This is a genomic window from Methylobacterium ajmalii (assembly GCF_036448855.1).
GTDB classification, from domain to species: Bacteria; Pseudomonadota; Alphaproteobacteria; order Rhizobiales; family Beijerinckiaceae; genus Methylobacterium; species Methylobacterium ajmalii.
Map to the genome: position 1 here is coordinate 1 of NZ_JAZFXT010000005.1, position 51,735 is coordinate 51,735.

50 protein-coding genes and 2 pseudogenes are annotated in these 51,735 nt (G+C 71.3%); 36 read left to right on the forward strand and 16 right to left on the reverse strand.

From position 1 onward, the window contains the following. Positions 1-386: 386 nt before the first annotated feature. Complete coding sequence (locus V3T34_RS01405; RefSeq protein WP_305078877.1) at positions 387-1,508, reverse strand: nickel/cobalt efflux transporter; 1,122 nt, start codon at positions 1,506-1,508, stop codon at positions 387-389. Positions 1,509-1,521: 13 nt separating this feature from the next. Continuing rightward, a complete protein-coding gene (locus tag V3T34_RS01410) occupies positions 1,522-1,800 on the reverse strand; it encodes a metal/formaldehyde-sensitive transcriptional repressor (protein WP_305078878.1) in 279 nt (92 codons plus the stop codon). A gap of 87 nt (positions 1,801-1,887) precedes the next feature. Here V3T34_RS01410 and V3T34_RS01415 point away from each other — a divergent pair. After that, positions 1,888-2,028 (forward strand): annotated as a pseudogene (locus V3T34_RS01415) (DUF1289 domain-containing protein); the annotation flags it as partial. 100 nt (positions 2,029-2,128) lie between these two features. Continuing rightward, positions 2,129-2,500 (forward strand): annotated as a pseudogene (locus tag V3T34_RS01420) (YnfA family protein). Here the strand turns inward: V3T34_RS01420 and V3T34_RS01425 are convergent. After that, entirely contained in the window at positions 2,497-3,462 is a 966-nt protein-coding gene (locus tag V3T34_RS01425; RefSeq protein ID WP_305078879.1) for an IS481 family transposase, read from the reverse strand. The pseudogene V3T34_RS01420 and the gene V3T34_RS01425 sit on opposite strands and share 4 nt — an antisense overlap. Positions 3,463-3,544: 82 nt before the next feature. Next, positions 3,545-3,964: a MerR family transcriptional regulator gene (locus tag V3T34_RS01430; RefSeq protein WP_060850460.1), complete on the reverse strand. Its 420-nt coding sequence runs from the start codon at positions 3,962-3,964 to the stop codon at positions 3,545-3,547. Between the two features lie 66 nt (positions 3,965-4,030). Here V3T34_RS01430 and V3T34_RS01435 point away from each other — a divergent pair, with 66 nt between their 5' ends. The 6 genes from V3T34_RS01435 to V3T34_RS01460 all read left to right on the forward strand — a co-directional run bounded on the left by V3T34_RS01435 (position 4,031) and on the right by V3T34_RS01460 (position 8,961). Then, positions 4,031-4,780 (forward strand): cation efflux transmembrane domain-containing protein, encoded by a 750-nt coding sequence (locus V3T34_RS01435; RefSeq protein WP_305078880.1) that lies wholly within the window; start codon positions 4,031-4,033, stop codon positions 4,778-4,780. Positions 4,781-4,827: 47 nt separating this feature from the next. Then, entirely contained in the window at positions 4,828-5,814 is a 987-nt protein-coding gene (locus V3T34_RS01440; RefSeq protein ID WP_305078881.1) for a cation diffusion facilitator family transporter, read from the forward strand. 7 nt (positions 5,815-5,821) lie between these two features. Beyond that, positions 5,822-6,508, forward strand: coding sequence for a ZIP family metal transporter (locus V3T34_RS01445; RefSeq protein WP_305078882.1), 687 nt, complete (start codon positions 5,822-5,824; stop codon positions 6,506-6,508). A 12-nt stretch (positions 6,509-6,520) separates the two neighbouring features. Then, positions 6,521-7,267 carry a response regulator transcription factor gene (locus tag V3T34_RS01450; protein ID WP_305078883.1) on the forward strand — a complete coding sequence of 249 codons (747 nt, stop codon included), beginning with the start codon at positions 6,521-6,523 and terminating at the stop codon, positions 7,265-7,267. After that, on the forward strand, positions 7,264-8,598 hold the full coding sequence (locus tag V3T34_RS01455; RefSeq protein WP_305078884.1) for an ATP-binding protein: 1,335 nt from the start codon (positions 7,264-7,266) through the stop codon (positions 8,596-8,598). The genes V3T34_RS01450 and V3T34_RS01455 overlap by 4 nt, the downstream gene beginning before the upstream one ends. Before the next feature lie 99 nt (positions 8,599-8,697). After that, on the forward strand, positions 8,698-8,961 hold the full coding sequence (locus V3T34_RS01460; RefSeq protein WP_305078885.1) for a hypothetical protein: 264 nt from the start codon (positions 8,698-8,700) through the stop codon (positions 8,959-8,961). Between the two features lie 213 nt (positions 8,962-9,174). Here the strand turns inward: V3T34_RS01460 and V3T34_RS01465 are convergent, their stop codons facing one another. After that, the gene (locus V3T34_RS01465) at positions 9,175-9,414 is read right to left on the reverse strand and encodes a hypothetical protein (RefSeq protein ID WP_007563942.1); all 240 of its coding nucleotides are present in this window, start codon (positions 9,412-9,414) and stop codon (positions 9,175-9,177) included. 173 nt (positions 9,415-9,587) lie between these two features. Next, positions 9,588-9,824 carry a hypothetical protein gene (locus V3T34_RS01470; protein WP_305078886.1) on the reverse strand — a complete coding sequence of 79 codons (237 nt, stop codon included), beginning with the start codon at positions 9,822-9,824 and terminating at the stop codon, positions 9,588-9,590. A 230-nt stretch (positions 9,825-10,054) separates the two neighbouring features. Here V3T34_RS01470 and V3T34_RS01475 point away from each other — a divergent pair, with 230 nt between their 5' ends. From V3T34_RS01475 to V3T34_RS01540, 14 genes are all read left to right on the forward strand, one after another. Beyond that, the gene (locus V3T34_RS01475) at positions 10,055-10,426 is read left to right on the forward strand and encodes a hypothetical protein (RefSeq protein WP_305078887.1); all 372 of its coding nucleotides are present in this window, start codon (positions 10,055-10,057) and stop codon (positions 10,424-10,426) included. 120 nt (positions 10,427-10,546) lie between these two features. Continuing rightward, complete coding sequence (locus tag V3T34_RS01480; protein ID WP_305078888.1) at positions 10,547-11,899, forward strand: efflux RND transporter periplasmic adaptor subunit; 1,353 nt, start codon at positions 10,547-10,549, stop codon at positions 11,897-11,899. An 11-nt stretch (positions 11,900-11,910) separates the two neighbouring features. Further along, positions 11,911-15,159 carry an efflux RND transporter permease subunit gene (locus V3T34_RS01485; protein ID WP_305078889.1) on the forward strand — a complete coding sequence of 1,083 codons (3,249 nt, stop codon included), beginning with the start codon at positions 11,911-11,913 and terminating at the stop codon, positions 15,157-15,159. Between the two features lie 5 nt (positions 15,160-15,164). Next, positions 15,165-15,722, forward strand: coding sequence for a hypothetical protein (locus V3T34_RS01490; RefSeq protein WP_007563933.1), 558 nt, complete (start codon positions 15,165-15,167; stop codon positions 15,720-15,722). Positions 15,723-15,762: 40 nt separating this feature from the next. After that, the gene (locus V3T34_RS01495; protein WP_305078890.1) at positions 15,763-16,704 is read left to right on the forward strand and encodes a cation diffusion facilitator family transporter; all 942 of its coding nucleotides are present in this window, start codon (positions 15,763-15,765) and stop codon (positions 16,702-16,704) included. A gap of 225 nt (positions 16,705-16,929) precedes the next feature. After that, positions 16,930-17,208, forward strand: a complete 279-nt coding sequence (locus V3T34_RS01500; protein WP_305078891.1) for a hypothetical protein — start codon at positions 16,930-16,932, stop codon at positions 17,206-17,208. A 184-nt stretch (positions 17,209-17,392) separates the two neighbouring features. Continuing rightward, positions 17,393-18,001 carry an MFS transporter gene (locus V3T34_RS01505; RefSeq protein WP_305078892.1) on the forward strand — a complete coding sequence of 203 codons (609 nt, stop codon included), beginning with the start codon at positions 17,393-17,395 and terminating at the stop codon, positions 17,999-18,001. A gap of 130 nt (positions 18,002-18,131) precedes the next feature. Beyond that, complete coding sequence (locus V3T34_RS01510) at positions 18,132-18,569, forward strand: EamA family transporter (RefSeq protein WP_007563925.1); 438 nt, start codon at positions 18,132-18,134, stop codon at positions 18,567-18,569. A 67-nt stretch (positions 18,570-18,636) separates the two neighbouring features. Further along, positions 18,637-19,296, forward strand: a complete 660-nt coding sequence (locus tag V3T34_RS01515) for a response regulator transcription factor (RefSeq protein ID WP_305078893.1) — start codon at positions 18,637-18,639, stop codon at positions 19,294-19,296. After that, a complete protein-coding gene (locus tag V3T34_RS01520; RefSeq protein WP_305078894.1) occupies positions 19,293-20,588 on the forward strand; it encodes a sensor histidine kinase in 1,296 nt (431 codons plus the stop codon). Before V3T34_RS01515 ends, V3T34_RS01520 begins: the two co-directional genes overlap by 4 nt. A gap of 92 nt (positions 20,589-20,680) precedes the next feature. Next, entirely contained in the window at positions 20,681-21,457 is a 777-nt protein-coding gene (locus tag V3T34_RS01525) for a COG4705 family protein (RefSeq protein ID WP_305078895.1), read from the forward strand. Between the two features lie 68 nt (positions 21,458-21,525). After that, on the forward strand, positions 21,526-21,933 hold the full coding sequence (locus V3T34_RS01530) for a histidine kinase (protein WP_305078896.1): 408 nt from the start codon (positions 21,526-21,528) through the stop codon (positions 21,931-21,933). 71 nt (positions 21,934-22,004) lie between these two features. Continuing rightward, positions 22,005-22,745, forward strand: a complete 741-nt coding sequence (locus V3T34_RS01535) for a COG4705 family protein (protein WP_442919478.1) — start codon at positions 22,005-22,007, stop codon at positions 22,743-22,745. A gap of 30 nt (positions 22,746-22,775) precedes the next feature. After that, a complete protein-coding gene (locus V3T34_RS01540) occupies positions 22,776-23,555 on the forward strand; it encodes a COG4705 family protein (RefSeq protein ID WP_305078898.1) in 780 nt (259 codons plus the stop codon). Positions 23,556-23,621: 66 nt separating this feature from the next. Here V3T34_RS01540 and V3T34_RS01545 read toward each other — a convergent pair whose 3' ends face one another. After that, entirely contained in the window at positions 23,622-24,113 is a 492-nt protein-coding gene (locus V3T34_RS01545; protein WP_145984737.1) for an RNA-guided endonuclease InsQ/TnpB family protein, read from the reverse strand. Between V3T34_RS01545 and V3T34_RS01550 the strand changes: the two genes are divergently transcribed. Beyond that, complete coding sequence (locus V3T34_RS01550) at positions 24,084-25,541, forward strand: hypothetical protein (RefSeq protein WP_305078899.1); 1,458 nt, start codon at positions 24,084-24,086, stop codon at positions 25,539-25,541. The two genes, V3T34_RS01545 and V3T34_RS01550, sit on opposite strands and share 30 nt — an antisense overlap. Positions 25,542-25,760: 219 nt before the next feature. Here V3T34_RS01550 and gyrB read toward each other — a convergent pair whose 3' ends face one another. The 3 genes from gyrB to V3T34_RS01565 all read right to left on the reverse strand — a co-directional run bounded on the left by gyrB (position 25,761) and on the right by V3T34_RS01565 (position 30,143). Then, positions 25,761-28,196: a DNA topoisomerase (ATP-hydrolyzing) subunit B gene (gene gyrB, locus V3T34_RS01555; protein WP_060847626.1), complete on the reverse strand. Its 2,436-nt coding sequence runs from the start codon at positions 28,194-28,196 to the stop codon at positions 25,761-25,763. Positions 28,197-28,528: 332 nt separating this feature from the next. Next, on the reverse strand, positions 28,529-29,491 hold the full coding sequence (locus V3T34_RS01560) for an aldo/keto reductase (protein WP_305078900.1): 963 nt from the start codon (positions 29,489-29,491) through the stop codon (positions 28,529-28,531). 10 nt (positions 29,492-29,501) lie between these two features. Continuing rightward, positions 29,502-30,143, reverse strand: coding sequence for an MBL fold metallo-hydrolase (locus V3T34_RS01565; protein ID WP_305078901.1), 642 nt, complete (start codon positions 30,141-30,143; stop codon positions 29,502-29,504). A 155-nt stretch (positions 30,144-30,298) separates the two neighbouring features. Here V3T34_RS01565 and V3T34_RS01570 point away from each other — a divergent pair, with 155 nt between their 5' ends. Beyond that, a complete protein-coding gene (locus V3T34_RS01570) occupies positions 30,299-30,655 on the forward strand; it encodes a VOC family protein (RefSeq protein ID WP_305078902.1) in 357 nt (118 codons plus the stop codon). Between the two features lie 247 nt (positions 30,656-30,902). Continuing rightward, a complete protein-coding gene (locus V3T34_RS01575) occupies positions 30,903-31,691 on the forward strand; it encodes a DUF2189 domain-containing protein (RefSeq protein WP_331369088.1) in 789 nt (262 codons plus the stop codon). Between the two features lie 32 nt (positions 31,692-31,723). Here the strand turns inward: V3T34_RS01575 and V3T34_RS01580 are convergent, their stop codons facing one another. Continuing rightward, positions 31,724-32,941, reverse strand: a complete 1,218-nt coding sequence (locus V3T34_RS01580) for a serine hydrolase domain-containing protein (protein WP_305078904.1) — start codon at positions 32,939-32,941, stop codon at positions 31,724-31,726. Continuing rightward, entirely contained in the window at positions 32,934-33,488 is a 555-nt protein-coding gene (locus tag V3T34_RS01585) for a GNAT family N-acetyltransferase (RefSeq protein ID WP_305078905.1), read from the reverse strand. Before V3T34_RS01585 ends, V3T34_RS01580 begins: the two co-directional genes overlap by 8 nt. A 123-nt stretch (positions 33,489-33,611) precedes the next feature. Here V3T34_RS01585 and V3T34_RS01590 point away from each other — a divergent pair, with 123 nt between their 5' ends. The 7 genes from V3T34_RS01590 (at position 33,612) to V3T34_RS01620 (ending at position 42,229) form a co-directional block, all read left to right on the forward strand. Further along, a complete protein-coding gene (locus V3T34_RS01590; RefSeq protein WP_060847621.1) occupies positions 33,612-34,562 on the forward strand; it encodes an NAD(P)H-dependent flavin oxidoreductase in 951 nt (316 codons plus the stop codon). 102 nt (positions 34,563-34,664) lie between these two features. Continuing rightward, complete coding sequence (locus V3T34_RS01595) at positions 34,665-35,903, forward strand: Zn-dependent hydrolase (protein ID WP_305078906.1); 1,239 nt, start codon at positions 34,665-34,667, stop codon at positions 35,901-35,903. Between the two features lie 94 nt (positions 35,904-35,997). Next, complete coding sequence (locus V3T34_RS01600) at positions 35,998-36,624, forward strand: hypothetical protein (protein ID WP_305078918.1); 627 nt, start codon at positions 35,998-36,000, stop codon at positions 36,622-36,624. Then, the gene (locus V3T34_RS01605) at positions 36,617-36,976 is read left to right on the forward strand and encodes a winged helix-turn-helix domain-containing protein (protein WP_305078907.1); all 360 of its coding nucleotides are present in this window, start codon (positions 36,617-36,619) and stop codon (positions 36,974-36,976) included. The genes V3T34_RS01600 and V3T34_RS01605 overlap by 8 nt, the downstream gene beginning before the upstream one ends. A 33-nt stretch (positions 36,977-37,009) precedes the next feature. Continuing rightward, positions 37,010-37,708, forward strand: coding sequence for a di-trans,poly-cis-decaprenylcistransferase (locus V3T34_RS01610; RefSeq protein WP_305078908.1), 699 nt, complete (start codon positions 37,010-37,012; stop codon positions 37,706-37,708). Positions 37,709-37,969: 261 nt separating this feature from the next. After that, positions 37,970-39,925, forward strand: a complete 1,956-nt coding sequence (locus V3T34_RS01615; protein WP_305078909.1) for a sigma-54-dependent Fis family transcriptional regulator — start codon at positions 37,970-37,972, stop codon at positions 39,923-39,925. Positions 39,926-40,411: 486 nt separating this feature from the next. Continuing rightward, on the forward strand, positions 40,412-42,229 hold the full coding sequence (locus V3T34_RS01620; protein ID WP_305078910.1) for an NAD(P)/FAD-dependent oxidoreductase: 1,818 nt from the start codon (positions 40,412-40,414) through the stop codon (positions 42,227-42,229). 53 nt (positions 42,230-42,282) lie between these two features. On the opposite strand, the gene ggt is transcribed toward V3T34_RS01620, so the two are convergent. Continuing rightward, a complete protein-coding gene (gene ggt / locus V3T34_RS01625) occupies positions 42,283-44,019 on the reverse strand; it encodes a gamma-glutamyltransferase (protein ID WP_305078911.1) in 1,737 nt (578 codons plus the stop codon). A gap of 264 nt (positions 44,020-44,283) precedes the next feature. Here ggt and V3T34_RS01630 point away from each other — a divergent pair, with 264 nt between their 5' ends. The 3 genes from V3T34_RS01630 to V3T34_RS01640 all read left to right on the forward strand — a co-directional run bounded on the left by V3T34_RS01630 (position 44,284) and on the right by V3T34_RS01640 (position 48,675). Then, positions 44,284-45,252: an MBL fold metallo-hydrolase gene (locus tag V3T34_RS01630; RefSeq protein ID WP_305078912.1), complete on the forward strand. Its 969-nt coding sequence runs from the start codon at positions 44,284-44,286 to the stop codon at positions 45,250-45,252. Between the two features lie 134 nt (positions 45,253-45,386). Further along, a complete protein-coding gene (locus V3T34_RS01635; protein WP_060847614.1) occupies positions 45,387-46,157 on the forward strand; it encodes an NAD kinase in 771 nt (256 codons plus the stop codon). A gap of 145 nt (positions 46,158-46,302) precedes the next feature. Beyond that, positions 46,303-48,675: a hybrid sensor histidine kinase/response regulator gene (locus V3T34_RS01640; protein WP_305078913.1), complete on the forward strand. Its 2,373-nt coding sequence runs from the start codon at positions 46,303-46,305 to the stop codon at positions 48,673-48,675. A gap of 24 nt (positions 48,676-48,699) precedes the next feature. On the opposite strand, the gene V3T34_RS01645 is transcribed toward V3T34_RS01640, so the two are convergent. Together V3T34_RS01645 and V3T34_RS01650 are read right to left on the reverse strand one after the other, a co-directional pair. Continuing rightward, positions 48,700-49,962 carry a class I SAM-dependent RNA methyltransferase gene (locus V3T34_RS01645; RefSeq protein WP_305078914.1) on the reverse strand — a complete coding sequence of 421 codons (1,263 nt, stop codon included), beginning with the start codon at positions 49,960-49,962 and terminating at the stop codon, positions 48,700-48,702. Continuing rightward, complete coding sequence (locus V3T34_RS01650; RefSeq protein WP_305078915.1) at positions 49,959-50,702, reverse strand: TlyA family RNA methyltransferase; 744 nt, start codon at positions 50,700-50,702, stop codon at positions 49,959-49,961. The genes V3T34_RS01645 and V3T34_RS01650 overlap by 4 nt, the downstream gene beginning before the upstream one ends. Positions 50,703-50,813: 111 nt before the next feature. On the opposite strand from V3T34_RS01650, the gene V3T34_RS01655 reads away from it, so the two are divergent. Continuing rightward, on the forward strand, positions 50,814-51,356 hold the full coding sequence (locus V3T34_RS01655) for a superoxide dismutase family protein (RefSeq protein WP_305078916.1): 543 nt from the start codon (positions 50,814-50,816) through the stop codon (positions 51,354-51,356). A 44-nt stretch (positions 51,357-51,400) separates the two neighbouring features. Here the strand turns inward: V3T34_RS01655 and V3T34_RS01660 are convergent. Continuing rightward, positions 51,401-51,735, reverse strand: a 335-nt coding sequence (locus tag V3T34_RS01660) for a transketolase C-terminal domain-containing protein (RefSeq protein WP_305078917.1), incomplete at its 5' end; no start/stop codon positions are given.

Consider the following 51,735-nt stretch of genomic DNA (forward strand, 5'->3'; position numbering starts at 1 on the left):
CGAGCACGCGCACCCCGACCTCGACCCCGGCCATCCGCACCTGGACGGCGTCGGGACGCGCCGGCATGCCCACGCCTTCGTCATCGACGACCTGCACCAACGCTGGCCCGCGGCCCGGCCGGGTTGAACCGAGCCGGATGTTCGTCGGGCGCTTCCGTCACGAGGCCGTGGATGCCACGCGCCGCCGGAACCCCGCCATGCGGGTCTTCGCGGTGGCAGCCCGGTGAGTCCGTCGGCTTGCCCCACGCGTCAGGAGGCTCGACCGGTTCGCTCCGAGCGGGCAGCCGCGTCCATCTCGGCCACATCCGCCGATGCACCGGCGCCTCGACGGCTGTGGGCTTTCGCGGCGAGGACCGCCGGGGCGACCAAGCCCGCCGGGACCGCGCTTACGATGGGCTGACCGATGGGACGATCCCGGCCGCGTGCGCCGCGGGGTCGGGATGGATGCCCTGCCAGCCAAGCCAGCCGGTGTAGAGGCCGACGAGCACGATCAGGGCTGCCGAGGCGTAGGGCGCCCGACGGGCGAAGGCACCGAATCCGGACCACCGCGACGCGACGTGCTTGACGCTGAGGGCAGCCAGCACCCCGGCCGAGACCATCGTGAGCGCGAGGCCGATGCTGAAGCAGACGACCAGCGCGAAGCCGAGGCTGAACTGCTTGAGCTGGATGCACAGGAGCAGGACGGTGATGGCGGCCGGGCACGGGATCAGGCCGCCGGTCAGCCCGAACAGCACGATCTGTCCAGTCGTCACCTGACGCCCGGCGAAGCGTCGCCGGATGTCCTCCGCATGCGCCCGGGCATGGGCGTCGTCCTCGTCGCCCAGGTTCATGTGACCGTGGTCGTGATCCTGCTCCTCGAACGCGACCTCGTGGGTTTCCGCACCCGCGGGCCCGTCAAGGCGCAGTCGCGCCGTGAAGGCGTGCGGCTCGGGGATCTCCTCCAGGCTCTCCAGGAAGTCGCCCCCATCGGCGAAGGCGAACGTCTGCCGCCCGCCGTCCGGACGGACCGTCTCGACGGTGACCGCACCCGGCGCGGGCAGCGGACCCGTCCCGGCCCGGAGGCGCCAGCGCGGCGGCACGCCGTCCTCGTACACCTCCAGCGTCAACCGGCCGTCGCCGGTCACGACGTGCCGGTGCTCGCCATGGTGATGGTGACCGTGGTGCTGCTCGCGCCAGGTCCGCCACGCCATCCAGAGCGCGATGCCGACGATGAGCACCGCCGACGCCAGCTGGAAGTACGGCTCGGCCGTCTCGCCACCCCATTCCTGGCCGAGATACTGTCCGCCCAGCGCGATCACCCAGACGACCGCGGTGTGCGAGAGCGTCGCCGCCAGCCCGAGCAGGACCGCCTGCGTGACCGTGCCCCGGACCGCGATGATGAAGGCGGCCATCATCGTCTTCGAATGGCCGGGCTCCAGGCCGTGCAGGGCGCCGAGCAGGATGGCGCTCGGCACGAACAGCCAGGCATGCGCGGTCCCCTGCTGCAGCAGGTCGGCGAACGGGGTCATGGGGCGGCTCTCGTCATTTGAGGTAGGTCCGCACCACCTCGATCAGCTCGGCGGCGCCCCGGGCGCGCTCGGCGTCCGGCTCGGCGTCCGGGTTCACGACGTGGTGGCGGATGTGGTCTTCCATCAGCTCGGCGGTCAGCCCGTTGATCGCCCCGCGCATCGAGGCGACCAGCATCAGCACGTCGGCGCAGCCGTGCTCGGCCTCCAGGGCCCGTTCGACCGCCTCCGTCTGTCCCTTGATCCGGCGCACCCGCGCCAGCAGCTTGGTCCTGTCCTTGATCGTGTGAGCCATGAATGGCGTCCTCGTCCTCGCAATACATAGGGGGGTACCCTATCTGTGTCCAGCGACCGATGCGTCGCGTGGCGGGGAGGCCCTAGCATGAGGAAGGACGACCCCTGCACCGGGGTTTGCCAGTGGGACGGGCGTACCGGCTGGTGCCTCGGCTGCGGCCGCACGGTCCCGGAGATCCGCGCATGGCGGAAGATGACGCCCTATCGGAAGACTGCCGTCGCGCGCGAGCTCCCGCGTCGGGTACACCAAATTGCGGTCACGCACGCCGAGGCCGATCCGGCGAAAGACCGGGCCGATGCGCGATGGCCAGTACTGGCGACGCCTGCCGCTGTCACCGTTTGGCGGCGCGTACGGGCCATGCGCACAAGCACCCAGGTTCACCTATCCCGCCTTTGCAGCGGCCGCCCTGGCCAAGATCGCCGGCTGCTTCGCCTCCTGGGCGTGGCTGCGCCTCGACAAGTCCCCATGGTGGCTCATCCCGGGCATGGCCTCGCTCGCGCTGTTCGCCTACCTGCTGACCTTCGTGGAGACCGAGGCGGCGGGGCGCGCCTACGCGGCCTACGGCGGCATCTAAATCGTCGCCGCCATCCTCTGGCTATGGGGCTTCGAGGGCCACCGACCCGACCGATGGGACGTCATCGGCGGTTTGGTGTGCCTGGTGGGAAGCTGCCTAATCCTGTTCGCGCCCCGGGGAGCCTAGGTGTATGGTCCCGGGATGTGGTGTGACGGATCGAGCCTGAAACGTTCGGGCTCTTTCGTCCAGGCCTGAAGCACATGCTCGTAGGGGGTGAGCCCGCGCAGGGTCTTCAGCCGACGGGCATGGTTGTAGGCGTCCACGAACAGCTGCAGGTGCACGCGGAGCTGTTCGTGGGTCTCGTAATGGTAGCGCTTGACGGTCGCGTCCTTGATGGTGCGGTTCATCCGCTCGACCTGACCGTTGGTCCAGGGATGGTTGGGCTTGGTCAGGCGATGCTCGATGCCGTGCTCGTGGCAGACGCGATCGAACATGTGCCGGCTGTAGAGGGCTGTCGGGCCTGAGCGGTTGCGCGGGGCATGGCAGAACTGCACCCCGTTGTCGGTCAGCACCGTGTGGATCTTGTACGGCACGAACGCGACCAGTGCGCGGAGGAAGTCGGATGCTGTGTACCGATTGGCCTCCGCCTCCAGCTTAGCGAAGGCCAGCTTCGAGGTTCGGTCGATGGCCACGAACAGGTAGAGCTTGCCCTGTTCTGTCCTGACCTCTGCAATGTCGATGTGCATGTAGCCGATGGCGTACTCGGCAAAGCGCTTCTTCTTGGGCTTGTCACCTTCCATCTCTGGCAGGCGGCTGATGCCGTGCCTCTCCAGACAGCGATGCAACGACGAGCGGGTCAGGTGCGGGATCGTGGGCTGGAGGCCGTAGAGGCAGTCGTCCAGCGGCAACAGGGTATGGCGCCGGAAGGCCACGACGACCGCCTCCTCCTCTGGGGTCAGGACCGTCGAGCGCGGCTCTTTCGGCCCCATGGCGGCATCGGCCGTCGTCTGCCGCGCCCGCCACTTCTGGATCGTCGTCGGGCTGACGCCGTAGCGTCTGGCAGCGGCCCTCACACTCTCTTGACGTAGCTGGATCGCGCGACGGACCGCCTCCGTCGTGCGGGCGCTGCCGTGGAGAACTTGGCCCATAGCGCATCCCTCGCAGCATGATGGTCAACCGTATCACCACACCGCGGGATCAAACACCTAGGCGGCCCACCAGGGCAAGCCGTCAATGGCGGTCGTCGACGCAAAGGCCGTGGTCCGAGAGCACTTCGATGACCCGACACTCGCCGACGCGCCCATGGCCGCATTCCCCGATCATGCGCGACAGTTCGGCCTTCAGCGCGGTGAGCCGCGCGATCCGGCGCTCGACCCCGACGAGGTGGCGCCGGGCGATCCCATCCACCTCGGCACACGGGCGGTCAGGCTGCGCGACGAGCGCCAACAACTCCCGTATGGCCTCTATCCCGAATCCAAGCTCGCGTGCGTGCCGGATGAAGGCCAGCCGCTCGACGTCCGCCTGCCCATAGCGGCGGCGGCCGCCATCCGTCCGCGGCGCCGGCGGCAGCAAACCCACCTGCTCGTAGTAGCGCACGGTCGGGACCAGCACGCCGGCTCGCCGCGACAGCTCGCCTATCGGGAAATCCATTCTCGGCCTTGCTCCTCTAGCCGCTAGAGGAAGTAGGAGCTTCCGATGTTTCCAGAAGGAGGGACCATGGCCGACCACTGCTGCGGCACGGGCCACGACCACAAGGCGCACCAGGCACCCCACTCACCGGACGTGGAACCGGCCCGGTCCGACGCCAACGGCGACGCCGGAGGCACCTGCGCCTGCTCGGGCGGCGTGCCGGTCTTCGACGGGGTCGACCTGCGCTACAAGCGCGTGCTGTGGACGGTCATCGCCGTCAACGGCGCCATGTTCCTGACCGAGATGGCCGCCGGGCACCTCGCCGGCTCGCAGGCGCTACAGGCCGACGCCCTCGACTTCCTGGGCGACACGGTCACCTACGGCCTGAGCCTCGCGGTCATCGGAGCGTCCCTCAGGGCTCGGGCCACGGCGGCGCTCGCCAAGGGGCTGTCCCTAAGCGTGATGGCGGTCTGGGTCTTCGGCTCGACTGCCTACCACGTCCTGGTGCTCGGGGTGCCCAAGGCCGAGGTCATGGGCGTCATCGGGCTGATGGCCCTGGCAGCCAACCTCGGCTCGGTACTGCTGCTGCGCCCCTACAAGGACGGCGACGCCAACGTGCGCTCGGTCTGGCTGTGCTCGCGCAACGACGCCATCGGCAACGTCGTGGTGATGGTGGCCGCGCTCGGTGTCTGGGGGTCCGCGTCGGCCTGGCCCGACCTCGCCGTCGCGGCGGTGATGGCCGGCATCTTCCTGACCTCGTCGGTGCAGATCCTGCGGCAGGCCTGGGCGGAGTATCGCGAAGGCGCCGTCACGACGCGAACCGCGGCGTCCGGATAAGGCGCGCACCGATCCGCGTACAGACCAAGACGGATACAGGGACGACCATGACATCACACGACGCACGCGCAGGACATGATCACGGATCGCATGACCACGACGGCGAGGCGGGTCACGACCATGCCGGGCATTCCCATGGGCCAGGGCACAGCCATGCCCCCGCAAGCTTCGGGACGGCATTCGCCATCGGCATCGCGCTCAACGTCGGCTTCGTGGCCGTCGAGGCGACCTACGGGGTCCTGGCGAACTCGGTGGCCCTTCTCGCCGATGCCGGCCACAACCTCTCGGACGTGCTCGGCCTCGTCGTGGCCTGGATCGCGACCGTGCTGGCCAAGCGGGCCCCGAGCGCGCGCTTTACCTATGGGATGAAGGGCTCGTCGATCCTGGCGGCCTTGTTCAACGCCGTGTTCCTGCTGGTCGCCGTCGGCGCCATCGCGTGGGAGGCGATCCAGAGGTTCGGCGAGCCCGTCCCGGTCGCCGGCAAGACCGTGATGGTCGTGGCCGCAATCGGCATCCTCGTGAACGGCATCACCGCCTGGCTGTTCGCCTCCGGGGCCAAAGGCGACATCAACATCCGAGGGGCGTTCCTGCACATGGCGGCCGACGCCGCCGTCTCGGCCGGGGTGGTCATCGCCGGCCTCGTGATCCTCTACACCGGATGGACGTGGCTCGATCCGGTGGTGAGCCTCGCCATCGTGGCCGTCATCGTCTGGAGCACCTGGGGGCTCCTGCGAGACAGCCTGACGCTGTCCCTCGCCGCCGTCCCGCCGGGTATCGACCCGGTCGCCGTCCGCCGCCACCTCGAAGGGCTGCCCGGCGTCGCGGCCCTGCACGACCTGCACATCTGGGCGATGAGCACCACGGAAACCTGCCTCACGGCGCACCTCCTCATGCCCGGCGGCCGTCCGGACGACGCCTTCCTGATGGCGGCGGCCACCGGCATCAGGGAGCGGTTCGGCATCGGCCACACGACCCTCCAGGTGGAGACGAGCGGGGCCACCGCCTGCGCCCTGGCTCCGGACCACGTGGTCTGAGCGCGGCATGCAAGCCTGGTCCTATACCCTGATCCCCGCCGCGGCCGCCGTCGTCGGCGCGGCGGTGGCGGTCAACCTGCGGCCGGGCCCCGTCCTGGTCAGCGCCATCCAGCACTTCGCCGCGGGCGTCGTCTTCGCGGCGGCCGCGGGCGAGATCCTGCCCGACCTCAAGCATGCCGGATCGCCCTGGGCCATGCTGGTCGGGGGCGCGCTCGGCGTCGCCGCGATGCTCCTCGTCCGCATCCTGGAGAAGCGGGTGAAGGGGCCGGCCGGGCTGATGTCGGTCACCGGCATCGACATACTGGTGGACGGCCTCGTCCTCGGCATCGCCTTCGCGGCCGGGGCGAAGGCCGGCATCCTGCTCACCGTCGCGCTGACCATCGAGGTGCTGTTCCTGGGCCTGACCGTGGCGAACGAGCTCGGCGAGGGCGGCGCGTCGAAGGGCAAGGTGGTCGGCCTGACGGCGGCCCTCGTGCTGCTGCTCCCGCTCGGAGCCCTGCTCGGCGGGCCCGTCGGCTCGCTGCCCGCCGCCGTCCAGGCCGGCTTCCTCTCCTTCGGCCTGATCGCCTTGCTGTACCTCGTGACCGAGGAACTCCTCGTCGAGGCGCACGAGACCGAGGACCGGCCCTGGGTGACGGCGATGTTCTTCGCGGGCTTCCTGCTGCTGCTCCTGCTCGACGGGATGATCGGCTAGGCTGGATCCGGAATGCTTGCCGCGGGCGAAACCAAGTCCCTCCCGGACGAGGCCCACATCCTCCTCGTCGAGGACGACGACGGCATGCGCGTGCTCGTCGGCCGCATCCTGCGGGAGAGCGGCTTCCGGGTCACGGGCTGCCGCGGCGGCGCCGAGATGTGGTCGCTCCTGCCCGACACGCCGGTCGACCTCATTCTCCTGGACGTCATGCTGCCGGGCGCGTCCGGGTTCGACCTGCTCAGGGCATTGCGGGCGAAGGGCACCGTCCCGGTCATCATGCTGAGCGCCCGCAACGAGGAGGCGGACCGGGTCCTCGGCCTGGAACTGGGCGCCGACGACTACGTCGCCAAGCCGTTCGGGCGCCCGGAACTCCTCGCCCGCATCCGGGCGGTGCTCCGCCGGTCGACCCTCGCGCCGGTGCCGAGCGCGGCGTCGCGGCCGGAATCCCTCGCCTTCGCCGGCTGGCGGCTCGACCTGCGCAGCCGCGCCCTGACCGATCCCGAAGGCGCCGCCGTCGACCTGTCGGGCGCCGAGCACGACCTGCTGCTGGTGTTCCTGGAACACCCGGGCCGGGTGCTCGGCCGCGAGCAGATCCTGGAGATGGGCCGCGGGCGGCTCGCCGCGCCGTCGGACCGCAGCGTCGACACGCTGGTCAGCCGGCTGCGGCGCAAGCTCGAACCGCCCGCGGGGACGGCCCCCGTCATCAAGACGGTGCGGGGCACCGGCTACATGCTGGCCGCCAAGGTCGAGCGGACATGAGGGGCGTCCTCGGCCTCGCCCGCAGCCTGGAGGGGCGCACCGTCGTCGTCCTGCTCCTGGCCGTGCTCCTCGTCCATGGCGGCGCGCTGGCGATCTACCGCCTCTCGGCGGCGGCCGCCGCCGACGAGGCCTTCGCCACCGAGGTCGCCCGCCAACTCGTCATCGCGCGCGAGGCCGTGTCGCGGCGCCCGCCGGAGGAGCGGGCCGACGAGGCCGAGGCCCTCTCGTCGAACCATTTCGAGATCGGCTGGGACGCCCCAGCGCCGGCTCGCCCCCCGGGGGCGACCGATCCCGCGCTCCAGGACCTGCGCGACCGCCTCCTCGCCCTCGAACCGGTCCTAGGGGCGGGGCTCGTCCTGAACCTGGAGGCGCCGGACGAGCCGCTCCACCGGCAGGACCTGCGCGGGATCATCCCGCTCCCGGACGGGAGCGCGCTGACCTTCCGGTCCGCGCACGCCCCGAGCCTCGTCCCCGTCGCGCCCTGGGCCTCGCTCGCCACCGCCATGGCCATCCTCGTCGGGGTGGCTGCGGTCGTCTTGATGCATCGGATCGCCGGCCCCTTGCGGGAGCTGACCCGGGCGACCGGACGGATCGGCCACGGCGCCCCCGTCAGGGTTCCCGAGATCGGTCCCGACGAGACCCGAGGTATCGGCCGTGCCCTCAACGCGATGCAGGAGCGCATCCACCGACTGGTCGGCGAGCGGACGCAGGCGCTCGCCGCCGTGTCCCACGACCTACGAACGCCCATCGCCCGGCTCCGCCTGCGCCTCGACCACGTAGAGGACCCGGCCGGGCGCCGCGCCATGGCCTCCGACCTCGACGACATGCAGGCAATGGTCGACGCGACGCTGGCCTACCTGGGGGGCGACGCCGACCCGGAGCCGCGGCAGGTCACCAACGTCGCGAGCATCCTGATGGGGGTCGCCGACGCCTCCGCGGATGCCGGCCGGGTGGTCGCATACGGAGGACCCGGCCGGGCCCTGGCGACGGTGCGCCCGGTCGCCTTCCGGCGGGCGGTGGAGAACCTCGTCGACAACGGCGTGCGCTACGGCGCGCGGGTGCGCATCGCCCTGGCGGCCGAGGAGACAGCGCTGGTCATGCGCATCGACGACGACGGGCCCGGCATCCCAGCATGCGACGTCGCCCGCGCCTTCGAGCCCTTCACCCGCCTGGAGGGGTCGCGCAACCGAAACACCGGCGGGACCGGACTCGGCCTGACCATCGCGCGGCGGGCCGTGGAAGCGGAGGGAGGCACGCTCATCCTGACCACGAGGCCGGAGGGCGGATTGCGGGCCGAGATCCGCGTGCCCCGGGCTGGGCGCGGCGGCTGACACACTTCGTCACGAACGCGGCGTCCCGAAGACAAACGGCTTGGCTATCTCGGTCTTCGAAGCGGCCGACGCGGTCGGCGCCGAACAGGAGACCGACAGATGAAGTGCACGCTCGCCGCCGTCCTCGCCGCCGGGATGCTGGCCGCGGCCACGGGGTCCGCCTTCGCCGTGGACGGCCACGGCAATGCCTCGAACCCCGAGCGCGCCGTCCCGAACACCGGTGGCGTGTCGGGCGGCCCGGCCCATCGCGACGACCCGCGCGTCAGCGAGGCCCGTGAGAAGCGGCCCGACGGCAAGCCGGCGCATTCGGACAACGACGGGCATGCCCACGGGCACAGCCACGACAAGCCCGGCAAGAAGTGAGCTCGCCGGGCAGGCCGCGGGGGCGGGAGGCGCGGACATGCGGATGCTGCCCCTGCTCGTCGTCTTCGCGCTCCTGGCCGCAGGGATCGGCTACGCGCTCGCCGAGCCTGCCCGGCACGTCGTTCACGATGCGCCGACCCCTCGCGCGTCGTGATGCGCCCGCACCGGCGCGAGCCGGTGCGGGCGACCTCTTCCCGACGCCGGGCGGCGACCTCAGTCGTCGAAGTCGTGATGGTGATGATGCCGTTCGAACCGACCCGGCCCGTAATCCTCGCGGCGCGGGTGATGGTGCCGGACCACGACGTCGTCATGGTTGCCGTGGCGGTAGACATCGACATGGTCGTGCGGCCGCCGCTCACCGTAGCCGTAGCCGCGCTCGTAATACTGGGCCGAGGCCGCGGCCGGCGCGAGGAGGATGGCCGCCGCCATCAAGCCTGCAAGGTGCCGTCGCATCGCTGTCTCCTCCGGGGATTCCTATTGCAGCGGTTTGCGCGGCGGCCGTTGAACAGGTTCTGAGACCGTCGTTCAGGAAGCCGTCACCCCAGGTTCGCCGACGTCCTCGAAACGCGAGGGGCCGGGCCGGACGTCGCCGCCCCCCGGCCCGGCCCCGTCGCGATGTCAGGCGCTCAGTGGCGGTGCTCTTCCACGACGGTCTTCTCGTGATGGTCGTCATGATGTTCGTGCACGACCGGCCGGTCGCGATGGTGCTCCTTGACGGTGGTGTGCGTATGGTCGACATCGCGGCGGTGGCCGTCGCCGTGAACCCCAACCCCGCCGGGGCCGACGTCCACGTGCTGGGCGAGCGCATCGATTGGCGCGAGGGCCAGGGCGGCCGCGGCGGCGGCGGCGAACATGATCTTCATCCAAGGATCTCCATGTTTCGTGGTCGGCCGGGAATGCGGGCCCCGGCGAAACCGCTCCCGGATTTTCCTCGCCCGGTATTCGTCTCGGCCGAGCGAGAAACGGCTTGGCCGCTTTCGCGTCGTGACCGCGGCTGACCTTGCATGGCGGCCACAAAATCTGTTCAGACCGGGTTGAAGAGGCCAGGACGATGCCTTGTCCGATCCGGGATAAATCGCGCATAAGGCCGGAGATGGGTTCAGGACGCGGGCATAGCCGCAGGTGGGCGGCACGGGGATGGTGGGCGTTCGCCGCACGCCTGCTCGCGCTCGCCCTCGCCCTGTCCCTCGTCGCGCCCGCCGCCGGCCTCGCCGCCGACGTCGCGTACCATGATGGCGGCGGCAGGCACGTCACGGAGATCGCGAGCATTAAGGCCGCGCCCGACACCGGCGCGACCGACCCCGGCATGGCCTGCCACCTCCATTGTGGCTGCCACCAGGCGGCACCCGCCGTGGCGGACTTCTCGGAGCCGGTCTTCGGGGTCGCCCGGCTGGCCTATGCGCACCTGAGCCAGACGGTTTCCTCCGTCTCGCCGGACCGCCTGCCGAGGCCCCCCCGCGCCTGAGGTGACGCCGCAGAGGCGCGTCCCGAACCCGGAGCCCGCGCTCCGGGCCACTCCTCACGCCACAGAAGCGGGACTGCCGCGTCCGTCCGAACGGCGCCCGATCCCGGCCGAGCAGGTCTCATGCGCATCCTCATCACCGCGGTCCTCGTGGCCGCCGGCATCGTTGTCGGCGCCGCCGTCCCCGCCGTATCCGCGTTCGTCCGCGGCCTCCTGACATCGGCCGGGCTGCCGCCGGCCATCCTCACCTTCGCCGCCGGCCCGCCCCCTGGCGGGAAGGCGCCGAAGGACGAGGCCGACCATGCCGAAGGCGACCGCCACGGCCACGGCAAGGCCGCCGCGCCGAAGGCCGAGGGAGCCCACGCTCACGGCGAGCACGAGCATTCCGAGGCGGAGGGCGAGGAAGGCCACGTCAAGATGACGGCCGAGCAGGTCGAGGGGCAGGACATCGGCGTCGCCAAGGCCGAGGGCGGGACGCTCTCGCGACACGTCCTGGTGCCCGGCACCATCACGCCCGACACCGACCGGATCGCCCGCGTCCCCGCCCGCGTCGTCGGCACGGTGTCCGAGATGCGCAAGCGCCTGGGCGACGACGTCAGGAAGGGCGAGGTGGTCGCCCTCCTCGACAGCCGGGAAGTCGCCGACGCCAAGAGCGAGTACCTCACCGCGATGGTCCAGTCCGACCTCCAGAAGATCAACTTCGAGCGCCAGCAGAAACTCTTGGCGTCGGCGGCGGCATCCCAGGCGGCGTTCGACAACGCCAAGGCCGTGTTCCAGGAGAACCAGCTGCGCGTCGACCTCGCCCGCCAGAAGCTCTCGGCGCTGGGCCTGAACGCCGCCGAGGTCGCCGCCGCGCAGAAACGCGACGAGGCGACGCCGAACGCCTCGACGCTGCGCCAGTACGAGCTGCGGGCGCCCATCGCCGGCCGCATCGTGGAGCGCAAGGTCGATGTCGGCACGGCGGTGGGCAAGGAGGGCGACCCGGCCGACGTCTACACCGTCGCCGACCTCTCGACCGTCTGGATCGAGCTCGCGGTCCCCACCTCCGACCTCGCCGAGGTCCGGGAGGGCGCGCGGGTCACCGTGAACCGCGGCGGCCGCAGCGAGCAGGGCAAGGTGGTGTTCGTCAGCCCGCTGCTGAACGCCGACACCCGGTCCGCCAGGGTCGTGGTCTCGCTGCCCAACAAGGACATGGCCTGGAGGCCCGGCACCTACGTCACCGCCGAGGTCGAGACCGCGACGGACCAAGTGCCGGTGCGGGTCGCCAAGTCGGCGCTCCAGACCGTCGAGGGTAAGCGCGTCGTCTTCGTGCGCACGGACGAGGGCTTCGAGAAGCGCGAGGTCGAGCTCGGGCGCTCCGACGACGACGGCTTCGAGGTCGTCTCGGGCCTCAAGCCCGGCGAGACCATCGCGGTGGCCAACACCTTCCTCCTCAAGGCCGAGCTCGGGAAGAGCGAAGCCGACCACGACCATTGAGGAAGCCCGACATGATCAGCCGCATCCTCGACTTCTCCGTGCACCAGCGCTGGCTGGTTCTGCTCCTATCGCTGCTGGCCGCCGGCTTCGGCGGCTACTCGGTCACCAAGCTGCCGATAGACGCGGTGCCCGACATCACCAACAACCAGGTGCAGATCAACACGACGGCGCCGTCGCTCTCGCCCGTCGACATCGAGAAGCAGGTCACCTACCCGGTCGAGACCGCGCTCGCGGGCATCAAGGGGCTCGAATACACCCGCTCGCTCTCGCGCAACGGCTTCTCGCAGGTCACCGCGGTCTTCGCGGAGAAGCTCGACATCTACTTCGCCCGCCAGCAGGTCGCCGAGCGCCTCGCGCAGGTGAGGCGGGACCTGCCGCCCGGCACCGAGCCCAGCATGGGGCCGATCTCGACCGGGCTGGGCGAGATCTACATGTGGTCGATCCATTACGCGAAGCCCGGCGAGCGCACGGTCTCGAAGGCGGGCAAGCCCGGCTGGCAGCCCGATGGCAGCTACCTGACCCCCGAGGGCCAGCGCCTGAAGACCGAGCTGGAGCAGACCGCCTACCTGCGCACCGTCCAGGACTGGATCATCCGCCCCCTGGTCAAGACCGTGCCCGGCGTGGCCGGGGTCGACGGCATCGGCGGCTTCGAGAAGCAGTACCACGTCCAGCCCGACCCGACGCGGCTCGCGTCCCTCGATCTGTCCTTCTCGGACGTCGCCCGGGCGCTGGAGGCCAACAACGCCAACCAGGGCGCCCGCTACCTGGAGGACAACGGGGAGGGCTACGTCGTGCGCGCCGCCGGCCGCCTGGAGAGCATGGACGAGATCGGCGACGTGGTCGTCGCCACCCGGGGCGGCGTGCCGGTGCGGATCAAGGACATCGCCGAGGTCCGCATCGGGCGCGACCTGCGCACGGGCTCGGGCAGCGAGGACGGCCAGGAGGTCGTCGTCGGCACCGCCCTGATGCTGATCGGCGAGAACAGCCGCACGGTGGCGGCCGCGGTCGACGCGCGCATGGAACAGATCCGCAAGAGCCTGCCGCCCGGCGTCGAGGTCCAGACCGTCCTCGACCGGACCCGGCTCGTCGAGGCGACCGTGAAGACGGTGGTTAAGAACCTGTCCGAGGGCGCGGCTCTCGTCATCGTCATCCTGTTCCTGCTGCTCGGCAACATCCGGGCCGCCATCATCACGGCCCTGGTCATCCCGGTCGCCATGCTGATGACCATGACCGGCATGGTCGAGGCGAAGATCTCGGCCAACCTGATGAGCCTCGGCGCCCTCGATTTTGGGCTGATCGTCGACGGGGCGGTGATCATCACCGAGAACGCCCTGCGCCACCTCGCAGAGAAGCAGCAGGAGCTGGGCAGGGGGCTCGACACCGAGGAGCGCCTCCAGACGGTCCGCGCCTCGGCCGAGGAGATGATCAAGCCGTCGCTCTACGGGCAGGCGATCATCATCCTGGTCTACGTCCCGCTCCTGACCTTCACGGGGGTCGAGGGCAAGATGTTCGAGCCGATGGCGCTGACCGTGATCATCGCGCTCGTGGCGGCCTTCGTGCTGTCGCTGACCTTCGTGCCGGCGCTCATCGCCATCGTCATCACCGGCAAGGTCATGGAGAAGGACAACCTCATCATCCGGGCGCTCAAGGCCGCTTACCGCCCGGTGCTCGTCGCGGCGGTCCGGGCGCCGTTCGTCTTCGTCGGCGCGGCGCTCCTGCTGCTCGTCGGGGCGGGCATCCTGTTCACCCGCCTCGGGACCGAGTTCATCCCGCAGCTCGACGAGAAGAGCATCGCCCTCAACGCCACCCGAATCCCATCGACCTCCCTCACCCAGTCGCAGGCGATGCAGCTCAAGGTCGAGAAGGTGGTCTCGAAGTTCCCGCAGGTGGCCTACGTCTTCTCGAAGACCGGCACCGCTGAGGTCGCCTCCGACCCGATGCCGCCGAACTCCTCAGACACCTTCGTCATCCTGAAACCCCAGGAGGAGTGGCCCGAGCCGAGCCTGTCCAAGGCCGAGTTGCAGGAGCAGATCGAGAAGGCGGTCGGGGCGCTCGCCGGCAACGTCTACGAGCTCTCCCAGCCGATCCAGCTACGCTTCAACGAGCTGCTCGCCGGCACCCGGGGCGACCTCGCCGTGAAGGTGTTCGGCGACGAGTTCGAGCCGATGCTGAAGGCGGCCAACCAGGTCGCGGCGGTCCTGAAGGGCATCGACGGCGCCGAGGACGTCAAGGTCGAGCAGACGGCGGGCCTGCCGTTCCTGGAGATCAAGATCAACAAGGCCGAGGCGGCGCGCTACGGCCTGAGCACCGGGGCGATCCAGGAGGTCATCGGCGCGGCCATCGGGGGACGGGACGCCGGCGTCGTGTTCGAGGGCGACCGTCGCTTCCCCATCGTCGTGCGCCTGACCGACAAGGTCCGCGAGGACCGGGAGGCCCTGGAGAACATCCCGGTGCCGCTGCCGGCTGGCCCGAACGGCCGGGCGAGCTCGGTCCTGCTCAAGCAGGTGGCGAGCTTTTCGGTCACCGAGGGACCGAACCAGATCTCGCGCGAGAACGGCAAGCGGCGGGTCGTGGTCACGGCCAACGTGCGCGGGCGGGACATCGGCTCGCTCGTCGCGGAGGCGCAGGCGAAGGTTGGAAGCCAGGTGCAGCTGCCGCCAGGTTCCTACCTCACCTGGGGCGGGCAGTTCGAGAACCTCGCCTCGGCCAAGCGGCGGCTGATGGTGGTGGTACCGGTCTGCTTCTTCCTGATCTTCCTGTTGCTGTACTCGGCCCTGGGCTCGCCGCGGGACGCGCTGCTGGTGTTCAGCGCGGTGCCGCTTGCCCTCACCGGGGGCATCTTCGCGCTTTGGCTGCGCGGCATGCCGGTCTCGGTACCGGCGGCGGTCGGGTTCATCGCGCTCTCGGGCGTTGCGGTCCTCAACGGCCTCGTCATGCTGACCTTCATCAAGCAGCTCGTGGCGGAGGGCCGGCCGAAGCGCGAGGCCATCCTGGAGGGCGCCATGACCCGGTTGCGGCCGGTGGCGATGACGGCGCTGGTCGCCTCGCTCGGCTTCGTGCCCATGGCCATCGCCACCGAGACCGGCGCCGAGATCCAGCGGCCGCTCGCCACCGTGGTCATCGGTGGCCTGATCAGCGCCACCCTGCTGACCCTGATCGTGCTGCCGGCCCTGTACGCCCGGTTCGGCAAGGTTGTCGTCCCGAAGGTCGCGGAGCGGCCGCGGGAGCCGGGGCCACGACACCTCAAGGCGGCGGAGTAGACGAGATGCGACGCGTCCCGACCTGGTTGGCGGCTCCTTTCGCCTTCCTCGCGCTGACGGGTGCGGCTCCGGGCGCGGACGGAGGCGTCGGCGAGGCTCCGTTCGGCCTCGCGTGGGGGCCCGTCGCCGACGTGCCGCGCCCGCTCAAGGCCGACCGCGAGGCCAACCTGACCGCGCTGTACTACCCGCGTGGCTGGCGGCCGGCCGTCGGGTCGGCAACGGCCGAGGTCGTGCTGGTGGTCTGCCGCGAGGAGGGCCTGCAGGAGGTCGTCTGGGTGGGGCTCCCCCTGGCGGGCGAGGAACTCGCGCGCGTGCGCCGCGCCATCCACGACGAAGGGGTGCGCCGCTACGGCGAGCCGACCCCGGGGCCATCGGCCGATTCCGAGCTCTGGCCCGGCGGTCGGGCTCTCCTGGCCAGCCGCGAGGCTCCGGACGGGCGGCACGAGCTCGTCATGGCGGCGTTCGGTCCCGGCTACGCGGCCTGCTCGGCCGCCCACCTCGCCGCGACCGGACACCCCGCCGGCGCGCACGTGGCCGAGCTCATCGGCTCCTCCGGCCCCTGAGGCGGCCGGTCCGGGACGGCAACGAAAGACTGGGAGCGACATGGGACACGGACACGCGCACGGCGGCGGCCACGGGCATTCGCACGGCGGCGGCATACCCGCGGGCTCGGCGGCGGGCAGGAACAAGGGGCGCCTCGCCTGGGCGCTCGCCCTGACGCTGACCTACATGGCCGCGGAGGTCGTCGGCGGCCTGCTCACCGGCAGCCTCGCGCTGCTGGCCGATGCCGCCCACATGGTCACGGATGCCGGGGGCCTCGCGCTGTCGCTGCTCGCCATCCACTACGCGGCCAAGGCGCCGTCGCCGGGCAAGAGCTTCGGCTACATGCGCTTCGAGATCCTGGCGGCCCTCGCCAACGCCGTCGTGCTGCTCGGGGTGACGGCCTACATCCTGTACGAGGCCTACCGGCGCTTCTTCGAGCCGACCGAGATACTCGGCTGGCCGATGATGCTGGTCGCGTTCGTCGGCCTCGGGGTGAACCTCGCCAGCATGAGGCTCCTCGCGGGAGGATCGTCGGAAAGCCTCAACGTCAAGGGCGCCTACTTCGAGGTCTTCTCCGACATGCTGGGTTCGGTCGGCGTCATCGCCGCGGCCCTCGTGGTGATGGCGACGGGCTGGCGATGGGTCGATCCGCTGGTCGGCGCCGGCATCGGCCTGTTCATCGTGCCGCGCACCTGGCGCCTGTTGAGCGAGGCGCTTCACATCCTGCTGGAGGGAACGCCTCCGGGTGTCGATCTTGCCGCGCTACGAACGGAGATCGAGGCGATGCCTGGCGTGCGGCGCGCCTACGACCTTCATGCCTGGACGCTGACCTCCGGCTTCGACGCGATGAGCGGCCACGTAGTCATGGACGACGTCGCCGCCGGACCCAACGTCATCCGCGCGGTCCGGCGTCTGGTGAAGGAGCGACACGGCATCGAGCACGTCACCGTCCAGGTCGAGGACGAGGCGCTTTCGGCCGAGGCCGCGCGCCTGCCCGTGTGACGGCGAGCATCCGGCATGAGCAAGAAATCGGCGCGGCTGCAGACCGAGTGGGCGCCAAATCCTCGGCGCAAGCGACGGGTCAGGCCATACGTCCGCAAAGCCGCGGATCGAATGATGATAGCGATCTGTATCGGATTGCCTCTGGCCGTATTGTTTCTCCAATACTTCAAGCACCTCATGAAGTGACTCCTGAGTAATGATGCTTGACTATGCAAGGTGTTTTCGATGAATGATCTACAAGCGCACCATTTTGCCGTAACGACAACGGCGATGCTTGCGGTTCTGAGAACATCGACCATCGCCATGATGACCCTTCTCATGCAAAAACTTTCAGCACCTGAATGGGAAGAGGTTTTCGCAGAGATCGCGGCGACAATCGGTGAGTTGCCCCCGGATTATTCCCAGGCAAGCCCCGTGGGGACCAAGTTCTACGAAGAGGTGGTGGCCGAGGCGCCGGCGCTCGCGAAGGCATTCGTCCAAGATTTGCGTAGATCTCTTGGTTGAAATCCGATGAGACCATTTATCAGTTATCGAGTGTTGGTGACGGAGAGCAGAGGTCCCGCGGACCTGACGCGCCTGTCGCCTTTTCTGTGCTCGGTGCCCGGCCCGTCACTGAGGCTTAGGCGTCTCCGTATCGAGTGCCAACTGGGCATGGCGGATCTTCCTGGCGACACCGCGCCTGCGCGGGTTGCTCGCCCTGAATTTCGCCGTCGCGGCGGCCGGCGCCATGGTCATCGTCAATACCGTGGTAATCGTCCAGGCCCTGCTCGGACGCCCCCAGCACGACGTCGCCCTTGCCCTTGGACCCTTCGGCGCGGGCTCGATGGCCGCCGCCCTGGTCCTACCGCGGGTCCTGGACCGCCTGTCCGACAGGGGTGTGATGCTGCCGTCCGCGGCCTTCCTCGGAGTCGTCCTCGTCGGGGTCGCTGCCCTGACCTGGTACGGGGCCATCGGCTGGCCGGTACTGCTCGGGACCTGGCTCGTCCTTCGGATCGGCTACTCCGCCGCCCAGTTCGCGCTCTCGCACGCGTCGTGGCTCCTCACTTACCCGCTGGCGGGCTGCCTCGGCGCCGCCGTCGGGATGCCCGCGACCCTGGCGGCACTCGGCGCCCTGACCGTCGCGGGCGTCGCGGCGGCGGCCATGCTTTGGCCTGCATCCGACCCGGACGTCGTCGCACATGCCCACGCGGACCTCGACCCGTCCCACCCCCACGTGCGGGGGATCGGTCAGGGCCGGCACGAGCATGCTTTCGTCATCGACGACCTGCATCGGCAATGGCTGTCCAGGGCGAATTAGGAACCACACGGCGAGCGTTGGAACGGCGACGCTCAGGGGGGGCGTCGGGTGCCGGACATCCCTCATCCGATGGTCTGTCGGGGGCCGTGAGGATTGCGTCGCGGCAGGTCCGCATCGAGGGGAACACGGCATGAGAACGTTGCTCGGATCCTGGCAGCTGTGGGCGCTGCTTTCTGCCGCCTTCGCGGCGTTGACCGCGATCTTCGCCAAGGTCGGCATCGAGAACGTCAATTCCGACTTCGCCACCTTCATCCGCACGGTCGTCATACTCTGCGCCCTCGGCGCCATCCTGGTCGGCACGGGCCAGTGGGTACCGGTCGGGTCGGTCTCGGCCAGGACCTACGTGTTCCTGGTGCTCTCGGGCCTCGCCACCGGCGGCTCATGGATCTGCTACTTCCGCGCCCTCAAGCTCGGCGAGGCCAGCCGCGTGGCCCCGGTCGACAAGCTCAGCGTCGTGCTGGTGGCCGTCTTCGGGGTTGTCTTCCTCGGAGAACGTCTATCTCCGCCGAATTGGCTCGGCGTCGCCCTCATCGCCGCCGGGGCCGTGCTCGTCGCCTATCGAGGATGAAGCCGGCGGGAAGGGATGCGTCGCGGCGCAGTCCAGGGCGAGGGCTCGAAACCGGACGGACCGACCGATGCGCGTGCTGTTGATCGAGGACGACCGGATGATCGGCGAAGGGCTGTCGAACGGCCTCTCGGCCGAGGGCTATTCCGTCGATTGGGTCCGCGACGGCGCCGAGGCCGAGACCGCCTTGCTCAACGGCGGCCACGCGCTCGCGCTGCTCGACCTCGGCCTGCCTGGCGGGGACGGCCTGCGGGTCCTCCGCTCCGCCCGGGCGGCCGGGATCGACACGTCGGTGCTCATCATCACGGCGCGGGACGGCCTCGAAAGCCGCGTCGCAGGCCTCGACCTCGGGGCGGACGACTACCTGGTGAAGCCGTTCGAGACTCGCGAGCTGCTCGCCCGGATGCGGGCCATCCTGCGCCGTCGGGCCGGGCGGGCGAGCGCGCGGCTCGTGGCCGCCGAGACCGAACTCGACACGGAGAGCCATGTGCTATCCCACGCCGGGACCATCGCGGTCCTGTCGGCGCGCGAATACGCCCTCATGCACGCGCTCATGGAGCGACCGGGGCGCATCCTCTCTCGGGCGCAGATCGAGGAACGCATCTACGGGTGGGGCGAGGAGGTCGAGAGCAACGCGGTGGACGCCTTGATCCTCACGGTCCGCCGCAAGGTCGGCAAGGGCGTGATCCTCAACGTCCGCGGCGCAGGCTGGATGGTGCCCAAGCCATGAGGGCCGCCTCCCTGCGCCGCACGACGCTCGGCTGGATGACCGCCCTGCTTGCCGGAATCGGCTTGGCCGCGATGGTCGCGGCTTATGCCCTCGCGCGGATCGAGGCGGCCGATTTCCTCGACGGGCAGTTGCGGCAAGTCGCTCTCAACGCCGGTCCCGGGCTAACGGACGCGGACGCGCCGCCCGCCGCCGACCAGGACCCGGAGGACCAACTCGCCGTCACCATCTGGAAGGACGGGCAGGTCCTGCGCGACGACCGCGGCGTCGACGTCCGCCACCCCGGCCGCACGGGATACGCGAACGTCGTCATGGGCGGCGAGCTCTGGCGCACCTACACGACCGCCAACGGCACAACGACGGTCCGGGTCGCCCAGCGCGACGTCGTGAGGGCGGAGTTCGCACGCAATGCGGCGCTTGGTGCCGTGGCCCCCCTGCTGCTCCTCGTCCCGCTGTCTTGGATCGTCGTCGGCTGGGCGATGAACCGGGCGCTCGGGCGGCTCGACGGCTTGGTGCATGACCTCGCCGGGCGCGGTGCCGCCGCCCAAGGCCCCCTGCCGACCCGCGGCGTGCCGACGGAGGTGGCGCCTCTCGTCGAGGCCATGAACGGGCTCATCCTGCGTCTACAAGCCGCTCTCGCCGCCCAGAAGCGGTTCGTCGCCGACGCCGCGCACGAACTGCGTACGCCGCTCGCCGCGATGCAGATCCAACTCGACTCCCTCGGCGGGCTGGCCGGTGGCGGGAGCTATGAGCGGCGTATGGCGCTGGCGGACGGCCTCCGGAGGGTGAACCGGCTGGTGGATCAACTGCTCCGTCTCGCCCGGCTCGACGACGGTGCCGAGGCCCGTCCTGCATCCGTCGACCTCGGCCAGCTCCTGCTCGATTGCGTCGCCGACCACGTCGTGGTCGCCCAGCGCAAGGACATCGACCTGGGCGTGCATATCGAGACACCCGCGACGCTTCACGCGTCGGAGGACGAGGTCCGCGTCCTGTTCGCCAACCTGGTCGACAACGCCCTGCGCTACACGCCGTCGGGAGGCCAGGTCGACGTCCGTCTGCTGAACCGGGACGGTGCGTGCGTCGTCACGGTTCGGGACACCGGCTGCGGGCTGCCGCCGGGAAGCGAGGGCCGCCTGTTCGAGCGCTTCTTCCGGGCCGCGCCACCGGATGTCGAAGGCACGGGGCTCGGGCTCGCCATCGCCCGCCGCATCGCGGAGCGCAACGACCTCGGCCTGACGGTCGAAAACCGACGTGACGGGCAGGGGACCCTCGCAACCGTCAGACTGCCGGCCTGAGGCCGAGCCCGCTGCTCCTCCGGACGAAGCTCATTCTGCCCTCATTCTGGCTCGCTATCACCGTGCCCGACCATGACGGACGGGAGACGGGGATGAGCGAGATCCAGCGCCAGGTCTTGAACAAGGTACCGGAGGTCACCGCGGCCTTCTGGGTCATCAAGATACTATCCACGACCGTCGGCGAGACCGGCGCGGACTACCTCGCGGTGAATGTCGGCCTGGGTGCCGCCGTCACCGCCACCCTCACGGCCGGCCTCCTCGCGGCCGTCCTCGCCCTGCAGGTGCGCGAGCGGCGCTACGTGCCCTGGACCTATTGGTCGACCGTCGTCCTCGTCAGCGTGGTCGGCACGCAGGTAACCGACATCCTGACCGACAAGCTCGGCGTGAGCCTCTTCGTCAGCACCGGCGTGTTCGCGGCCGCCCTCGCCGCCGTGTTCGCCCTCTGGTACGCGACCGAGCGGACGCTCTCGATCCACGCCATCGTGACCCGGCGCCGCGAGGCGTTCTACTGGCTCGCCATCCTCCTGACCTTCGCGCTCGGCACGGCCGCGGGCGACCTGGCCACGGAGGCGCTGGGGCTCGGCTTCAATCTCGGCGTCGTCATCTTCGGCACGATCCTGGCCGCCCTCGCCCTCGCCTGGCGCCTCGGCGCGAACCCGGTGACGACCTTCTGGCTCGCCTATATCGTCACGCGCCCCCTCGGCGCATCGCTGGGCGATCTGCTGTCGCAGGCACGGGAATACGGCGGCCTCGGCTTCGGCACGGCCTCCACCAGCCTCGCCTTCTTCGCCGTCATCGTCGCCCTGGTGACGTCCCTGAGCCTCGTCTCAGGACGCCCTGGCGAGCCGGCCGGACAGCGGCGGGCCTGACCGTCCGCCGCCTCCCGCATCCCCATCCTCCAGTCCTACCAACGCCGCACGACACGGAGCGAACGACCATGCGAAACCTCCTCCTCGCCGCCATCGCCGCGACGGTCATCGGTGCCGCGGCCGCCCCCCTGGGCCTGCTGGCGATGCAGGACGCCGCGGTCGGAGCGACGCCCACGGCGATGGCGGCCTCGAAGCTCGGCGACCTCTCCAAGTTCCGGGCCATCGTCGTCGACGTGAAGGCGATGACCGACCGGGGCGACCTCGCCGCCGCCAAGACGCGCATCAAGGACCTGGAACTGTCCTGGGACGCGTCCGAGGCCGGCCTGAAGCCGCGAGCCGCCGCCGACTGGCACGTCGTGGACAAGGCCATCGACCGCGCCCTCGACGCGCTGCGGGCGTCGAACCCCGATCCGGCCGCTTGCCGTCGCGCGGTCGACGACCTGCTCGCCATCATAGACCAGACCCACACCGCCTGAGCCAGCCCTCGCTTTCCCACGGCAGCCCGATGCAACCGACCCAGCGACCCGGACACGTCGAATCCGCCAAGGTGCCTGAAGCCACCGCCGGGTTCTGGGCCATCAAGATCGTGGCCACGACCCTGGGCGAGGTCGGCGGCAACGCCGTCACGTTGACGCTCGGCCTCGGCTATCTCGCCGGCACGGCGATCTTCGGGGCCGCCCTGGCGGTGCTGCTCGCCGCACAGGTCCGGGCGGACCGCTTCCAGCCGCTCCTGTACTGGGCCGTGGTCACCGCGACGACGCTCGCAGGCACGACCCTCGCCGACTTCTGCGACCGGTCCCTCAGCATCGGCTACGCGGGCGGGTCCCTGGTGTTGCTCGGATCGGTCGTCGCGACCCTGATCCTGTGGAAGCGCACGCTCGGCACGGTCGCCGTCGAGACGGTGCGATCCCCGCAGGCCGAAGGTTTCTACTGGGCCACGGTCATGTTCTCCCAGACGCTCGGCACCGCGTTGGGCGACTGGATGGCCGACAGCAGCGGGCTCGGGTACAACGGGAGTGCACTCCTCATCCTCGTCGCGCTGGCCGTGGTCACGGCCCTCTACCTGCGAACGCGCGTTTCCAGGCCGATGCTGTTCTGGACGGCGTTCGTCCTGACGCGGCCGCTCGGCGCCACCCTCGCCAACTCGCTCGACAAGCCCGCTGCATCGGGCGGCCTGGGCATCGACGACATCACGATCTCCGGCGTGCTCGCGCTCGCCATGGTGGCGCTCGTGCTCCTCGTACCGCAGCGGGCCGGTCGCCATGCGGTCGGGTCCGATGCCGCTTGAGGCCCACCTCCAGCCCAAGGATCCAACCCGATGAACGACGTCCGTGAACGCGCCTTGAGCAAGGTACCCGAGGTCACGCTCAGCTTCTGGGTCATCAAGATCCTGGCCACCACGCTCGGCGAGACCGGCGGCGACACCGTCACCATGACCCTCGCCTGGGGTTACTCCGCCGGGACCGTCCTATTCGCCCTGGTGCTGGTCGGCCTCGTGGTCGCACAGGTCATGGCGAAGCGGTTCCACCCAGTCCTGTACTGGTCCACGATCGTCGCCTCGACCACCTTCGGTACGACGATGGCGGACTTCGCCGACCGGTCGCTCGGCATCGGATACACCGGCGGGTCGACCCTGCTCCTCGCCTGCCTCGCGGCCGTGCTCGGGCTTTGGTACGCGACCGAGGGCACCGTGTCGGTGGACACGGTTTCGACCCCGCGGGTCGAAGCGTTCTATTGGGGGGCGATCACCTTCTCGCAGACGTTGGGCACCGCGCTCGGCGACTGGCTCGCAGACACCGGCGGCCTCGGCTACGAGGGCGGCGCCCTCGTCTTCGCGGCGGCGCTCGCGGTCGTCATCGCCCTGTACTACCGAACCTCGGTTTCGCGCGTCACGCTCTTCTGGGCGGCGTTCATCCTGACCCGCCCGCTCGGGGCCACGGTGGGCGATTTCCTTGACAAGCCGGTCGCCAACGGCGGGCTGAACCTGAGCCGGCCGCTCGCTTCCGCCGTGATTGCGGCCTTCATCGTGGCGCTCATCGTCCTGCTACCGCAACGGGCCGGTCGGCACCCGGGAGAGGGCGTACAGGCGTCTCAATGACCCGAAAATTTCGGTCATTCGTCATTTGGGGTTGATGACCCCTCCTAACGTTCTCCAGCGCTGCCCTCAGGCGGCGGCGAGCGTCCCGGGACGACGCACGGCCCGACGGCCCACGTCGGCGTCCCCGAGGGGCTGACCCCCCTCGCTTGCGGCCTTGACCGCAAGACCTCGGTCCCGGATCACCCCGGCCGAGTTCACGTCGCGGTGCTCGTCCAGCCCGCACGGGCAGACGTGCCGGCGCAGGGACAGCGGCTTCGCCGCCACCGCCCCGCATCGCCGGCACTCCTGCGACGTCCCGCGGGAATCGACGCAGATCAACCCGCCACCGGCTCTCTCAGCCTTGTAGCGGACGAACTGCACGAGCTTGCCCCATCCCGCGTCCAGGATGGAGCTGTTCAACCCCCTCTTCTGTGCGACGTTCGTCCCCGGCTCCTCGACCGTTCCCGCGGCCGAGCGGGTCATGTTCCGGATGCGCAAGTCCTCCGGCACGACGAGCGGGTGCTCGCGCGCCAGCCGCCCCGAGACGCGGTGGAGATGCTGTTCGCGGGTGTTGGCCACGGCGCGAAGCTGCCGCGCCAGCCGCGCCTTGACCTGCGCCGCCGGTTCGACCCCTTGCGGCAGCGTGCCAGCGCCCGGCGGGAGACGCGGATCTCGCGCCGCGAGGCGGGACGGACGTTCGGGATGCGCTCGCCGGTGGACAGCGTCAGCAGCGCCTCCACGCCCAGGTCGCCGCCCACCGCCTCTCCGACGGACGGCGTGATCACCACGACCTCGGTCGTCTCGACGGTGAACGCGGTCGTCCTGGCCCTGCCGGAGATGCGCGGCAAGCGCGGCGAGCTCCTCCGCGCCGTCGCCGCGCTCGCCGCCGCCGGCGAGATCAACGTCGAGTTCAGGCTCGGTCACGACAGGCTGTCGGTGATCTTTGACCCCGCCGACCTGCGCCGCCTGCCGGCCGGCGTCACGCTCCAGCAGGACGACGACGCCCGCCTCGCCGCCAAGGGGCACAAGCCCCGCGGCCGGCCGCGGGGCGAGGGCTGGAAGCCGCCTCCGTTCCGCTGGGCGGACGTCCGCCGCCCCGTCCACCCCGAGTGGGGGCAAGCCATCACGGCACTGCCTGGCCGCTGCCTCGGCATCGACCTCAACCCGGGCTTGATCGGCCTCATCGTCGTCAAGAACCGCGGCGACCTGCGCAGCCTCCCCGCCACCCATGTCATCGACCATCGCCTGGTCAGTCTCGACCTGCCGCGCGGCGCCTCGCCCGAGCTCGTCACCGAGGCGCTGGCGAAGGTCGCGGGCCTGGCCGTGGGCCTGTGCGAGGTGCACGGCGTCGGCTTGGTCGCGATGGAAGAGGGGCTCGGAAAGCTCCGCTCCGGCGGGCGTTCGCGCTCGCTGAACCACAAGCTCAACTCGTGGGACCGGAACCGGCTGAAGGCGATGCTGGAGCACAGGCTGGGCCTACGCGAGGCGTCGCTGGTGACCGTGTGGGCCGGCTACTCGACGACCATCGGCAACGTGACCTTCGCCCTCCCGGAGGCCTGCGCGGCGGCCGCCGAGATCGGGCGGCGCGGCCTGGCCGAACTGGACTGGCGCGCGCGCACCCGCGCGGCGTGCCTGAACGGCTCCCTGCCCAAGGGCGGGGTGGAGAAGGATCTCCTGCCATTCCCATGCTCTGAGGCGTTCCCGAGCCTGTGGAAGGATTCGGGCGTGCCCAATGCGGCCGCGCTCGCGCGGTTGCGACAGGTGGGGACGTGGCGGGCGGTTCATCGGGAAATCAAATCGGCGGCCCTTGGCGTCCGCCGACCGCACCCGGAGGTCACCTCTGGGTCCGATGGCACGTCCAGCGTCAGCGGGCCGGGCCACGCGGTGTCGCGCCTCGGCCAACGCCGTCGACCGGGGCTCGTGCTCCGGCCGACGGCGGTGAAGCGCCCGGCTCACCCCGGGACGGCCGCCGCGACGGAGAGTCGTGAAACACGGGTATCATCCTAACTTTCCCGATAGCCGAAATTATTCGGATGGTCCTTGCTGCGGAGGCCGTTGTCCTGCAACTCGGAAGCGAGCCGCTCAGCAGCCGCAACCAGACGGGTCCCAAGCAATATGGGTGTAAACTAGCGAATGGATGGGCCTTTTGGGTGAAAAACAGCTCCCGTTGTAGCCCAATTGGGTCAAACTGGAGCTGTTATGGGTACAGGCAGATTGATCTCACCATCACACGTCGAGATTGGCCACGTTGAGGGCATTCTCCTGGATGAATTCCCGGCGCGGCTCGACCACGTCGCCCATCAGCTTGACGAAGAGGTCGTCGGCGTCGGTCGTGTCCTTGACCTTCACCTGGAGCAGCGAGCGCACGTCGCGGTCGAGCGTGGTCTCCCAGAGCTGCTGGGCGGTCATCTCGCCCAGGCCCTTGTAGCGCTGCAGCTGCAGGCCCTTGCGGCCGAGCGCCATCATGCCCTCGAACAGGGCCACCGGGCCGTACAGCATGGTCTGGTCGCCGCGCCGCACCAGCGTGACGGGGGCGCCGTAGATCTCGCTGAGGGTTTCCGCCCGCTCGTCGAGGCGGCGCGCCTCCTGCGAGTGGATCAGGGCCTCGTCGAGCACCGCGACCTGGCGCACGCCGCGTAAGGTCCGCGACAGCACGTAGCCGCCGTCCTTCGCCTCGCCCTCCCAGCCCTGCTCGATCTCGTCCGCGATGGCGTTGAGGCGCCGGGCGATCTCGTCGGCCACCACCTCGGCCTCGGCCGGGTTGCCGGCCACCGACGGGCGCAGCGCCCCGGCGATCGCCGCCTGCTCGACCACGACGCGGTCGTAGCGCGAGTGCATCCCGTGCAGGATCTGGCGCACGCCGCGCGCCTCGTCGACCAGCGTCTTCAGCTGGGCGCCCCCGAACTCGGTGCCGGTGGCGAGCTTGAGCACCGCCCCGTCGACGCCGCCGTCGATCAGGTAGTCCTCGAGCGCCCGGTCGTCCTTGAGGTAGAGCGCGGTCTTGCCCTTCTGGGCTTTGTAGAGCGGCGGCTGGGCGATGTAGAGGTGGCCGCGGTCGATCAGCTCCGGCATCTGGCGGAAGAAGAACGTCAGCAGCAGGGTACGGATGTGCGAGCCGTCGACGTCCGCATCGGTCATGATGATGATGCGGTGGTAGCGCAGCTTGTCGGGGTTGAAGGCGTGGGCGCCGTCCCGGCCGATGCCGGTGCCGAGCGCGGTGATCAGCGTGCCGATCTCCTGGCTCGACAGCATCTTGTCGAGCCGCGCCCGCTCGACGTTGAGGATTTTTCCGCGCAACGGCAGAACAGCTTGGAAGGTGCGGTCGCGGCCCTGCTTGGCCGAGCCGCCGGCGGAGTCACCCTCGACCAGCAGGATCTCACATTTCGACGGGTCGCGCTCCTGGCAGTCGGCGAGCTTGCCGGGCAGCGAGGCGATATCGAGGGCGCCCTTGCGGGTGGTGAGGTCGCGGGCCTTGCGGGCCGCCTCGCGGGCGGCCGCCGCCAGCGCCACCTTGGCGGCGATGGTGCGGGCCTCGCTCGGATGCTCCTCGAGCCAGCTGCCCAGGGTCTCGTTGAGCACGCCCTCGACGGCGGGACGCACCTCCGAGGAGACGAGCTTGTCCTTGGTCTGGGACGAGAATTTCGGGTCCGGCACCTTGACCGAGACCACCGCGGTCAGCCCCTCGCGGCAATCGTCACCGGTCAGGGAGACCTTCTCGCGCTTCGTCACCCCGCTCGATTCGGCGTAGCCGGTGATCTGCCGCGTCAGGGCGGCGCGGAACCCCGCGAGGTGGGTGCCGCCGTCGCGCTGCGGGATGTTGTTGGTGAAGCAGAGCACGTTCTCGTGGTAGCTGTCGTTCCACCACAGGGCGACCTCGACGCCGATGCCGTCGCGCTCCTGGCGCAGGACGATCGGCGCCTCGATCAGGGCGGGCTTCGCCCGGTCGAGGTAGCGCACGAAGGCCTCGACGCCGCCGTCATAGACCAGCTCGTCGCGCTTGTGCTCGGCGTGCCGGGCATCGGTCAGCACGATGCGCACGCCGGAATTGAGGAAGGCCAGCTCGCGCAGGCGCTTCTCGAGGGTCGCGTAGTCGAACTCGACCTGCGTGAAGGTCTCGGTCGAGGGCAGGAAGCTGACCTCGGTGCCGCGCCGGTCGTTGGCCGGGCCGACGGCGGCGAGCGGCGCCACGGCGTCGCCGTGGCGGAACTCCATCGCGTGCTCCTGGCCGGCGCGCCAGATGCGCAGGCGCAGCCAGGACGACAGGGCGTTCACCACCGAGACGCCGACGCCGTGCAGGCCGCCCGAGACCTTGTAGGAGTTCTGGTCGAACTTACCGCCGGCATGCAGCTGGGTCATGATGACCTCGGCCGCCGAGACGCCCTCCTCCGGGTGGATGTCGGTCGGGATGCCGCGGCCGTTGTCGGAGACCGTGCAGGAGCCGTCCGCGTTGAGGGTGACGGTGACGTGGGTCGCGTGGCCGGCCAGCGCCTCGTCGATGGCGTTGTCGACGACCTCGTACACCATGTGGTGCAGGCCCGAGCCGTCGTCGGTGTCGCCGATATACATGCCCGGCCGCTTGCGCACCGCGTCCAGGCCCTTGAGGACCTTGATCGAGTCGGCGCCGTAGGTGTCGGGGGTCAGATCGCGGGCGGGTTCGGCCATGTCGGTTCCTGGTGCGGGCGGGCGCGCGTCGCGGGGTGGCGCGGCCGGCGCGGGCGCCGTGTCTCGCCCCGGCGCCGTCTGGGTCTCGTGTCTCAAGGGTCGGGGGCCGCCGAGGGGGCGGTCCCGCATCTGCCTGATGTAAGCATTCCGCCTTGAAATTGCATCGGTTTTCGGCGCCGTACGGGCGCTTTTCCAGGGTCCGGCGGGGGCTGGACAGAGCCCTCGCGTCCCTCCCCCGGCCGACCATACCGGAGGTCATCTTTCGCCGCACCCCGTTAAGGATCCGCGAACGGGCCGCGCCGGTCCGTGAGCGGGTCCCGGCTCGCCGATGGTCAGCTCTTGAGCGAGCCGCGGCTCGCCTCGTCGAGCCGCGCGACCGCCGCCGGATCGAGGGCGAGCCGCACCCCGCCCAGGAGCTCGTCGAGCTGCGCCACCGAGGTCGCGCTGGCGATCGGCGCGGTGAGGCCCGGCCGGGCGATCAGCCAGGCGAGGGAGACCTGCGCCGGCGTCGCGCCGTGGTCGCGGGCGACCGCGTCGAGGAGGTCGAGGAAGGCGAGCCCGCGCGGGTTGAGGTAGGGCGAGACCCGGGCCTCCCGGGCGCGGCCGGCGGCGGCCCCGGCCTGCCGGTACTTGCCGGTGAGGAAGCCCGCCGCGAGGGAGAAGTAGGAGATCACCCCGATCCCCTCCTCCCGGCACAGCGGCTCGAGCTCGGCCTCGTAATCCTCGCGGTCGGCCAGGCTGTAGCCGGGCTGCAGGCTCTCGTAGCGCGGCAGGTTCTCCCGCGCCGCGACGGCCAGCGCCTCGCGCAGGCGGGCGGCGGAGTAGTTCGAGGCGCCGATCGCCCGCACCTTGCCGGCCCGGATCAGCCGGTCGTAGGCCGAAAGCGTCTCCTCCAGCGGCGTCTCGGCATCGTCGGTGTGGGACTGGTAGAGGTCGATCCGGTCGGTCCCGAGCCGGCGCAGGGAGGCCTCCACGGCCTCCTCGATGTAGGCCGCCCGCAAGCCCTTGCGGCCCTCTCCCATGTCCATGCCGACCTTGGTGGCGATCGTCATCCGGTCGCGGGCGCCGCGGTCCTTCAGCCAGCGCCCGATCACCGCCTCCGACTCGCCGCCCCGGTGGCCCGGCGCCCAAGCCGAATAGACGTCGGCGGTGTCGACGAAGGTGAAGCCGGTCTCGAGCAGGCGATCGAGCAGGGCGAAGGAGGTCGCCTCGTCAGCGGTCCAGCCGAAGACGTTGCCGCCGAAGCAGAAGGGCGGGACCGAGAGGCCGGAACGGCCGAGGGGGCGCAGATCCATCAGGGGGCTCCTATCGCAGGAAGGGGTTCGACAGCCGCTCCTGGCCGATCGTGCTCGTCGGGCCGTGGCCGGGGATGAAGGCGACGTCGTCGCCGAGCGGCAGCAGCTTCTCCTTGATCGACGCGATCAGGGCGGCGTGGTCGCCCCCCGGCAGGTCGGTGCGGCCGACCGAGCCGCGAAACAGCACGTCGCCGACCTGGGCGAAGCGGGCGTCCCGGCTCACCAGCACGACGCTGCCCGGGGAATGGCCGGGGCAGTGCAGCACGTCGAAAGTGAGTTCGCCCACCGTCACCGTGTCGCCCTCGGACAGCCAGCGGTCGGGGGTGATCACCTTGGCGCCGTCGATGCCGTAGGCCGCCCCGGTCTCGGGCAGGCTGTCGAGGAGCGGCTTGTCGGCGCGGTGGGGTCCTTCGACCGGCACGCCCAGCGAGTCGCGCAGGTCCGCCGCCCCGCCGGCGTGATCGATGTGGCCGTGGGTGAGCAGGATCTTCTCGACCGTGACGCCGGCCTTGGCGATCGCCGCGCGGATCCGGTCGAGGTCGCCGCCCGGATCGACCACCGCGGCCCGCTTCGTCGCCTCGCACCACAGCAGGGTGCAATTCTGCTGGAACGGGGTGACCGGGATGATCGCGGCGCGGGGCGTGCTCGGCATGGTCGGCCTTGGATGAGGAACGGGTCGCGATCCTTGTAGCGTGGAAGCGGGCGGTGGTGCACCCCGGGGCGGGGCGCACCGCAATCGGCGGGCGGACGCGGCCTCGACAGGCAGGGGCGTTCGGGCTCCGATGCGACGCGACGAGGGAGCGGGCCATGGCCGTGAGGCGTATCGTGACCAACATCCCGGCGACGCGGCTCGATGCGGCGCGGGGCTTCTACGAAGGGGTGCTCGGCCTCGACCTGGTCATGGATCACGGCTGGATCCAGACCTTCGCGGCCTCGGGCGCGTCGGCGCTGCCGCAGGTCAGCGTGGCCTGCGAGGGCGGATCGGGGACGCCGGTTCCCGACCTCTCGGTCGAGGTCGACGACCTGGAGGCCGTGCTCCGGCGCGCGACGGACGCCGGCCTTCCGATCGAGTACGGCCCCGTGGACGAGCCGTGGGGCGTGCGGCGGTTCTACGTCCGCGACCCGTTCGGGCGGCTCGTCAACATCCTGGCCCATCCCGGGTGAGCGGGCCCGTTCCGGGGCCCGTCGCGCGATCGTGTGCGGTCCCGCCTTGGCGTCCGGCCTGCGCCCGCGCTACCGTCCGGCGACGCGGCGGATGTCGTCCGCCCGGTACGAGTAGTCCAGTCTTGATGCGACCGATCCATCCGGCGCCCCCGCGGGCCGGACCGGGCGCCTGAAGGACCGCCGACACGACGGCCCGAACGCGGCCCGGCCTTTCCCGTCGCGGGTGCCCTCCCCCGGAGGACACGCGATGTCGAGTTCGTTCCCCCTCTCCCACGGCTTTACCGCCGCCCGCCCCGCCGTGCGGCGGATCGGTGTTCAGGATCTCAAGGCCGCCCTGTCGCGCGGCGTCGACGATTTCCTGGCGATGCCGACCCACGTCCTGTTCGTGGTGCTGATCTATCCGATCGCCGGCGTGCTCGTCGCGGCGGCGACCTTCGAGCAGAACCTGATCCCGATCCTGTTTCCGCTCGCCGCCGGCTTCGCGCTGATCGGGCCGTTCGCGGCGCTCGGCCTCTACGAGCTGAGCCGGCGCCGGGAATGGGGCCTGCCCGCCGCCTGGACCGACGCCTTCGCGCCGCTCCACGGGCGCTCGGCCCGGGCGGTGATGGCGGTCGGCGTGGTGCTGGCGCTGATCTTCGCGGCCTGGCTCTGCGCCGCCATGGGGCTCTATTGGTCGCTCTACGGCGGCGTGACCGAGCCGTCGGTCTCCGCCTTCCTCGGCGACGTGCTGACCACGCCCCGGGGCTGGACGCTGATCCTCGCCGGCAACCTCGTCGGCGCCGCCTTCTCGCTCCTGGCGCTCGCGGTCAGCGCCGTCTCGATCCCGCTCATCATCGACAAGGACGTGGAGGCCGGCACCGCGATCGAGACCTCGCTGGCGCTGATGCGCGAGAATCCCGGCCCGATGCTCGCCTGGGGCGCGATCGTGGCCGGGATGCTCGTGCTGGGCATGGTGTCGCTGTTCGTCGGCCTCGCGGTGGTGCTGCCGGTGCTCGGCCACGCCACCTGGCACCTCTACCGCCGGGCGGTGGGGTGACGAGGCGGGCGATCACTCCGTGATCGCGCCGATCACCCGGTGATCGCCGAGTAGGTCAGCACCCGCAGCTCGCGCCGGATCGGCCAGGTCGAGGACGGCATGAGCTGCGTCAGCATGATCACGAACAGGTCCTCGGCGGGGTCGATCCAGAACGCCGTCGAGGCCGCCCCGCCCCAGGCGACCTCGCCCGGGGTGCCGAGGATCTGGGCCCTGGCCGGATCGAGCATCACCGAGAAGCCGAGCCCGAAGCCGATGCCGCTGTAGCTCGATTCCGAGAAGCGCGGCTGGCCCATATCGGCGAGGTCGCCGCGCAGGTGGTTGGCCGTCATCAACTCGACGGTCTTGGCGCCGAGAAGCCGCACGCCGTCGAGCTCGCCCCCACCCAGGACGAAGCGGCAGAACCGGGCGTAGTCGGCCCCCGTCGAGACGAGGCCGCCGCCGCCCGACGGCACCGTGCGGGGCCGGGCGTAGCGGCCCTCGCGGGCATCGTCGATCAGGGTCAGCCGGCCGCCCTCGCCGAGCGCGTAGTTCGAGGCGAAGCGGGAGATCTTCTCCGCGGGCACGTGGAAGTCGGTATCGACCATGCCGAGCGGCCGGATGATCCGCTCGCGCAGGAAGTCGTCGAAGGGTTTTCCCGAGATCACCGCCACGAGGTGGCCGAGCACGTCGGTGGCGATGCTGTAGTTCCACTCCGCCCCCGGCTGGGCGAGGAGCGGCAGGCTCGCGGCCTTCCCCACCACCGCGGCGAGCGAGGTCTCGGCGGTCTGGAAGTCGACCCCCTCCTCCCGGTACATCCGGTCGACCAGCGTCGCGTCCATGAAGCCGTAGCTGAGACCCGACGTGTGGGTCAGGAGATCGCGGAACGTGATGTCGCGCTCCGCCGGCACCGTCTCGGGCTTGCCCCGGCTGCCGCCGACGAGCACCCGCATGTCCCGGAACTCCGGCAGGAAGCGGGTGATGGGATCGTCGAGCTGAAACAAGCCCTCCTCGTACAGCATCAGGATCGCCACCGAGGTCAGCGGCTTCGTCATCGAGTAGATGCGCACGATGGTGTCGGCCTCCATCGGCAGGCCGCGGGCGAGGTCGCGCAGGCCCTCCTGGTGGGAAAACACCACCTGGCCGCGCCGGGCCACCGTCACCGACAGGCCCGGCAGCTTGCCGGCCTCGACGTAGCCCCGCATCCACGGGACGATCCGGCCCAGCCGCTCCGACGAGAGGCCGACCGCCTCCGGGGTTCCGATCTCAAGCACCACGCGGGCTCTCCTGGTGATGGGCGTCGAGTGGTTCTAACGCGGGATCGGCCGCGAGGACGAGTTCCATCAGCACCTCGTCGTGGTAGCGGTCCCCGATCTTCAGGGCCCGGCGCTCGCAGCCGTAGGGGCGAAAGCCCAGCCCCTCGTAGAGACGCAGGGCCGCGCGGTTTTCGGCCTCGACGGTCAGGCGCAGGGCCTCGACCCGCGGGCGGGCCTCCGCGACGAGCCGGCGAAGGAGCGCGGCGCCCAGGCCCAGCCCCCGCGCCTCGTCCCGGACGTAGACCCCCGTCACGTCGCCCTTGTGCCGCAGCTTCGCGCCCTCCTGCAGCACCAGGGTGGCGGTGCCCAGCAGCACCTCGCCCCGGACCGCCCCGAGGGTGAGGTGCTGCTCCAGCCGCGCCCCGAACCAGCCCGGTCCATGTCCGGCGACGTCCTCCTGGGCGGTGCCGAACGAGGCGGGGTGCCGTTCGAGCGCCTTCAGGCGCAACGAGCGGTAGGCCGGGCCGTCGGCGGCCCGGAGGCGGCGGATCGCGATCGCGTGCATCGCCCGAGGGAGTCCGACGGCTCGGGGTCCCGTCAAGCCTCCCGTTGACCACGACCCGGACCTGGTGCGATGCCGGAGCCCAACGAGACCTCTCCAACGAGTTCCCCGGGAGCCACGCCGCCGATGTCCCTGCCCGACAGCCTCCGCCACGCCCTCGCCCTGCCGGTGATCGCCTCGCCGATGTTCATCGTCTCGGGGCCGGAGCTGGTCATCGCCCAGTGCGTCAACGGCATCGTCGGCTCGTTCCCGGCCCTCAACGCCCGGCCGAAGGAGGCGCTGGACGAGTGGCTGACCCGGATCGACGCTGCGCTGGCCGAGGCCAAGGCCGCCGACCCGGAGCGGATCGTCGCGCCCTACGCCGTCAACCAGATCGTCCACGCCTCGAACGACCGGCTCGAGCACGACCTCATGGTCTGCGGCAAGCACCGGGTGCCGATCATCATCACGTCTTTGCGCGCGCCCGACGCGGTGGTCTCGGCCGTGCACGGCTGGGGCGGCGTCGTCTTCCACGACGTGACCACGGTGCGCCACGCCGAGAAGGCGCTGGAGGCCGGCGTCGACGGGCTGATCCTGGTCTGCGCCGGGGCCGGGGGGCATGCCGGCACGCTCTCGCCCTTCGCGCTGGTGAGCGAGGTGCGACGCTTCTTCAAGGGACCGCTGATCCTGTCGGGCGCCATCAGCACCGGCGACGCGATCCTGGCCGCCCAGGCGATGGGTGCGGACCTGGCCTACATGGGCACCCGCTTCATCGCCACGCAGGAGGCCAACGCCGCGCCGGCCTACAAGGAGATGATCGTCGGCACGACCGCCGCCGACGTGATGTACACCCCCTACTTCACCGGCGTGCCGGGCAACTACCTCAAGCCCAGCGTGACCGCCGCCGGCCTCGATCCCAACGCCCTGCCGGAGGTCGACAAGACCAAGATGAACTTCGGCTCGGGCACCACCAAGGCCTGGCGCGACATCTGGGGCGCCGGCCAGGGCGTCGGCACCATCGACGACGCGCCGGCCACCGCCGTGGTGATCGACCGGCTGAAGGCGGAATACGCCGCGGCGCGGGCGCGGCTGGGATAGGGCGCTCCCGCACACCCCCCTTGCGCCCGGCGCTTGTCCGCCGGGCACGGCCCTCGCATCCTGGCGCACGCATCTTCCCCGACGCGTAGCGTGAGGCCCGCGATGACCACCAACCTCTCCGTGAACGGCAACCGGCTGTGGGACACCCTGATGGTGTCGGCCGGCATCGGCACCGGACCCCGGGGCGGCCTGCGGCGCCTCACCCTGACCGAGCCCGACCGGCTGGTGCGCGACCAGCTCAGAAGCTGGGCCGCGGAGGGCGGCTACCCGCTCACCGTCGACGGGCTCGGCAACATGGTGCTGCGGCGGGCGGGCTCCGAGCCCGACCTGCCTCCGGTGGTGATCGGCAGCCACCTCGACACGCAATGGGCCGGCGGGCGCTTCGACGGCATCCTGGGCGTCCTCGCCGGGCTGGAGGTGCTGCGCACCCTCGACGACCTCGGCATCGCGACGCGCCGCACCATCGAGGTGGTGAACTGGACCAACGAGGAGGGCGCCCGGTTCTCGCCGCCGATGCTGTGCTCGCTCGCATGGTCCGGCCAGGCGACGCCGGACTGGGTCGAGAACCGGCGCGACCGCGACGGCATCCGCTTCGGCGACGCCCTCGACGGCATCGGCTATCGCGGGCCGGAACCCGTCGGCGGACGCACCATCGACGCCTATTTCGAGCTGCATATCGAGCAGGGCCCGGCCCTCGACCGGGCCGGCGTGCCGGTCGGCATCGTCACCGGCGGCTATCCGAGCTGCGGCATGCGCATCGCCGTCGAGGGCGCCACCGCCCATACCGGACCGACCCCGATGGGCGAGCGCCACAACGCGCTCGTCGGCGCCGCCATGGTGGCGGTGGCGGTCAACGACATCGGCTGGGCCCATGCCGACACCGACGCCAAGGCCACCGCCGCCCGGCTCGACCTGGTGCCGAACCTCCCCGGGACGCTCTCGGAATACGCCGAGCTCTTCATCGACATGCGGGCGCCCGAGCTCGAGACCCTCGAGACCATGAAGGCGTCCTTGCGCGCCGCCCTGCCCGACTGCGCCGTCCGCTCGCTCACGCAGATCTCCATCGCCGAGGAATGGGGGTTCGGGGTCTTCTCCTTCGACGACGGCCTGATCGGCACCCTGCGCGAGACCGCGGAACGCCTCGGCATCCCGACCATGGACCTGCGCTCCCAGGCCGGCCACGACGCCTACCACGTCGCCCGGGTCGCCCCCGCCTGCATGATCTTCACCCCGTGCCGGGACGGCATCACCCATAACGAGGCCGAGGATATCTCCCTGGAGCCGACCCTGCCGGGCGTGAACCTCCTGCTCCACGCCGCCCTGGCGCGCGCCAACCGCTGAGACCCGGACGGGCGGCGCCGAGCGCCGCCCGATCCCGCTTGCGCGACTTTGCGCATCGGCGTACTTTGCATCGGAAAGTTGATGCGGGATGCCGATGCGCGACCTCGACAGGGCCGACCTCGATCGGGTGCTGGCCGACATCACGGCGATCCGCAGCCAAGTCGCCGCCGGCACCGCCTTCCAGGGCTACGGCCCGACCGCTTTGGCAGCGACCGGCGCCCTGGCGCTCGCCGCCAGCGTCGCGCAGGCCGCCCTCCTCGACGACCCGACCGGCCGGCCGCTGACCTTCCTGGCCGGCTGGGTCGCCGTCGCGATCGTCTCGATCGGGGTGATCGGGGCCGAGATGCTGGCGCGCAGCCGCCGGCACCATTCCGGCCTCGCCGACGCCATGATCCTCAACGCGGTCGAGGCCTTCCTGCCCGCGGGCGCCGCCGGGGCGCTGCTGCTCCTGGTCCTGGCGCGCCTCGCCCCCGAGAGCCTGTGGCTGCTGCCTGGCCTGTGGCAGATGCTGGTCGGCCTCGGGCTGTTCGCCTCCCTGCGCGCCCTGCCGCGGCCGGTCGCCCTGGCGGCGGGCTGGTACGTGGTCGCCGGGCTCGGCACCATCGCGGCCTCGGCCGAGGGGCATGCGCTGTCGCCCTGGACCATGGGCCTGCCCTTCGCCCTCGGCCAGGGGCTGCTCGCCCTCATCCTCCATCGCGCCCCGGGAGGCGACCATGAGTGAGCCCGCTCCCTACGCCTATGACGGGCTCGACCGGGTGCTGCACGAGCGGGCGCGGCTCAGCCTGCTCACCTCGCTCGCCGCCCACCCGAAGCCCCTCGCCTTCTCCGACCTCAAGCAGCTCTGCGGCCTGACCGACGGCAATCTCAGCCGCCATCTCGGCGTGCTGGAGGAGGCCGGGCTCGTCGAGATCCGCAAGGGCTACGAGGGACGGCGCCCGCTCACCACCTGCCGCCTCACCCCCGCCGGGCGGCAGCGCTTCGTCGCGTACCTCGCGGTGCTGGAGCGCGTGGTCCGCGATGCCGCCGAGGCGGCCCGGCAGGGCGATCGCGGCCCCGAGCCCCTTCCCGCCTGACCTCCCTTCCCTTTTTTGCCCGGAGACTTTGCAATGCAAAGCGGTTCGCTTCACCAAGACAAGCTCCATGTCGGCCTGATCATGGACGGCAACGGTCGATGGGCGGAACGCCGCGGCCTGCCCCGTTGCGTCGGGCACGAGGCCGGGGTCGGCACGGTGCGGCGGGTGGTGCGGGCCGCGCCCGGCCAGGGCATCGGCACGCTGACGCTCTACGCCTTCTCCGCCGACAACTGGCGCCGCCCGGCCGCCGAGGTGGCGGGGCTGATGGGCCTGCTTCGCCTCTACCTCGCCCGCGAGGTCGAGGTCCTGCGCCGCGACGGCGTGCGCCTCACGGTGATCGGCCGGCGCGACCGCCTGCCCGGCGGCCTGGCGGAGGCCATCGCGGCCGCCGAGGCCGTGACCCGCGACGGGGCCGGTCTGCACCTGCGCATCGCCCTCGACTACTCGGCCCGGGACGCGATCCTCTCCGCCGCCCGCGCCGCGGACCCCGCCATCACCCGCGAGGCGTTCGACCGCCTCGTCACCGGCGACGGCGCCCCAGCGGTCGACCTCGTGATCCGCACCAGCGGCGAGCAGCGCCTGTCCGACTTCCTGCTGTGGGAGAGCGCCTATGCCGAGCTGCACTTCACGCCCTGCGCCTGGCCGGATTTCGGCGAGGCGGAACTCGCCGCGGCGATGACCGCGTTCCGCGCGCGCCAGCGCCGCTTCGGCGGGCTGCCGGCGGCGGCGTGACACCGGCCGTTCGACGGCGAGGCCGGGCCGAGGCCCGGCCTCGCGCGCGCCGCGGTGCCTGCGCGCCCGGGCGAGGGCGGCGACTCCGACGAAGAACCCGAGGCCGATCCCGGAGAGCGCCCGGGCCTGTTTGGCGCTAACGACATGGTATCGAGCGCGCCGCCGCGGCGGACCAAAGGGGGGCGGGCGCCCCGCGCCGCCGATCTTTCCCGATTCGCGGTTCGCGCGCAGAATGGCCCGAACAGGGTCGGGGAGGATGCGATGCGGTCTGCCGTGATGGCCCACATCGACGAGCTCGTCCGGGCGGCGAGCGGCGGCGAGGCCGTGCGCGACCCGCTCATCAACCAGTCGTGGCAGCGGTGCCTGGCCGAGTACCGGCTCGATCCCGCGGCACCCCGGCGGGCCTACATCCACACCCAGGCGCGCCTGCGCGAGCACCGCGACGCCCTCGACGACCTGATCCGGGTGGCGCGCTTCGGGGTCGAGGCGCTGTACCGGCAGGTCTCGGGCCTCGGCTACGTGCTGATCCTCGCCGATGCCCGCGGCGTCGCCGTCGACTTCATCGGCGATGCCGGCCGCGACGGCGACCTGCGCCGCGCCGGCCTCTATCGCGGCTCGGACTGGAACGAGCACCTCGCCGGCACCTGCGCGGTCGGCACCTGCATCGCCACCGGCGAGGCCCTGTCGGTCCACCTCGACGACCACTTCGCCGGCGACCATATCGGGCTCACCTGCACGGCGGCCCCGGTCTACGCCGCCGACGGCACGCTCGCCGCGGTGCTCGACATCTCGGCCCTGCAGGCGCCGGCCCCGAAGGCGAGCCAGCACCTCGCGCTCCAGCTCGTCACCTCGTTCGCCCACCGCATCGAGACCGCGAGCCTGCACAACGGCTTCCGGCGCGAGTGGATCCTCCACCTGTCGCGCTCGCCGGAATTCGCCGACATCGAGCCCGAGCTGGCGCTGGCGGTCGATGCCCGCGGGCGCATCCTCGGTTTCAACAGCCGGGCCCGGGCGCTGATCGACCGCGCCCTGCACCGCCCGCGCGGGCCCTCCGACCTGGCGCATGCCGGCCTCGGGCTGCGCCTCGACGCGCTGTTCGAGGCCTCGGTCGACGACCTGCCGCGCTTCACCCGGGCGGTGCCGGTGGAGCGGCGGGTGCTGCGCCTGCGCGGCGGCGAGCGCTTCTACGCCCTCGCCCTGGAGCCGGCCGCCGCCCCCGTGCGCACCCCGCCCGCCGCCCCCGCGCGGCCCGCCGCCCCGGACTTCGCCGGCGGCGACCCGGTGCTGGCGCGGATGGCCGGCCAGGCCGCCCGCCTGTTCGAGGCGGGGGTGAGCCTCCTCGTCGGCGGCGAGACCGGCACCGGCAAGGAGTTCTTCGCCCGCGCCCTGCACGGCGCGTCGCGGCGCGCCGACAAGCCTTTCGTCGCGGTCAATTGCGCGGCCCTGCCCGAGACCCTGATCGAGTCCGAGCTGTTCGGCCACGAAGCCGGCGCCTTCACCGGGGCGGCCAAGGCCCGGACCGGCCTCGTTCAGCAGGCCGATGGCGGCACGCTCTTCCTCGACGAGATCGGCGACATGCCGCTCTCCGCCCAGACCCGCCTGCTGCGCGTGCTGGCCGAGCGCGAGGTGACGGCGCTCGGGGCCGCGAAACCGTCTCCCGTCGACATCCGGGTGATCGCCGCGACGCACCGCGACCTCGCCGCCCTGGTGGCCGAGGGCCGCTTCCGCGAGGATCTGCTGTACCGCCTCTCCGGCGCCCGCTTCGTCCTGCCGCCCCTGCGCGAGCGCGCCGATGTCTCCGCGCTGGTCGCGCGGCTGCTGGCCGGGCGGCCCGGGTCGCCACGCCTCTCCCCGGCGGCCGCGGCGGCGCTCGCCCGCCATCCCTGGCCCGGCAACGTGCGCGAGCTGGTCGGCGCCCTCGACTACGCCTGCGCGCTCGCCGAGGGACCGGAGATCGTCCCCTCCGACCTGCCGCCGACGGTCGCGGCCTGGCGCCCCGACCCCGCGCCGCCCGCGGCGGCCCCGGTCCGGGACGAACCGCCCGCCGGCCCTCTCGCCGACGCCCTTGCCGGCGTTCTTGCCGATCCCCTCGCCGAAGCCCTGCGCCGGCGCGCCTGGAACGTCTCGGCGGTGGCCCGCGACCTCGGGCTCGACCGCTCCACCGTGCACCGGCGCATGCGCCGCCTCGGCCTCGTCTCGCCCAACCACGCGGGCTGAGGCGCCCCACCTGTGGCGAGTGCCCCACCTGGGGCGGGGCGTTCGCCACAGGTGGGGCGCCTCAGGTGTGGCGTCGGGCGTGGCGCATGAGGCACCGGGCATCCGGTCCAGGGGATTTCAGGAACTCCCTTCTTCCGGATCTCGCCTCTCTCGGAGCGTATTCGACCGACGGGTCCGATGTCGCGCGGAGCGTTCTACCCCGCCATCGAGCTTATCCCGAAGGGTGTGTCGATCTGCGATCGGTCGACCTCGAAGGAAAGGTCCAGAAATTGCCGAGCATGCCGGAGGTCACCTTCGGGGTCAGCCCATGCTCGATGGGTCGACGCCTCGGGACGAGGATGTGGGTTGGATGGATGCCGATTCGGGCAACGGGGCATCCCGGCGTCGATCCTGCTCGGGCTGAGCCCACCGCAGCGCGACGCTCCGGCTTCACCGCTGGCACATCCCTTGCGCCTCCTCCCCCATAACAAACGAGGAGGAACCCCGATGGACGCCGTGGTTGGAAAGCTCGAGCGGCTGTCGCCCGCCGACGAGCGGGTGATCGGCTGGCTCGACCGGTTCGAGGCCGCCCTGAAGGCGCGCGATGCCGCGGGCGCGGCGGAGCTGTTTTCCGAGACGTGCTTCTGGCGCGACCTCGTCGCCTTCACCTGGAACATCACCACGCTGGAGGGCCGGGGCGCCATCCGCGACATGCTGGCGGCGCAGCTCGGCGCGGTGGCGCCCGGGAGCTTCACCCTGGAGGAGCCGGCGAGCGAGGCCGACGGCGTCACCGAGGCCTGGATCGCCTTCGAGACCGCGACCCTGCGCGGGCGCGGCTACCTGCGGCTCAAGGGCGAGGAGGCCTGGACGCTGCTGACCGCGGCGCGCGAATTGAAGGGGTTCGAGGAGCCGGGCGGGCCGCGGCGCGAGCGCGGCGTGCATCACGGCGTCGAGCCGGGACGGCGCTCGTGGTCGGAGCGGCGGCGCGACGAGGAGGCCGAGCTCGGCCGCACCCGCCAGCCCTACGCGCTGGTGGTCGGCGGCGGCCAGGGCGGCATCGCGCTCGGCGCCCGGCTCAAGCGCCTCGGCGTGCCGGCCCTCATCGTCGACAAGCACGACCGGCCCGGCGACCAGTGGCGCAGCCGCTACAAGTCGCTGCACCTGCACGACCCGGTCTGGTACGACCACCTGCCCTACCTGCCCTTCCCCGATCACTGGCCGGTCTTTGCCGCCAAGGACAAGGTCGGCGACTGGCTGGAGATGTACACGAAGGTCATGGAGCTGAACTACTGGTCGAGGACCGAGGTCCATTCGGCCCGCTACGACGAATCCGCCGCCGAGTGGGTGGTCGAGCTCACCCGCGACGGCGAGCGGCTGACGCTCCGGCCCAAGCAGCTGGTGCTCGCCACCGGCATGTCGGGCGTGCCGAATCTGCCGCACTATCCCGGCATGGAGCGCTTCGCGGGCGAGAGCCACCATTCGAGCCGGCACCCGGGCGGCGAGGCCTATCGCGGCAAGCGCGCGGTGGTGATCGGCTCCAACAACTCGGCCCACGACATCTGCGCCGACTTCTACGAGAACGGCGCCGACGTCACGATGGTGCAGCGCTCCTCGACCCACATCGTCAAGTCCGACACGCTGATGGAACTGGCGCTCGGCGGCCTCTACTCGGAGGAGGCGCTCGCCAAGGGGATCTCCACCGACAAGGCCGACATGCTGTTCGCCTCGGTGCCCTACCGGATCATGCACGAGTTCCACGTGCCCGTGTACGAGCAGGCCAAGATCCGCGACGCCGACTTCTACGCCCGGCTCGAGAAGGCCGGCTTCCAGCTCGATTTCGGCGACGACGGCTCGGGCCTGTTCATGAAGTACCTGCGCCGCGGCTCCGGCTACTACATCGACGTCGGCGCCTCCGACCTGATCGCCGACGGCAAGATCAAGCTGGCGCACGGCCGGGTCAAGGAGATCGCCGAGGATGCGGTGGTGCTCGACGACGGCACGCGGCTGCCTGCCGACGTGATCGTCTACGCCACCGGCTACGGCTCGATGAACGGCTGGGCGGCGAAGCTCATCAGCCAGGAGGTCGCCGACCGGGTCGGCAAGTGCTGGGGCCTCGGCTCGGACACCACCAAGGATCCGGGCCCGTGGGAGGGCGAGCTGCGCAACATGTGGAAGCCGACCCGGCAGGACGCCCTGTGGTTCCACGGCGGCAACCTGCACCAGTCGCGCCACTACTCGCTCTACCTCGCGCTCCAGCTCAAGGCCCGCATGGAGGGGCTGGACACGCCGGTCTACGCGCTCGCCGAGACGCATCACGCGGCCTGACCGCGGGTGGACCGGCGCGAACCGCCGCGCCGGTCCACCGTCCCGGGGGCCGCTCAGTACCCTTGCGCGCTCCCGGTGTTCCGGCGCGGGTCGTTGGCGCCGTAGTAGCGGAAGGCCCCGACCGGCTTGCCGCCGAGCGTCGGCGCCCCGATCAGGATCGCCGCGAGGTGGTTCGCCGGCTGGGCCGGGCCGAACTTGTGGCCCATGCCCTCCAGGATCCGCTGGGTGTCCGGCGACAGGGCGAAGCGCTCGACATTGGTCACGTCGGGCATCCACTGGTTGTGGAGGCGGGGCGCGTCGGCGGCCTCCTGCACGTTCATGCCGTAATCGATCACGTTGAGGATGCTGTGCAGCACCACCGTGATGATCCGGCTGCCGCCGGGGGTGCCCGTCACGAAGACCGGCTTGCCGTCCTTGGTGACGATGGTCGGGCTCATCGAGCTTAAAGGAGTCTTGCCGGGGGCGACGGCGTTGGCCTCGCCCTGGAGCAGGCCGTAGATGTTCGGCACGCCGACCTTGGCGGTGAAGTCGTCCATCTCGTTGTTGAGGAGCACGCCCGTGCCCTCCGCGGTGATCCGCACGCCGAACCAGTCGTTGAGGGTGTAGGTCACCGAGACCGCGTTGCCGGCCGAATCGACGATCGAGTAGTGGGTGGTGTTGCTGCCCTCGTGCGGGGCCGTACCGGGCTTCAGCTCGGCCGAGATTCCGGCCTTCTGCGGGTCGATCGCCGCGCGGATCTTGTCCGCATAGGCCTTGTCGGTCAGCCGCTCGACCGGGTTCTTCACGAAGGCCGGGTCGCCCAGGTAGGTGTTGCGGTCGATATAGGCGTGGCGCATCGCCTCGATCTCGTAGTGCACGGCCTGCGCCGAGCCCCAGCCGAGCTTGGCGAGGTCGTAGCCCTCGAGGATGTTCAGCATCTCGCAGATCACCACGCCGCCGGAGCTGGGCGGCGGGGCCGAGATCACCCGGTAGCCGCGGTAGTCGCACTCGATCGGGGGCAATTCGCGGGTGGCGTAGCGGTCGAGGTCGGCCTGGACGATCAGCCCGCCCTTCGCCCGGCTCGACGCGGTCAGCGCGTCGCCGACCGCGCCCTTGTAGAAGCCGTCGGGCCCGCGCTCGCTGATCGCCCGCAGGGTCCCGGCGAGGTCCGCCTGGACGAGCCGGTCGCCGACGCCGTAGGGCCGGCCCTGGTTCAGGAAGATCTTGGCCGAGGCCGGGTCCTTACTGAGATCCTCGGTGGCGGTGCCGAGCATGTCGACGTCGCCCTGGTCGAGCACGAAGCCCTCCTGCGCCAGCCGGATCGCCGGCGCCATCAGGTCGGCGCGAGGCTTCGTGCCGTACTTCGCCAGGGCGTAGTCGAGACCCGACACGGTGCCGGGCACCCCGACCGCCAGGAAGCTCTTGGTGCTCGCGCCCTTGATCACGTTCCCGTCCTTGTCGAGGAACATGTCGCGGGTGGCGGCGAGCGGCGCCTTCTCGCGGAAGTCCAGGAAGGTCCGGCTGCCGTCGGCGCGCTGGATCGTCATGAAGCCGCCGCCGCCGAGGTTGCCGGCCGCCGGGTAGACCACCGCCAGGGCGTAGCCGACCGCGACCGCCGCATCGATGGCGTTGCCGCCCTGCCTCAGGACGTCGACGCCGACCTGCGTGGCGTCATGCTGCGCCGTCACCACCATGCCGTGCTCGGCGGCGACCGGCGCCCGCGAGGCGGCGAGGGCCGGCCCCCCCGGGACCGCCACGACGAGGAACGCGGTGAGGAGCGTGGTGCCGATCGCGGCGAGCCTGTGGCGCATGGCGGATCCCTGTTGATTCGCCGCCACGGTACACGAGGGCGGCGCGCCGCTGAATCGCGCGCGCGATTTATCCCGGGAGCGACTTATCCCTTGTGATACGAGATCCGGAAGATGACTTCCGAATCTCGTATCACCAGCGAGCGCGGCGCCTGAGCGAAGCCGCTTTCCGCATCGCGAAGCGATCAATCGGAAAGCGTATGAGACCCATCCCCTTCCGCGCCCCGCGCTCTAGCTGCGGGACGAAGACGCAACCGGGAGGCCTCCATGTCGATGAACCGTCGCACCCTCATGGCTGGAGGCATCCTGGCCGGCCCGGTGCTCGCCAGCGCGCCCGGCCTCGCCGGGGGCGGCGCCGCGCCCGTCGCCGACCTGCCGGGGGCCTACCGGTATGGCGTCGGCGAGGCCTCGGTCCTGGCCCTGCACGAGGGCGGGGTGAAGCGCCCGCTCGATGCGGGCTTCGTGCGCAACGCGCCCCTGCCCGAGGTGCAAGGCGCCCTCGCCCGGGCCTTCCTGCCGACCGACACCCTGCCGATCACCTTCACGCCGCTCCTCCTCACCCTCGGGGGCAAGCGTGTGCTGGTCGATGCGGGCTTCGCCGACCAGGGCCCGCCCGGCACCGGCGGCGTGCTGCGGGGGCTCTCCCTCGCGGGGATCGACCCGGGCACGGTCGACGCGGTGGTGATCAGCCACTTCCACCCCGACCACATCCTCGGCCTCAAGCGCAAGGACGGCAGCCCGACCTTCCCGAACGCCCAGGTGCTGGTGCCGGAGGCCGAGTGGCGCTTCTGGATGGACGACGGCCGCATGGCGAATCCGCCGGAGGCGCTCAAGGCCAATCTCGGCGCCGTCCAGAAAACCTTCGGGAGCGGCCTCAAGGTCGAACGCTATGCCTGGGACAAGGAGGTGCTGCCGGGCCTCACGGCGCTGGGCACCCCCGGCCACACGCCCGGCCACACCTCGTTCCGCCTCGAATCGGGCGGCAAGCGGCTCCTGATCGCCTCCGACATCACCAACCACCCGGCCCTGTTCGTGCGCCATCCCGACTGGTCGGCTTTGTTCGACATGGATGCCGACCAGGCGCGGGCCACCCGCTACAAGATGCTGGCGCTGATGGCCGCCGAGGGGATGCCGGTGGCCTTCTACCACGCCCCCTTCCCGGCCGCCGGCCACATCGCCAAGGCCGGCGCAGCCTACGAGTTCGTGCCGGTGCAGTGGGGGTTGGATCCCGTCTGAGTCCGGCCGGCCGCTGGACGCAACGCCTCCCCCGCGTGCTATGCCTCGTGCCGACGCGGCCGGCGACGGCCCGGCGGCCGTGCGCGTCGATGGAGGCGCGGCGGGATCATCGTTCGGCGGTCGGGACATCCCACATGGCGCGGCGCTTCAACCAGATCGCCTTCATCGCGAGCCCGACGCCCGACGCCCGCGAGGCGGCCGAGATGCTGATGCAGCGCTACGACCACGTCCCGCCCGAGGAGGCGGACGTGGTAGTGGGACTGGGCGGCGACGGCCTGATGCTGCAGGCGCTGCACCGCTTCATGGGTACCGGCAAGCCAATCTACGGCATGAACCGCGGCACCGTCGGCTTCCTGATGAACGAGTTCCACCTCGACGACCTGATCGAGCGGCTGGAGGTGGCGCAGCGCAGCATCGTCCACCCGCTCCTGATGGTGGTGACCGACGTGCTCGGCCTCACCCACACGGCGCGGGCGGTCAACGAGGTCTACATGCTGCGCCAGACCCACCAGACCGCCAAGCTGAAGATCTCGATCGACGGCCAGGTCCGCCTGCCCGAGCTGATCGCCGACGGGGTGCTGGCGGCGACCCCCGTGGGCTCGACCGCCTACAACCTCTCGGTCGGCGGGCCGATCCTGCCGATCTCCTCGCAGCTCATCGCGCTCACCCCGATCTCGGCCTTCCGGCCCCGGCGCCAGGGCAGCGTGTTGCTGCCCAACCACGCCCGCATCCGCATCGAGGTCAAGGACCCGGAATACCGCCCGGTCGCGGCGGTGGCCGACCACACCGAGTTCCGCCGCGTCGCCCGGGTCGAGACCCAGCTCGACCGCTCGACCGACCTCGTGATGCTGCACGATCCCGGCCAGGGCATGGACGAGCGCATCCTGCGCGAGCAGTTCGGCTGAGGCCCGCGACGCGAGGTCATCGCAGCGCACTGGAAGCCGGCCCGCGCCCGCTTAGTTCCGTCGCCTGGCCCCCTGTCGGGGCCTCGCCACGGAGCCTCCGGATGCCCGACCGCCTGCCCTCGCACCCCGTCCGGGGCCGCGCCCGATGAGCGAGAGCGCCCTGCAGCCGGACGATTATCGCAATCTCGCCGAATCGCTGCCCCAGCTCGCCTGGATCGCCGAGGCCGACGGCGCGATCATCTGGTACAATCAGCGCTGGTACGACTACACCGGCACCACCCTCGAGACGATGCAGGGCTGGGGCTGGCGGACCGTCCACCACCCCGACCACCTCGATCGGGTCGAGTCGCGCTTCCGCCGCGCCTTCGCCAGCGGCGAGCCGTGGGAGGATACGTTTCCCCTGAAGGGCGCCGACGGGGTCTTCCGCTGGTTCCTGTCGCGGGCCCAGCCCTCGCGCGACGCCTCCGGGCGGATCCTGCGCTGGTACGGCACCAACACCGACATCACCCGGCGGCGCGCCGCCGAGGAGCGCCTGCGCCACGCCCAGGAGCGCTTCCGCGCCCTCGTCGACAGTGCCGCGGCGATCATCTGGTCGACGGACGCCAACGGCGAGCTCTCGATCGGGCAGTGGCGCTGGACCGCCTATACCGGCCAGAGCGACGAGGAATGCCAGGGCTGGGGCTGGGTCGAGGCGGTGCACCCGGACGATCGCGCCCGGGCCGCCGATGCCTGGGCCCGGGCCGTCGAGACGCGCACGCCCTTCGAGATCGAGTACCGGATGCGCCGGCGCGACGGCGCCTGGCGCCACATGGAGGTGCGGGCCGCCCCCGTCATCGCCGAGGACGGGTCGTTGCGCGAATGGGTCGGCATGCATGTCGACATCACCGACCGCAAGGAGGCCGAAGCCGAGATCGACCGGGCGCGCCACGCGGCGGAGGCCGCCAACCGCGCCAAGAGCCAGTTCATCGCCAACATGAGCCACGAGCTGCGCACGCCGCTCTCGGCGGTGATCGGCTACTCGGAGATGCTGGCCGAGGAGCTGGAAGATCTCGGCCAGGCCGAATTGCTGCCCGACCTGCGCAAGATCGAATCGTCGGCGCGCCACCTGCTCGGCCTCATCAACGACGTCCTCGACATCTCGAAGATCGAGGCCGGCCGCATGACCGTGGCGGGGGAGGACTTTTCCATCCGCGACATGGTCGACGACGTGGTGGCGGCGACCGATTCCCTGGTCGGCAAGAAGCGCAACCGCCTGGTGCTCGACATCCCCGACGACATCGGCGCGATGCACCAGGACCAGGGCAAGCTGCGCCAGGGCCTCGTCAACCTCCTGGGCAACGCCGCGAAGTTCACGGAGGACGGCACCGTCACCCTCTCGGCCCGGCGCGAGAGCGTCGAGGGGGCCGACTGGCTGACCTTCGCGGTGACGGATACCGGCATCGGGCTCACCGAGGAGCAGTGCGGGCGCCTGTTCGAGCGCTTCGCCCAGGCCGACGAATCGACCACCCGGCAGTTCGGCGGGACCGGGCTGGGCCTCGCCATCACCCGCGCCTTCTGCCAGCGGATGGGCGGCGACATCGCCGTGACCTCGACCTACGGCGAGGGCGCGACCTTCACCATCCGGCTGCCGGCGGTGCTGCCGGCCGCGGACGACGAGCCGACGCCCGAGGAGGTGCGGGCGGTCGCCGAGGCCAAGGCGGAGGCCCAGCGCCACGACGTGGTGCTCCTCGTCGACGACGACCCGGCGGCCCGGGAGCTCCTGTCGCGCTTCCTCGAGCGCGAGGGGTTCCGGGTGCGCACCGCCAGCGACGGCCGGGCCGGCCTGAGCCTCGCCCGGGCCCTGCGGCCGCGGGCGATCCTGCTCGACATCGAGATGCCCCGGATGGACGGCTGGTCGGTGCTGCACGCGATCCGCAAGGATCCGGACCTCGCCGCCACCCCGGTGATCATGACCTCGGTGGTCAACGAGCAGGGCCTCGGCCGGGCGCTGGGCGCCACCGACTACCTCGTCAAGCCGATCGACTGGGACCACCTGAAGGCTCTGATGGAGCGCTACCGCCCGGCCGACACCCCCGGCACGGTGCTGCTCGTCGACGACGACGCGGATGCCCGCGAGCGGATGCGCCGCAGCCTGTCGCGGGACGGCTGGACCGTGCGCGAGGCCGAGAACGGCGCCGCCGGCCTCGCCCGCCTCGACGAGGGCCGGCCGTCGCTGGTCCTCCTCGACCTGATGATGCCGGTGATGGACGGCTTCGACTTCCTGACGAAGCTGCGTGCCCGGCCCGACGGCGGCGACGTGCCGGTGGTGGTGCTCACCGCCAAGGACATCACCCCGGCCGAGAAGGAACGGCTGGGCCGCGACACCGAGCGGGTGATCGTCAAGGGCAGCGTGTCCCTGGGCGAGATCGGCCGGCTGCTGCGGACGATGTATTCCGACCGGTCCGAGGAGCCCGTGCCCCCGGCGATCCAGGGCTTGATCGAGGAATTGCAGGCGCGGACGGAGCCGGGGGACGGCTGAGCCGTCCCCCGCCGGGCGGCGGGCTCAGCGCTTCTTGCCCGGCCGCTTGAACACGCCGACGATCTCGACATGCGGCGAGTGGCGGAACTGGTCGACGGGGGTCACGGTCTCGAGCCGGTATCCGCCGCGCACCAGGAGCGCCGCGTCGCGGGCGAAGCTGCCGGCGTCGCAGGAGACGCCGACCACCACCGGCACCTTCGATTCGGCGATGCGCGCGCTCTGCGCCTCGGCGCCGGCGCGCGGCGGGTCGAACACCACCGCGTCGTAGCGGTCGAGCTCCGGCGCCAGGAGCGGCCGGCGGAAGAGGTCGCGGCGCTCGGTCGTCACGGTGCGCAGGCCGCCGGTCTCCCGGAAGGCGCGGTCGAGCGCCTTGAGTGCCCCGTCCTCGCCCTCGACGGCGTGGACGGTGTGGCCCTCGGCCAGCGCCAGCGAGAAGGCGCCGGCGCCCGAGAAGAGGTCGACCACGCGTTTCGCCTTGCCGACCCCCTCGACGACGAGGCGGGCGAGCGTCGTCTCGCCCTCCTGCGTCGCCTGCAGGAACCCGCCGGAGGGCGGGACCAGCCGCGAGCGGCCGGCCGGGATCTCGGGCGGGCGGCGCACGATCAGCACCTCGCCGTGGAGGGAGAGCCGGGCGAGGTCGAGCTCGCCGGCGATGAGCACCAGGGCCTGGCGCGCCCGGTCGGAGGCCGGGCCGTGGCCGCGGATGTCGACGTCGAGGCCGCCCGCGGTCGCGGTCACCTGCACGTCGAGGGGCTTGCCGCCCCCGCCCCCGAGCGGTCGGCTGACCCGCCGGGCGATCTCGGGCGCGCGGTGCAGGGCGGCTTCCGTGACCGGGCAATGGTCGATCGGGACGAGCGCGTGGCTGCGCGCCGCCATGAAGCCGGCCTGCGGTCCGCCGTCCGAGGCGCGCACGTGCAGGGTGATGCGGCGGCGCCCGGTGCCGTGGGCGTCGAGGAGCGGGCCGACCGGCGCCTCGATCCCCACCCGCGCGAGCGCACCGACGACGAGATCGCGCTTCCACGCCGCGTAGGGCGCGGGCGCGAGGTGCTGGACGGCGCAGCCGCCGCAGGTGCCGAAATACGGGCAGAAGGGCGCGATCCGGTCCGGGGACGGGGTCAGCACCGCGTCGAGCCGCGCGCGGGGCGGGCGGGTGCCCTCCTCCGGCGCTACCCGCACGGTCTCGCCCGGCAGGGCGCCGGGCACCACCACGCCGTCTGCCGTCACTCCGTCGCCGCGCAGGCCCAGGCGGGCGATCTCGCAGGTCGTCGTCATGGTCGCCTCGCTCATCGCCCGGTCTCCCGCACGGCACCGATCAGGAATTCGCGGTTGCCGTCGCCGCCCTCGACCGGCGACGGGATCAGGCCGCGGACCGTGAAGCCGAGCGACGCGACGAGGTCCCGGATCGCCGCGCAGACCGCGTCCTGCACCGCCTCGTCCCGCACCAGCCCGCCGCGGCCGACATGCTCGCGCCCGGCCTCGAATTGCGGCTTGATCAACGCCGCCAGGGCGGCGCCGGGCGCCAGGAGCGGGACCAGGGGCGGCAGGACCAGCCGCAGGGAGATGAAGCTCACGTCGATCACCAGGAGGGAGGGCGGCTCGGGAAACGGGGTAAGGGAGCGGGCGTCGGTCGCCTCGCGCGCCGCGACCCGCGGATCGGCCGCGAGGCTCGGATGGAGCTGGAAGCGGCCGACATCGACGGCGTGGACGAAGCCTGCGCCGCGGCGCAGCAGCACGTCGGTGAAGCCGCCGGTCGAGGCGCCGATGTCGAGGCAGGTCCGCCCGGCGGGATCGATCCCGAAGGCGTCGAGGGCGGCGGCGAGCTTGAGCCCGCCGCGGGAGACGTAGGGGTGCGGCGCCTCGGCGACGATGGCGGCACCCCGGGCGATCATGTCGGAGGCGCGGCGCACCACGACGCCATCGGCCCGCACAAGCCCGGCCTCGATCGCGGCCTGCGCCCGCGACCGGCTCTCGAAATGGCCCGCCTCCACCAGGAGGCGGTCGGCCCGCTGCCGCTCGCCCGTCGTCATCACCGTTCCGTTCTCGATCGTCTACGACCGGCCCGTCGTCTTGCAGGCAGGTCGTCCCCGCGGGCGCCGCGCGCCCTAGCTATGGGGCTGCACACGAGGAGAGTTCATTCCATGAGACATATCGTGCTCGCGAGCGCCATGGCCTTCGGCCTCGCGGTTCCCGCCCTGGCGCAGGACAAGCCCGCCCAGGAGGCGCCGGCGGCGCCGACGACCTACGACGCGCCGATCGTCAACAACAAGGGCGACACGATCGGCAAGATCGCGATCCGCGACGGCGCCAACACCCTGGTGATGCGGGTGACGATCCAGCCCGGCGGCCTGCCGGCCGGCTGGCACGGCATCCACTTCCACGCGGTCGGCAGCTGCGCCGATACCGACAAGTTCCAGGAGTCCAAGGCGCACGTCAATCACGACAACGCCAAGCACGGCCTGCTGCACCCGGAAGGGCCGGACGAGGGCGACATGCCGAACGTCTTTGCCGCCGCCGACGGCTCGGTGAATGCCGAGGTGTCGAGCGACACGCCGCTCACCGGCGAGGGCGGCCTGAAGGACAACGACGGCTCGGCCCTGATCATCCACGCCAACGAGGACGACCACCTCACGCAGCCGATCGGCAATGCGGGCGCCCGCATCGCCTGCGCGGTCATCAAGTAACGGCGACCGGGCCGCGTCCGCCGGACGCGGCCCGAATTCGCGCCTCAGCGCTGGCGGCGCGCGACGCTGACGACGTTGCTGGCGGTCGCAGCCTTGGCCTCGCGGGCCGGGAGGATCTCCTCGACGACCTTGACGATCGACGGGGCATCGAGGCCGGCCTCCGCGTACATCCGCTCCGGCGTGTCGTGGTCCTGGTAGCTGTCCGGCAAGGTCAGCGTGCGAACCCGCACCCGGCCGTCGTCGAGAGCCCCGCGCGACGACAGCAGGTGCAGCACCATCGCGCCGAAGCCGCCCACCGACCCCTCTTCCAGCGTCACCAGAACCTCGTGGTTTGAGGCCAGGTCCAGGATCAGGGCCTCGTCCAGCGGCTTGGCGAACC

Coding starts and splice junctions, on each gene's coding strand:
- V3T34_RS01405 (WP_305078877.1), bottom strand. CDS start 1,508: ATGACCCCGTTCGCCGACCTGCTGCAGCAGGGGACCGCGCATGCCTGG.
- V3T34_RS01410 (WP_305078878.1), bottom strand. CDS start 1,800: ATGGCTCACACGATCAAGGACAGGACCAAGCTGCTGGCGCGGGTGCGC.
- V3T34_RS01425 (WP_305078879.1), bottom strand. CDS start 3,462: ATGGGCCAAGTTCTCCACGGCAGCGCCCGCACGACGGAGGCGGTCCGT.
- V3T34_RS01430 (WP_060850460.1), bottom strand. CDS start 3,964: ATGGATTTCCCGATAGGCGAGCTGTCGCGGCGAGCCGGCGTGCTGGTC.
- V3T34_RS01435 (WP_305078880.1), top strand. CDS start 4,031: ATGGCCGACCACTGCTGCGGCACGGGCCACGACCACAAGGCGCACCAG.
- V3T34_RS01440 (WP_305078881.1), top strand. CDS start 4,828: ATGACATCACACGACGCACGCGCAGGACATGATCACGGATCGCATGAC.
- V3T34_RS01445 (WP_305078882.1), top strand. CDS start 5,822: ATGCAAGCCTGGTCCTATACCCTGATCCCCGCCGCGGCCGCCGTCGTC.
- V3T34_RS01450 (WP_305078883.1), top strand. CDS start 6,521: ATGCTTGCCGCGGGCGAAACCAAGTCCCTCCCGGACGAGGCCCACATC.
- V3T34_RS01455 (WP_305078884.1), top strand. CDS start 7,264: ATGAGGGGCGTCCTCGGCCTCGCCCGCAGCCTGGAGGGGCGCACCGTC.
- V3T34_RS01460 (WP_305078885.1), top strand. CDS start 8,698: ATGAAGTGCACGCTCGCCGCCGTCCTCGCCGCCGGGATGCTGGCCGCG.
- V3T34_RS01465 (WP_007563942.1), bottom strand. CDS start 9,414: ATGCGACGGCACCTTGCAGGCTTGATGGCGGCGGCCATCCTCCTCGCG.
- V3T34_RS01470 (WP_305078886.1), bottom strand. CDS start 9,824: ATGAAGATCATGTTCGCCGCCGCCGCCGCGGCCGCCCTGGCCCTCGCG.
- V3T34_RS01475 (WP_305078887.1), top strand. CDS start 10,055: ATGGGTTCAGGACGCGGGCATAGCCGCAGGTGGGCGGCACGGGGATGG.
- V3T34_RS01480 (WP_305078888.1), top strand. CDS start 10,547: ATGCGCATCCTCATCACCGCGGTCCTCGTGGCCGCCGGCATCGTTGTC.
- V3T34_RS01485 (WP_305078889.1), top strand. CDS start 11,911: ATGATCAGCCGCATCCTCGACTTCTCCGTGCACCAGCGCTGGCTGGTT.
- V3T34_RS01490 (WP_007563933.1), top strand. CDS start 15,165: ATGCGACGCGTCCCGACCTGGTTGGCGGCTCCTTTCGCCTTCCTCGCG.
- V3T34_RS01495 (WP_305078890.1), top strand. CDS start 15,763: ATGGGACACGGACACGCGCACGGCGGCGGCCACGGGCATTCGCACGGC.
- V3T34_RS01500 (WP_305078891.1), top strand. CDS start 16,930: ATGAATGATCTACAAGCGCACCATTTTGCCGTAACGACAACGGCGATG.
- V3T34_RS01510 (WP_007563925.1), top strand. CDS start 18,132: ATGAGAACGTTGCTCGGATCCTGGCAGCTGTGGGCGCTGCTTTCTGCC.
- V3T34_RS01515 (WP_305078893.1), top strand. CDS start 18,637: ATGCGCGTGCTGTTGATCGAGGACGACCGGATGATCGGCGAAGGGCTG.
- V3T34_RS01520 (WP_305078894.1), top strand. CDS start 19,293: ATGAGGGCCGCCTCCCTGCGCCGCACGACGCTCGGCTGGATGACCGCC.
- V3T34_RS01525 (WP_305078895.1), top strand. CDS start 20,681: ATGAGCGAGATCCAGCGCCAGGTCTTGAACAAGGTACCGGAGGTCACC.
- V3T34_RS01530 (WP_305078896.1), top strand. CDS start 21,526: ATGCGAAACCTCCTCCTCGCCGCCATCGCCGCGACGGTCATCGGTGCC.
- V3T34_RS01540 (WP_305078898.1), top strand. CDS start 22,776: ATGAACGACGTCCGTGAACGCGCCTTGAGCAAGGTACCCGAGGTCACG.
- gyrB (WP_060847626.1), bottom strand. CDS start 28,196: ATGGCCGAACCCGCCCGCGATCTGACCCCCGACACCTACGGCGCCGAC.
- V3T34_RS01560 (WP_305078900.1), bottom strand. CDS start 29,491: ATGGATCTGCGCCCCCTCGGCCGTTCCGGCCTCTCGGTCCCGCCCTTC.
- V3T34_RS01565 (WP_305078901.1), bottom strand. CDS start 30,143: ATGCCGAGCACGCCCCGCGCCGCGATCATCCCGGTCACCCCGTTCCAG.
- V3T34_RS01570 (WP_305078902.1), top strand. CDS start 30,299: ATGGCCGTGAGGCGTATCGTGACCAACATCCCGGCGACGCGGCTCGAT.
- V3T34_RS01575 (WP_331369088.1), top strand. CDS start 30,903: ATGTCGAGTTCGTTCCCCCTCTCCCACGGCTTTACCGCCGCCCGCCCC.
- V3T34_RS01585 (WP_305078905.1), bottom strand. CDS start 33,488: ATGCACGCGATCGCGATCCGCCGCCTCCGGGCCGCCGACGGCCCGGCC.
- V3T34_RS01590 (WP_060847621.1), top strand. CDS start 33,612: ATGTCCCTGCCCGACAGCCTCCGCCACGCCCTCGCCCTGCCGGTGATC.
- V3T34_RS01595 (WP_305078906.1), top strand. CDS start 34,665: ATGACCACCAACCTCTCCGTGAACGGCAACCGGCTGTGGGACACCCTG.
- V3T34_RS01600 (WP_305078918.1), top strand. CDS start 35,998: ATGCGCGACCTCGACAGGGCCGACCTCGATCGGGTGCTGGCCGACATC.
- V3T34_RS01605 (WP_305078907.1), top strand. CDS start 36,617: ATGAGTGAGCCCGCTCCCTACGCCTATGACGGGCTCGACCGGGTGCTG.
- V3T34_RS01610 (WP_305078908.1), top strand. CDS start 37,010: ATGCAAAGCGGTTCGCTTCACCAAGACAAGCTCCATGTCGGCCTGATC.
- V3T34_RS01615 (WP_305078909.1), top strand. CDS start 37,970: ATGCGGTCTGCCGTGATGGCCCACATCGACGAGCTCGTCCGGGCGGCG.
- V3T34_RS01620 (WP_305078910.1), top strand. CDS start 40,412: ATGGACGCCGTGGTTGGAAAGCTCGAGCGGCTGTCGCCCGCCGACGAG.
- ggt (WP_305078911.1), bottom strand. CDS start 44,019: ATGCGCCACAGGCTCGCCGCGATCGGCACCACGCTCCTCACCGCGTTC.
- V3T34_RS01630 (WP_305078912.1), top strand. CDS start 44,284: ATGTCGATGAACCGTCGCACCCTCATGGCTGGAGGCATCCTGGCCGGC.
- V3T34_RS01635 (WP_060847614.1), top strand. CDS start 45,387: ATGGCGCGGCGCTTCAACCAGATCGCCTTCATCGCGAGCCCGACGCCC.
- V3T34_RS01640 (WP_305078913.1), top strand. CDS start 46,303: ATGAGCGAGAGCGCCCTGCAGCCGGACGATTATCGCAATCTCGCCGAA.
- V3T34_RS01645 (WP_305078914.1), bottom strand. CDS start 49,962: ATGAGCGAGGCGACCATGACGACGACCTGCGAGATCGCCCGCCTGGGC.
- V3T34_RS01650 (WP_305078915.1), bottom strand. CDS start 50,702: ATGACGACGGGCGAGCGGCAGCGGGCCGACCGCCTCCTGGTGGAGGCG.
- V3T34_RS01655 (WP_305078916.1), top strand. CDS start 50,814: ATGAGACATATCGTGCTCGCGAGCGCCATGGCCTTCGGCCTCGCGGTT.